Source organism: Vibrio sp. 16 (genome assembly GCF_963681195.1).
In the GTDB taxonomy this organism is placed as follows: domain Bacteria; phylum Pseudomonadota; class Gammaproteobacteria; order Enterobacterales; family Vibrionaceae; genus Vibrio; species Vibrio sinaloensis_D.
In genome coordinates, this window is the sequence record NZ_OY808998.1 from 57,672 (window position 1) to 115,342 (window position 57,671).

Sequence of the window (57,671 nt, forward strand, 5' to 3'; positions counted from 1 at the left end):
CGACTACACCAAAGACATTCTCGAAGAGCTTGGACAAATCGGCTTTTGGAAACTGGCCATTAAACCTGGTAAACCTTTCGCCTTTGGCAAACTGTCTACCGCTTGGTTCTGCGGCTTGCCGGGCAACCCTGTCTCGGCGGTGTTAACCATGTACGTTCTTGTTCAACCGATGCTTGCAAAACTTGCTGGACACACTGAATGGAAAGCACCGGAATCGATCCCTGCAATTACCAAAAGTGCGTTCAAGAAAGTACCTGGCCGCACAGATTATCAGCGCGGTATCTATCGCATTGAAAATGGTCAGTTTGTGGTTGAAACCACAGGCAACCAAAGTTCAGGCGCCTTCCGCTCCATGAGCTTAGCCAATTGTTTTGTCGTATTGGAGCGCGAGCGTGGTCGTGTAGAAGCGGGAGAAACCGTGAACATTCAACTGTTTAACTCAACCTTATACTAGGAGCATCCATTGGAGATTTTATCTGACCAAGAGATGCTGCGATACAACCGTCAGATCATACTCAAGCAGTTTGATTTTGAAGGGCAAGAGGCGCTCAAACAAAGCTCTGTGTTGGTGTTAGGCACTGGTGGATTAGGCTGCGCGTCAAGCCAATATCTTGCAACCGCTGGCGTTGGCAAATTGACCCTAGTGGATGATGACGTGGTAGAGCTGTCTAATTTACAGCGCCAAGTACTTCACCATGACTCAGACATTGGTAAAAAAAAGGTTGAATCCGCGGCCGATGCACTAAAGGAGCTCAACCCGTACCTCAACGTTGCGACGGTTGATAAGCGACTGAGCGACACTGAACTGAAAACGCTGATCGAGCAACACACCTTGGTGCTCGATGCCTCAGACAATGTCGACACACGCAACCAACTCAATCGCCTTTGCTACGCGGCTAAAGTGCCTCTTGTTTCCGGCGCAGCCATTCGAATGGAAGGTCAAATCAGCGTCTTTACTTATCAAGATGCGGAGCAGCCTTGTTATGAATGTCTCAGTGCGTTGTTTGGTGATGGCGCGTTAAGCTGTGTTGAAGCCGGAGTCATGGCGCCGGTTGTTGGCATTGTTGGCGCAGTGCAAGCAATGGAAGCCATCAAGGTCATCGCAAACTACGGTACCCCTAAACAAGGGAAGATACTAATGCTTGATGCGATGACCATGTCTTGGCGTGAGATGAAGTTGATGAAAATGCCAACTTGTTCAGTATGTAACTAAACGCATTTTTGCTAACGATAAGGCGGTAATGTATTGATGAATAACCCTAAAATCTATCTTGTCGCCTTATTGTTTTGTTCGCTGGTACTTGTTGTCACGCTCTGGCTAAAACCCCAATTTAATAGCGAAACCATTCAAGCAACTGTCATTTCACAGACTGTCACTCAATCGTTAGATGGGCATCGGCGTTACCTCAACGTGGAAACGGAAGATGCTCAAAACCTACTTGTCCAATCTGACGCAAAAATCGACTGCCCCGAAGGTTCGACTGTTACGCTGAAGCAACAAGCGGGCGTCTTTTCCAACGTCGTTTCCTACGCCGTTATAAAGTGCAAGCAATAGTAGAAAAGGAATCTCTATGTCACCACTCGTTACACCGCAATGGGTTGTTCAGCAACTCGACAATCCTAACTTGGTGCTTCTTGATGCCAGCATCAATTTTCAAATCCCCGGAGAAGTCGAAAAAGACACCGAGAACCTCATTCCAAACACGCTGAGGTTTGATTATGACAAAGAGTTTTGCGACATCGACTGCGATCTTCCCCATATGATGCCATCTCAAGAACGATTCATTGGCTTAGCTCAAGAACTCGGTTTAAACAACGAATCAGTGATTGTGGTTTATGACAATAGCGGAACGTTCGCATCGCCTCGAGCATGGTGGATGCTCAAAGCTATGGGGCATGAGCATGTTTATGTACTTGATGGCGGCCTTACAGAGTGGAAGAAACAAGGATTCGACACCGTACAGCAGTACGACCAGCCGCATAAACTCGGTAACTTCACAGGAACACTTAACCCGAGTTACTTTGTCGATTCGACTTACGTTCTTAACCAAATCGATAACCCTGCATCCCTTACCGTCGACGCACGCTCAAGGCAGCGCTTCAACAAAGAAGTGCCCGAACCTCGTGCTGGCGTTCGTGGTGGACACATTCCAAATTCAGTGTGCCAACCTTTTGCCGAACTGATGGACGGACACAAGCTAAAACCAGTTAACGAGTTGCGAAAAATACTCTCTTTATCATTGAGCGACGATAAAGAAGCCACCATATTCAGTTGTGGTTCAGGCGTGACGGCTGCAATTGTGTTACTGGCGGCGCACTTGTGCGGTTATGAAAATTTATCCGTTTATGACGGTTCTTGGACTGAATGGGGACAAAGAGAAGAGTTGCCAATCGAATAAAAGAATAAGCCCCAGCATTTCGCTGGGGCTTGTGTTTCTACTGAATTTCTTTGTTCATCACTTCGACCAAGGTACCACTTGGGTCTCCAGACAGCTCCCAAGTAAATATACCGCCTAGCTTAGACTCTTTAGCCCACTTCGCTTTGGCCTTGATAGAGCGCTGATCTTCAAATGAAATAAACACTTTCTTTTCTGGATTCCACAGATACGGCGCTTGCGCTTGCTCATCGTATTTGTATTGGTAGCCCTGCTTCGCACCATAGTTGTTCACCAGATCCCAAAACATAAAGTAGCCGTTTTCTCCAGTGCCGAACTGCGCACCGCTATCTGAAACGAGTTCTCCGTTTGGCAACTCACCGTTGTACGCTTGAGTGCCTTGCCAGCCTCTACCGTAGAAAGCCGCGCCGATAACCAGTTTCTCACTCGGTATGCCCTGCTCAATCATTTGATTAATGAAGACATCGGCGCCCATTCCCCACCAACTGCGTTCAGTAGCGTGAAGATTGGTCGTGTGGCCAGTTTGCTGCCCCCAACCACCTAGGAAGTCGTAAGTCATGGCAAACATATTGGTCAAATACGGGCTCGCGGTTTTCCAATCAATTTGTTGCGCTTTAGCGCCAACGCCTACAGCGGTTGACAGTTCATATTCGCGCTTGGTTTGGCTCGCGAGTTTGTCTAACTCACCACGCAAAGATTTGACAAGATGGTTGAACGCCTCCCTTTCAGTTGCTTTTTGCTCGTCAGATAACTTGGTTGCTGGATTCCACGGTGAGGTTGTAAGACCACCGCCGCCAGGGTATTCCCAATCCAAGTCTATTCCGTCAAAAAAGTCATACTTTGCAATAAGCTCAACCGCAGTTTTTGAAAAGTGTTCGATCGCTTTCGGATCTTTTGCCATGGCATGGAACGGTTCTGACATTGTCCAACCACCGAATGATGGCAAAATTACCAGATCTGGATGAGTTTGTTTTAACTGCGCGAGCTGGGCGAAGTGGCCCTTGTAGTCAACCTCTACTGACACCGCACCAAAGTCTTCTTTTAACGCGGCCTGTTGATCGACAACAATCGCGGTAAATGGTGCTTTGCCTTTACAGTGTTCTTCGACTTGTTTTTGAATCGCTTCACTCGCGCCAGTGTGAGGACCACACATACTCAGAAATGCGTAAATGACATGGGTAAGGTTATCTGCGGGGATATCTTTGACTTGGTAAGGATTATCGGGGTTACTGTATTGCCAATCAGCAAAGTAGCCCGCGACAACTTTATCTTGTGCGTGAGCTGATAAGCTCATCACACTTGCCAAGGCGGCAGCAGCGATTGTCTTTTTCATTGTATTCTCCTTGTTAATCTGATTACCAATTAATCAAGGAAGATTTATTTTTGCGTCTGAACAAAATAGGGATGCGAGTGATTTAATGTCTTTAGCATCCCTATTTCACAAGTTGCAGAGCAATGTATTGAATTACACTCTACTTCATCTGTTCGTCAAGGTTGAGCACTGTCAATGCGTTGCTTACACTCGTGGCAATAACATCAATCACGCCCGTTCTAAGTGCGCCAAGCAGCGCGAGCGGTTTACTGTTTTCCGCCGCGATGGCGATCACTTCAGAGATCGGTCGAAATTCATCAATACTTAAGCCGATTACTCGGTCACTCATCACTGTTCTTGCAGACTGGCCGTGAATATCGAAAAAGTCATAACCGGCAAAATCACCAACAACCCCTTGTTGCATCCGTGACTGAACGACCTCATCAGCGGTAAACCAGCCTAAGTCAACCATATAGCTGTTTTCACTCATATCGCCAATGCCGACAAGCGCCACGTCAGCCTTTCGCGCAAGGTCGAGAGTCTGCTTTACTGTCGCATTTTGCATGAATGCCATTTTTTGCTCGCGATTTTCAGCGTAAGCCGGAGCATAAAGCGTTTCTGATGACCCTCCATAGCTTTTGGCAAACTGACGACAAATGTGGTCTGCGTTGAACATACCGCCTCTTGGGTGAATCCCGCCAATCCCGCAGACAAACTTAACATCGCGTTGCGGAATAACCCCAACATGGTGCGCCACCGCTGACACGTTTCTTCCTTGTCCAACGGTGACTACCGCCCCATTTTGTATTGAGCTCGCCATGTATTTCGAAACCAAGCCAGCCACTTGCTGACGCTGTTGATCTTCGATAGGTTGGTCTAAAGCAATCAGCGCCCGCCTCACGCCAAAGCGTTCAATAAGTCGTTGTTCAATTTTGGCGCTAAATACTGGGTGGTATTTTACGGTGATTTCCACAATGCCTTCATCGCGTGCTTGCTTAAGCATCCGGCCCACTTTGGCTCGGGAAACTGAGAATTTTTTCGATATTTCCTCTTGCGTTGCCCCATCTTGATAGTAGGCAACGGAGATTTCCGTTAGTAGGTCTGTGTTGTCGTCAGTCAACTCGTTGGCAGATTTACTCATAGATTCGATTCCAAAGCGCAATTTTTACATGACATATGCTCAGTGCTGTAGCATATGTCATAAGCAATCAAAATACCAACATTTGCTCATCTACGTGACATATTCTCAGCTCACAAAATGGGCATGTCATTTCTCGCACAAGCCCTGGAAATAAAGGGCAAACGTTTATCACGATTTTGCGCAACAACGAATACAAAAAATAGTTGATGGATGTCACTTTAACCCTGTTTAGATGATTGACTTTCTGCGTGGTTAAGATAATTATGAACCCATCATTTACTCAAGCACAGAGCAAATGTTCACAACAATTGTTCTGACGCGAAAAAGTTTAAAGTTAACTGGTAGTTTTTGTTCAATACTATTGGTTAACTCGCTTGCAAATGCACTCTCCATATATAGCCATCTATATATGAGACCCATGAAATAGGATGATCGGAATGAGCAACAAATTAGAGCAACTTCGTAAACTAACGACTGTAGTAGCAGACACTGGTGAAATTGACGCAATCAAAAAGTACCAACCAGAAGATGCAACAACTAACCCTTCTCTGATTCTAAAAGCAGCTCAAATCGCAGAGTATGCTCCTCTAATCGATGCTTCAATCGAATACGCTAAAGCTCAAAGCTCTGATAAAGCGCAACAAGTACAAGACACTTGTGACATGCTAGCGGTAAACATCGGTAAAGAAATCCTAAAAACTATCCCAGGCCGTATCTCTACTGAAGTAGACGCTCGTCTATCTTACGATATGGAAGGCAGCGTAGCGAAAGCACGTCAACTAGTGAAAATGTACAACGATGCGGGCATCACTAACGATCGCATCCTGATCAAACTGGCTTCTACTTGGGAAGGTATCCGCGCAGCAGAAATCCTAGAGAAAGAAGGCATCAACTGTAACCTTACTCTACTCTTCTCTTTCGCTCAGGCTCGTGCTTGTGCTGAAGCTGGCGTATTCCTAATCTCGCCATTCGTTGGTCGTATCATGGACTGGTACAAGGCGAAAGAAGGCCGTGACTTCGAAGCTCAAGAAGATCCAGGTGTTCTATCTGTAACTAAGATCTACAACTACTACAAAGAGTACGGCTACAACACTGTCGTTATGGGTGCAAGCTTCCGTAACATCGGCGAAATCCTAGAGCTAGCTGGTTGTGACCGTCTAACTATCGCGCCTGCACTTCTTGCTGAGCTAGAAGCTGCTGAAGGTGAAGTCGTAGAGAAACTAGTAGACTCTAAAGGTACGGCAGAGCGTCCAGCACCAATGACTCACGCTGAGTTCCTATGGGATCACAACCAAGACCCAATGGCGGTTGAGAAGCTTGCAGAAGGTATCCGCAACTTCGCAGTTGACCAAGGCAAACTTGAAGCAATGATTGAAGCAAAACTTTAATCAACAGAATTTAAAAAGGGGAACGTTTGCGTTCCCCTCTTAACATCCTTTCTAAGAAACAATCTAATAATCGGTATTTATTATGGATCGCAAACATCTAGCAAATGCAATTCGTGCTCTAAGCATGGACGGTGTTCAACAAGCTAACTCTGGTCACCCTGGTGCACCTATGGGTATGGCTGACATCGCTGAAGTTCTTTGGCGCTCTCACCTAAACCACAACCCTTCAAACCCAGAGTGGGCTGACCGCGACCGTTTCGTGCTTTCAAACGGCCACGGCTCTATGCTGATTTACTCTTTGCTACACCTTGCTGGTTACGAGCTATCAATCGACGATCTGAAAAACTTCCGTCAACTACACTCTAAGACTCCTGGTCACCCAGAGTACGGTTACGCACCAGGTATCGAGACAACAACTGGCCCACTAGGTCAAGGTATCACTAACGCTGTCGGTATGGCGCTGGCTGAGAAAACTCTAGCGGCACAATTCAACAAGCCTGGTCACGACATCGTTGACCACTTCACTTATGCATTTATGGGTGATGGCTGTCTGATGGAAGGTATCTCTCACGAAGCATGTTCTCTAGCGGGTACGCTAGGTCTTGGCAAGCTAATCGCATTCTGGGATGACAACGGCATCTCTATCGATGGTCACGTTGAAGGCTGGTTCTCTGACGATACACCTAAGCGTTTTGAAGCATACGGTTGGCATGTAATCCCAGCGGTAGACGGTCACGATCCTGAAGCGATCAACGCAGCGATCATCGCAGCTAAAGCTGACCCTCGCCCTACTCTAATCTGTACTAAAACTATCATCGGTTTTGGTTCACCAAACAAGTCTGGTTCACACGACTGTCACGGTGCACCACTAGGCGCTGAAGAAATCGCAGCAACACGTAAAGAGCTAGGTTGGGAGCACGGTCCTTTTGAAATTCCGCAAGATGTCTACACGCAGTGGGACGCGAAAGAAGCAGGCGCAGCTAAGGAAGCAGCGTGGAACGAGAAACTTGCAGCTTATGAAGCAGCATATCCAGAGCTTGCAGCAGAGTTCAAACGCCGCGTAAACGGTGAACTACCAGCGCAGTGGGAAGAGAAAGCAAACGCAATCATCGCTGACCTTCAAGCAAATCCTGCAAACATCGCATCACGTAAAGCGTCTCAAAACGCGCTAGAAGCATTCGGTGCTATGCTACCAGAATTCCTAGGCGGCTCGGCTGACCTTGCGCCATCTAACCTAACCATGTGGTCTGGCTCTAAGTCTGTTTCTGCTGAAGATGCATCGGGTAACTACATCCATTACGGTGTGCGTGAATTCGGTATGACAGCAATCATGAACGGTATCGCTCTGCACGGTGGTTTCGTACCATACGGCGCGACTTTCCTAATGTTCATGGAATACGCTCGTAACGCAATGCGCATGGCGGCTCTGATGAAAGTTCAGAATATCCAAGTGTACACTCACGACTCTATCGGTCTAGGCGAAGATGGTCCAACTCACCAACCAGTAGAGCAAATGGCATCGCTACGTCTAACACCAAACATGAGCACATGGCGTCCATGTGACCAAGTGGAATCTGCAGTCGCTTGGAAACTGGCTATCGAGCGTAAAGACGGTCCAACATCGCTAATCTTCTCTCGTCAAAACCTTGCACAGCAAGAGCGTGATGCAGAGCAACTAGCAAACATCGCTAAAGGTGCTTACATCCTAAAAGATTGTGCAGGCAAGCCAGAGCTTATCCTTATCGCGACAGGCTCAGAAGTTGAGCTAGCGGTAGAAGCAGCAGCACAGCTAACAGCTGAAGGTAAACAAGTACGCGTTGTGTCAATGCCATCTACAGATTCATTCGACAAACAAGACGCAGCTTACCGTGAAGCAGTACTGCCATCAGACGTAACTGCACGTATCGCTATCGAAGCAGGTATCGCTGACTTCTGGTACAAGTACGTTGGCTTCGGCGGCAAGATCATCGGTATGACAACGTTCGGTGAATCTGCTCCAGCAGGCGAACTGTTCAAGATGTTCGGTTTCACTACTGAAAACGTAGTAAACACAGCGAAAGAGCTTCTCGCTTAATCGCTTCAAAGCTCATATAGCTTGTAAAGCCCCACTCCACGCGAGTGGGGCTTTTTGTTTCTTGGCACAAACCATAATTCGCGCTCTGGAATTTCGATTATTCCAAAATTACACCGCTCATCCGTTATTCTCATGGCATAGCAATAAATAAGGCGAAACTATGTCATCCACACCTTCTAAGACCCTACGCTCTAATGGAATAGATAGTAAACTGACAAGGATAGCCAAAACCGTTTTCTCTTATTCAATCAAGCTCATCGGCGCCATTGCCATTCTTTTGAGTGCCTCTGTACTGTTATCAAAACTGGGCACGATTCATGGTAAAGAGTTACCAGAGGAGTACTTTTCAAACGGCTACCCCGCGATTCTGACGTTGCTCGATTCAGAAGTGTTTATGGGGTTCATATTTTTTGTCACCGTCGCCATTCTCGTCTACGTGGTTTATTTGATGTGGCAATTGCATGAAGTCGCGGTCCATCGCGCTGCAAAAATGTCGAGTGCGCACACTCAAATCGTATTCGCACTTTCTCTATGTGGCTTATTTATTGATAAAACATGGTGGGTACTCGCCATCATCATTGCATTCGCTCGTTGGGATGTACTCGCCGCCGAACTGTCGAACATTATCCGCAACGGTCGCCAATCAAACAAAGCAACAGAGGAATAAGTCATGAAAGAGATCATGTTACCGTATGTGTTTATCTGCTGGTTGCTCGTAAAAACTGGCGTCGTTCGCTGGACACTAAAGAACGCTGTCATCATCGTTGGTATAGGCGGCCTAATCGCATTTTCACTGTTTACCGCTCATCGCTTTTGGTCACCTGCTGATTTAACTGATAGCACCACCGTTAAAGCGCCCCATGCGGTACTCAGCCCGCTGGTTGGCCAAGAAGTCGAACAAGTATTTGTTGAGCACAATCAAATGGTTAAAGAAGGCGATCTGATATACACGCTTAGAACTGAAGACACCGCAGCGCAGCTCGATGGATTAAAGGCACAAAAAGACGCAGCGCAAGCTGAGATTCTCGCGCTGACGCACCAAGTCAACAATGACAAAAAGCAACTCGACCGTCTGACTAAGCTCAACGATTTCGCACAAGAGTCACAACGAGACGACCTGAGAACACGCATCGAATCGACTGAGGCAAAGATCGCTGCGGTGAATGCTCAAATCCTAAGTGTCGAAGCGCAAATGGCAACGGCGAATTGGCAGAACGAACGTCGTGAAATTCGAGCGCCTTTTGATGGGCAAGTCTCTATCGCTAACATCGTCGAAGGCACGCGCTTAGGTAACATGCACCTCTACAACACCAATAAGAAGTTCGTTGAGATGCGCATTGCCGACCAAACTTACCGTAATATCGAGGTTGGTCAGTTTGCTGAGTTCTACGTCGATGCCTATCCGGGGGAAATCTTCCGCGGCCGTGTGCACAGCTTGACTGCAGGCACGGGCGAAGCAAGAGTGTCAGTGGTTAATGGCTCACAGCATGTACGTCAACATGTCGGCAACAATGCAGGAAGTCACGGCCGTACGATTGTGATTGAATTTGAAGAGCCTGCTGGCTACAACGTACCTATTGGTGCGACCGGCTCTGGGTGGGTATCGGCGAAAAAACCGCATGAAGCGCTCGGCTTTATGGATATCATTGGTGCCGCAACCGTGCGCTTAAAAGCATACAAATCCTACCTATCGGCATTGTAGGAAGCGTAAATCTCAATAAGCACCTTTCGGGGTGCTTATTGGTTTCTTGTCTTTTTCCGTGCGGCGACGTGAGTATCAACAATGGGGATGATCAAATCCATCAGCCACTGCTGTTTTGGCGCAGATCTTAACGACGCTTTACATATCAAAGCCATATCTAAATTGAGTGGCGATAAGTTCTTGTCATCGTAGTAAGGCTCGTAACGTAGCGTGAAGCAATCGTCCATCAATTGGTTGATTAGATGGACACTGTCCACCACGATACTCGCTTCCAGATTAGGGTCGAGCGCCTTAAAGTGGTCATGATGCTCATTAATGCCAGAAATGATGAATTTGACGTACTCGCCCTCTTGATTACCCTCAAAGATGCCACTTCCTGAGTGGATTTTCTTTTGATAGAAACTTTGCGGCTTATCATTAAGTACGTGTAAACCCAGATCGACCTGATCTTCAAGAATTTGTGATTCGCTATGCTCGCTCCACTGACGCAGCTCAATAACAGCGTTGGTTTCAGCGCGTATCGCCTGAATTAAATCCTTGCCTATTTCGACCAAGTAAGGCTCAACAATGTGCAGTGTTACTCTGCTCAACTTACTCGGGTCGAACTCTTCGGGAGTCAATGCAAGATCAAGCTGCTCAAGGGCGTTTTTGATTCTTGGTTCAATCGATAATGCGTAGTCGGTAGGCATAAGCCCTGAAGAGTCCCGAACAAACAGAGGATCATCGAGCTCTTCCCTTAGTTGGGCTAACACCTTAGAAACGTAGGATTGCGAACGGCCAAGCTTTTTAGCCGCACGCTGGGTGGAGCGTGTGTTAAGTAAAGTCACCAACACATGCAAAGCGTTAAGATCGTGCATTCGTATTTGCGCTCTTAAAGGTAAAACTCCCTCTAAATTAACCAATTAGAGGGAGCCTGCCAACCGTTTACTTCTCTTCGAAACGCTTCGCGAGCAAATGGAACTCTTGCACTTGAAGATTGAGCGCTTTTGAATGCTCATTCACTGAGTACGTTGCTGCCAAGTTTTGCTCAGCCGTCGCAGCAATGGATTGGATATGTGCACTCACTTCTGAAGAGAGTTTGCGTTGCGATTGGGCGGCTTGTTCAACGCTGTTCATTAGCTGCCCCATTGACTGCATCATGCTCTCTACCTCTAACAGCTGTTTGGAACTGGTTTGCGCAGCATGCCCACATTCCATTGTCTGCTCTTGGTTGGCAATGATTTCCTGTTGCCAAGCGCCAATGGTACTCAGCATGACGTCAATACTCTCTTTGATTTGTACCGTCGCATTCGAGGTTCTTCCAGAAAGCGCTCGAACTTCATCAGCAACCACCGCAAATCCTCGACCTTGCTCACCCGCGCGAGCCGCTTCAATCGCCGCATTAAGTGCGAGCAAATTAGTTTGTGCCGCGATGCCACCAATTTCTTCCATCATGTCGCTGACTTTTTGCGCTTGTTCACTAAGTTCGTAGGTCGTTGCGGTCGCTTTTTCAGCTTGAACACCTAGGTTTTCCAAATTGTGATGCGTCTGTTCGATGCTGGCTTTTGCTTTTGTGCAGTTCTCTAGCGTAATTCCAATAAGTTGGTGCGCTTCGGAGGTACTATTGGATACATCATTGGCCGCCACTTCGACTTCTTCGGTCGCAATCCGAACTTGGCGAATGTTGGTGGTTTGCTGGTCTAATGCTTGTGATACTTCAACCGCTGTTGAGTTGAGGTTTTCAGAGAGTGATTGCAACGGTTTTACAGAATCAGTCATGCGCCCTAGCACGGTGCGGATGCGCGCAGACATCATTTTTAAGTGGAAATCTGCAACCGAAAAAGGTGTATTCCCCGAATAAACTAAACGACTGACGCTATCAAACTTATTTTGGAGCTTTTTAAGCTCTCTTGGCGTGTCAATGAGCTCTTGTCTAAACAGTAACGCAAGTACTGAAGCTGGCAATAACCCAGCTAACCACTGCAATGCTCCTTCTAGTTCCAACGCATTAGAGGCTAACGGTGCAAGCAATGAGCCTAGTAGCACCACGTATCTCACCGAATCTGAAATTTTTAGTGACCAAGTCCGGCCATTTTTCTCTGCGTTGAGTAAGCCTTGATACGCAGCAGAGGCAATACGAACCCATTCAGGCTTGGGTTTAACGCGCACGGATTGGTATCCGCTGATTGTTCCGTTGTCATAAATTGGCGTTACATAGGCATCAACCCAATAATACCCGCCCGACTTGGTACGATTTTTTACAATGCCTCGCCACGCTTTACCTTGCTTTAGATTTGTCCACATATCAGCAAAGGCCGCTTTAGGCATATCGGCATGTCGAACAATGTTATGGTTTTGGCCAATGAGTTCGTCGTGATGATATTCAGCAATACGGCAAAAGGCGTCATTACTGTAGGTAATCACGCCTTTTGTGTCGGTAGTAGAAACGAGTTGTTCATCGTCTCTCAATGATGTTTCACGTTCTTGGGCAGCGCTCATTTTTCTCAACTTTAGTTGTAATTATTTGTAGCACGAGAATATAAACATTTTTCAATATATGACAAAATATGAATATCACACTTTAAGCACTTAAGCGTGTTAAGTGACTAAAATTTGATTCCTCTTGCTAGCCAGGCACGGTCCCTTGCACACATTACAATCAAAAGTTGAGCGACGCTATTGAGCGCCAGAATAGCGAAATGCTTCACGGGTGAGCATGTTCAACTCTCGCTCAGCCATTTCGTTATGCACCACCGTAATCCGACCCAAATAAATCAGGGGCACTTGGTTTGCCCGATCTTCTAGATGAGCCTTAATCGCTTCTGCTGTCGCGACGCCAAGATCATCACTCATTCGCATTGGGGTAGCATCTAACTCTCCGGTACGAATCTTTTCGATTTCTTTCGCAGTCCCTCCCCATCCAGTCACATAGATATCATCTAAGCGATTGGCTTCGCGTAGCGCGTCGATCGCGCCCATTGTCATTGCGGTATTTGCATTATGAATCACCGATACTTCAGGGAAGTTATCAAGGACAAGCCTTACTCCATCGGCTCCTCCGAGCTTCTGGTACTGACCAAAATGTTCGTAGGCGGTGAGCCACTCACCTTTTTCAGTGACACAGTCGATAAAGCCCTGAGAGCGTTGAGTATCAGTAATCCCCGGAATACCTCGGTTCGCTGCAAATTCAACGTCCGTCCCAAGGTGGTTAATTACATGGTCACACAGCACTTCCGCACCCATTTCGCTAGAGAAATCGAACCAAGCATCCGGCTGATACTTCCACTTAGCAACGGGCGTATGAAATGCCCATATAAAGGTTTTAAACCTGTCAGACTTCGATAAGGCTTGGATGTTGTCTGCTTGCAACGCAAGTTCAGAGGGACCAAAAATAACAAAGTCATAAGGTTTCTCGGCGTTGAGTACTTGTTTGGTGTACTCGGTTTGAAGAGAATGCTCGATTTGCTTTGATGAAAACTCATCAATATGAAAAGGAACATTTAGAGCAAAGAGCCGTTTAGTTAATGCGGTATAGTTTTTTACCCAAAAATCGGAAATGTCAGCACTAGGGTAAATGACCGCAATTCTCACCGCTTCTTTTACTGGCGTGCTTAGCTCAACGGGATCGGCACTTACCGTCGTTTGGAAACTGTGTCTTACCTCATCATCCGCGGATTGCACGTTCGGTACGAACAGTAAAGTCGCTGCGCTTAGAAGGGAAAAAACACCACTCACTCGCCACTTTTGTCGGTTTATTATCATGAATGTTACCAATTGTTTGATTGTGTAATAACATTATTATAAATATACACGACAAATATAATACAGATTGCCATTTATAATTTTGATGATTAACTATTTATTGCGCTTGCTAATGTGTCTACCCGTGGTTGTCTTCGCTCAAGAGTTTGACTCGTTCGAAGAAGACTCGTTTCTTACGTACGCACGAACCCAAGTAGAGAAAGCCATTTCGGACAGCGCTATTTGGGACGGTCCAATAGAGGGACCAAGAGCGGTTTACGATAAAAATGTCATATTCGTCGCCTCAGATTTGCGTAATGGTGGCGTTTATGGTGTCGCTAGAGGCATGTCTGAAGCTAACTCTCACCTCGATTGGCATTTAAGATTTATTGATGGATTAGGGTCGGAGGTTCGCCAAGGTGCAGCGATTCGCAAAGCGATTGGATTCGAGCCAGATGCGATTGTCCTTGGTGGGATAGATGCAAGCAGGCACAAAGATGTTCTTTTACTCGCTCAGAGCAAAGGCATCGTCATCATTGGATGGCACGCAACTGAAGCCGCGGGTATCAGTGCTGAAAATGGCTTGTACACAAACATAACGACTGACCCTTACGATGTTGCTGAGATTGCAGCACTATTAGCGATTGTCGATTCCGATGGCAAAGCGAACGCGCTTATTTTCACTGATCCCAACTACAAAATCGCGACTCTCAAATCAGACGCGATGGCAGAGACCATCAAACGTTGCAAACGCTGTGAACTACTTGAAGTCAAACCTCTTCATCTCGATAAAATCGCCGAACAAATGCCCAGTACTATGGACTCGCTGTGGAGCCAATATGGGCAACGCATCACCCACATATTAGCGATTAACGATCTTTATATAGATTATGCGATTCCTTCATTGGAGTCGTACCAGCAAAAATACCCAAACGTTCCTAGCAATATTTCTGCGGGAGATGGCAGCAAAGCCGCTTACAAGCGCATAGACAACGATAAATTTCAGTTGGCAACCGTACCCGAACCGCTTTATCTCCAAGGGTGGCAGATCATCGACGAGATCAATCGAGCGTTCAGTAATTTGCCGCCAAGTGGTTATTCCGCCCCCGTCCACCTTGTTACTCCAGACAACGTCTCCGCCCTGATTAGCGCACGTGGAAGAGGCGTATATGACCCTGACAATGGTTACCGAGAGGCCTACTTGAAGATTTGGAAGCCTGAATGATGTTTAAACATATCAGCATCACCCAACGACTGATCATCTCTAGCATGCTCTCTTTGTTAGTAGTGAGCATTGCGGTTTTTGTGGTGATTCGCTCCCTCTACTTTGTTGAGTCAACACTCAAAAAGGAAACCTCTACTCACGTATCACAGTTGATTGTTAACTCCGAGATCAGTCGTCACGTATTCGAGCTCACCTCTCGGGTAAAACTGTTAGAACAAACCTTTCTCTTCAGTGAAACTACTCTGTCTGAAGAGGCGTTTAACATTGATTTTCAGCTGCAACGACTTCGAGACCTATCGACCAATCAGGAGTTTTCATTAAGCATTGATGCCTTTATCGACAACTTCCATCGGTTTTTAGGCAGTTCCCTTGCCCTTAACCGTATCTTAAAGCAAACAGATAAGATCGACACTAAGCTCGCCCAGCAATTGGATTCGCTTGAATTGGCAATTGCGAGCAGCAAGCTCCAAAGCATGGGTTCGGCCGATTTTAAGCGCTATAACAACGGACTTGATCTGGTCAATATGCTCAGAGAATCCTTCCTGACCGTTGGCAAAATGATCAGTGATATTCATAGTCGAATAACACCGGAGACCGAAAAAGTCCTCATTATTGAAGTCGAGAAAGAGCTCGATATTTTCTTACTCCACCTTGAAAATGTTGACTCTGACAGCCCCACTGTCATCGAGGAAAAAGCAGCAATCTCCAAAACAGTTAAACGCTATAATTCGGCGTTGCGACGAATCAAAGCCAACCTTGAGCAACGTTGGGTGGTAATGGAAGCCTTGATTAAAGCACAAACTGAGTTGCTGCAAGCCGTCGAGCGCACCGAGTCAAGAGTGCAAAATCAAGCCCTAGCGTTAACCAATCAACTAGAACAGGAAATGGAAGAGTCTCGCTTCAATGCCATTGTCATCAGTATCTCGGCGTTTCTTTTCTCGGTTTTACTGGTTAACCTCGTTGTGAATCGCCACATCAGAAAACCGCTCGAAGATTTGAAAAAAGGCTTTGACCACTTGGTTACCGAAGGCGAAGATAACCCGATCGACCTTGGACGCAGTGATGAATGGAGCCACATAGAAAACGCCTATAACAACATGGCGTCGCGTCTCGCCGAAGCCTATAGCGATCTCAACGAAGAAAAAAAGAACTTCGACTTTCTCGCGCACCATGATCCACTTACCCATTTGGCCAATCGTCTACTCGCGACCAAAAAACTGGCTGAACAAATTGAAGATTCTGAGCAAAGCGGGCAGAAGTTCCTTTTGCTCTACCTCGATATCGATGAGTTTAAAACCGTAAATGATTCCTTGGGTCATGCTGCCGGCGACAATTTGTTGGTGAAGATCGCCGATATTCTCAGAGAGCAAGTTGAGGGTCACGGCTTTGTCGCACGTATGGGTGGCGATGAATTTATGATCGTTATCGACAACGCCGACCTGAATCAAGGCAAAACCATTGCTCACAAACTTAATCTCGCGTTGCGTATGCCTTATCACATCGAGGAGCGAACCATATTTGTCTCTGCAAGTATTGGTATCTGTGAGTATCCAACACATGGTCACAATGGTGAAACACTGGTTAGAAACGCGGATACCGCCATGTACTGCGCGAAACGAAACGGTCGAGACCAATTCCGCGTTTACACCGATGAGATGACCCTAGAAGTGAATGACCTCATCGATACCAATATCGGGTTACATCGCGCGATTAAAAATGATGAACTGGTCGTACACTTCCAACCGAAGGTCAATCTCGATACCGGTGCAACCGTTGGTGCCGAAGCCTTAGTCCGCTGGCAACATCCATCGCTTGGCCTTTTGCCCCCGGCAAGCTTTCTTGAAGTCGCCGAAAAGTCAGACCTTATCATTGAGATCGATAAATGGGTGTTTCGCAAAGTGGCAAGTTTGCTTGCCAACTGGAAAACTCATCATGTTCCTTTGCCTGAGATGCTCATTTCCATCAATTTCTCAGCCAGGATGTTTTACATGTCAGACCTTGCGGAGCAGCTTCAGGCAATTCTCGACGAAACAGGCGGCTCAGCGAGCGACTTTATGCTGGAAATTACCGAGCGCGACATGATGCGAGATGTGGATACCTGTGCCGACACGATAAATAGACTCCACCAAAAGGGATTCAAGATAGCCATCGATGACTTTGGTACTGGGTACTCATCACTGTCTGTTCTAAAAAACTTGTCCGCGGACTGCCTCAAACTGGATCGGAGTTTTATCAAGGACATTAGCCATTCGAATGTCGATCTCGAGATCACCTGCGCAGTCATGAAACTCGCACAAGTGTTAGATTTGGCTGTGGTGGCTGAAGGTGTCGAAACACATGAACATGCAAACACGCTAAGAGGTATTGGTTGCGACCTTGCACAAGGGTTCTATTTCTCTAAACCCCTTGCTGTGGACAAATGGTTGGCATTTCTTGAGTCTGAATCGACGCCTCCGAGGGAGACGCCCAAACGCATTGGGGGTTAAGTTGCGCTTTACTCTAGCACTATAACCCTTACAATTGAGCGAAATTAAGAATACCAAGGTTACACCCATGTCCATTCAATGGTTTCCGGGCCATATGCATAAGGCTCAAAAAGAGATTGCAGAAGCGATTCCTCAAATAGACGTCATTATTGAAGTACTCGACGCTCGCATTCCTTTTAGTAGTGAAAACCCGATGATCGCCGAGCTCAAAGGTGATAAACCTGTTGTCAAAGTGCTGAACAAGCGAGACCTTGCCGATCCAGAGCTAACACAGCTTTGGATTGATCATTTTGAGAAAGAACACAATGTAAAAGCGATCGCCATCACTACGTCACAGCAAGCAGAAGTGAATAAAATCATGGAGCTCGTTCGTAAGCTTGCTCCTCACCGCGAAGAGATTGGTAAAAACATTCGCACCATGATTATGGGGATCCCAAATGTGGGCAAGTCCACCATCATTAATGCCCTTGCAGGTAGAACCATCGCGGTCACTGGCAACCAACCTGCGGTGACTAGACGTCAACAACGTATTAACTTGCAAAACGGCATCGTTTTATCTGATACCCCGGGTATTTTATGGCCAAAAGTCGAAAACCCACACAGCGGTTTTCGTTTGGCCGCGACTGGCGCAGTGAAAGACACCGCCATGGAATATGACGAAGTTGCTTTTTACACAGTCGAATATCTAGCCCAAGCCTACCCTGAGCGATTACAGGAGCGTTATCAAATTGAAGACTTACCTGAGTCTGATATTGAGCTAATGGAAGAGATTGGTCGCAAACGGGGGGCACTGCGCGCCGGAGGTCGAGTGGATCTGCACAAGTGCTCTGAGATTCTCCTTCATGAATTAAGAGGCGGGACGCTTGGACAAATCACGCTAGAGCGACCAGAAATGATCACTCAAGAGCTGATTGAAGTTGAGATTGAAGCAGCACGCAAAGCAGAAGAAAAAGCGAAGAAGAAAGAGGAACGTCGCAAACGCTACCTCAGAAACAAGCGCTAGAAGACTTAAACAGGGCAGCACATCACTGCCCTTTTTTGATCACAAAGATTGAGTTTTTGTTATAGTGTAACAAAACAAACAATGAGAAGTTTTCTATGAGAATTCCAACCAACATCATCACCGGTTTTCTTGGCACGGGGAAAACAACGGCCATTTTGAATCTACTCAAGAACAAGCCCGAAAGTGAAAATTGGGCTGTGCTGGTTAATGAGTTTGGTGAAATTGGTATCGACGGCGCGCTAATGACCGATCAAGGCGCTTTGATTAAAGAAGTACCTGGTGGTTGCATGTGTTGCGCCGCTGGTGTGCCTATGTCTGTCGCTATCACCGCCCTGCTACGTACCAACCCAGATCGTCTAATCGTTGAACCTACAGGCCTTGGCCACGCACATAAAGTTCTTGCTACGTTGACGTCAAGTCAGTTTAAAGATTATATCGACCTAAGAGCCACAATCGGCTTGGTAGATCCACGTAACCTTTCAAATCCCAAATATCTTGAGAATCAAAACTTTAATGATCAATTATCCATCTCCGACATTGTAATCGGCAATAAGGTGGATGAATGTCATGTGGGCGATGTTGACGCGTTTAACGATTGGGTTACCGATCAATCCCCACCGAAAATCTTTAGCCAGTTGGTAAAGCAAGGCAATTTCCCAATCGAGTTACTCGATAGCCCGCGCCGAAACCCTACTGAGTCGAATGAGGTTGAGTCGCATCACCACGAGCATGCCGAACAAGAGCCGCAATTTCAGTTGCCACCAAACCAAACCTTTGTCCGTAAAGAAAACAGAGGACAGGGTTACTTTAGCTGTGGCTGGATATTTGGTGCTGAAGTCGAGTTCGACTTTGATGACCTTTTCTCAGTTTTATCTGACCTTACCGCTGAACGCGTAAAAGGTGTTCTCAATACGAACAACGGCTGCTTTGCATTCAATGTTAGTAATGGCGTGGTTTCGGTGAATCAAATGTCTCTTGAAGGGTTTGAAAGCCGACTAGAGGTCATTGATAGCCAATTATTGCCATGGGATGAGTTAGAAGGCGTGCTAAAACGTATATCAAATATCGACTCTCTCTAAACGACAAAAGGCGCACCATTCAGTGCGCCCTATCCCTCGTTACTCAATCGTGAGTCTGCGAATCGAGTGCGACTTACGCCACTCGATATAAAACGAGGATTTTCAATTTTTATCATTGAATCCATCCAAATTGTAGGTAAGACACTATTTCCTCCATGCGGGTTGGTTCGAGTTGTCTTACCCTTTAACTATGGTTCAAAACCGCCAGTTTGCAAGCTGGTCATCTCCCCTATTTAATCGGTTCTGTGATACCGATCCGATAATTAAATCCTCTCGATTCGCCACGAGTCTCAATAAATTGTCATATTTGAAAATCAATATTCCATTCTTGTCGCTATAGTTACGCATAGACCGGCGTATAATTTGCCGTAACATCATTTCCACCGCTTATCGTACGAGGCAAAACACTCCATGACAAAAAGAGAGAAATTCAAGCAGTCCCTACTCGCAGCAGTACCCAAGGACGCGATCAATCAATTTCTCTCCAAAGACAAAACGCCCGTTTCAGTCCTGTTACTTTCTATCATCGTTGGCGTTCTTGCTGGTTTTGTTGGCACTCTATTTGAGTTGGCGGTGCACTTTGTTTCTGAAACCCGTACCGATTGGCTGAAAGATTCTATTGGGAGTGCTCTACCACTCTGGTTAAGCGCATTTTTAATTAGCGCTTCGCTGGCATTCATAGGCTATTTTTTGGTGCATCGATTCGCACCAGAAGCCGCGGGCTCAGGAATACCTGAAATCGAAGGTGCGATGGATGGAATTCGCCCGGTACGCTGGTGGCGAGTAATCCCCGTTAAATTTTTTGGCGGTATGGGTACCCTCGGCTCCGGCATGGTGCTCGGTCGGGAGGGTCCGACGGTTCAGATGGGCGGCGCGATTGGTCGCATGGTAACCGATATCTTTCGAGTCAAAGATGACGACACGAAACACAGCCTATTGGCCTCTGGCGCTGCGGGTGGCTTAGCGGCGGCATTCAATGCACCTTTAGCGGGGATTATGTTTGTCGTTGAAGAGATGCGCCCTCAGTTTCGCTATTCATTAATCTCGATAAAAGCGGTCATTGTTTCTGCGGTTTCAGCTAATATTGTCTTTCGCGCTATTAATGGGCAATCAGCCGTCATTACCTTACCTCAGTATCAGCCACCGGAATTACCTGCGCTTTGGCTTTTTCTCTTACTTGGGATTATGTTTGGTATCTTTGGCGTTGTTTTCAATAAATTAGTGACACTGTCACAAGACTTCTTTGCCAGAATCCACAAAAACGAACGTAAGCGCTATTTGATTACCGGTAGCTTGATTGGGGGATTCTTCGGCATCACTCTACTTTACATGCCAGAGATTACAGGCGGCGGAATCACCTTGATTCCTAATATTGCCAGCGGCGGTTATACCGCAGGATTTCTTCTATTGCTTTTTGTCGCTCGTATCGCCACTACCATGATCTGTTTTGGTTCGGGCGCTCCGGGGGGTATCTTTGCGCCAATGTTAGCTTTGGGCACCTTGTTTGGCTATGCGTTTGGTCTGATTGCGCATCAACTGTTACCTGACTTGATGATCGAGCCCGGTATGTTTGCAATTGCAGGAATGGGCGCACTGTTTGCCGCCACCGTGAGAGCGCCAATTACAGGAATACTGTTGGTCATCGAAATGACCAACAATTACTACTTGATACTTCCTTTGATCATCACCAGCTTAGGTGCAGTGGTCTTTGCTCAAATGCTCGGTGGGCAGCCGATCTACAGTCAATTACTCCACAGAACTCTTAAAAATGAGAAGTTAAGACAGGAAGACCTCCCTAGCGAAGTGAAATGATAATTGCATCGCAACCGTTTGGCTTGTTATCATCTGCGCAGAAAAATCGGTAACTCGCAAAACCTTCGATCGATTTTTAGAGCATTTACTCGCACACAGTAGGAATAGGTCGTTGAACTGGAGACGCTTAACACAATTTCAGAGTGTACCCCCATCGCAAGCCGCACTTGCACTGGGTGTTATTGGATTGGGACACGCGTGGTTCTTGTATATTCCTGAAGTTGGTGAGTTTGTGCGTCCCTATCTCGCCTCTCTTGGCGCGATATTGCTGTTTCCTGTCTTAGTTAAATACCTCACCAATGCGAATACATTCATTAACGATATTCGTAACCCGCTTAGTGGCAGCTTGATGGCTCCGATGAGCATGGCACTGCTGATTCTATGCGATTATTTAGCGGTGATTTCACCCGTTGTCGCCTACCCACTTTGGTTTGCGGCATTATTACTGCACCTCACCATGATGGTGATGTTCTTTGGTTTCCAATTAACCAACTTCAAAATATCGAACATCGTCCCTAGTTGGTTCTTGTATCCCGTTGGGCTTATCAGTAGCTCACTGGCTGGCACTCAGTTTGGTCATACCGTATTCTCCGAAACCTTGGTGTCAGTTTGTATCGCGATCTATTTTTTCATGCTGCCGCTGGTACTTTATCGCTTGATGTTTGAAGGGATGCTGCCCAGACGCGCCAGACCCACACTTGCTATTATGGCCGCGCCAATTAACCTGACGCTGGCGACCTACTTAGTGAACTTTCCGCAGCCAGACCCGATCCTTACCGGTGCTCTCGCTGGCATAGCGGTCACCATGACGCTGTTTATTTACTTGTGTTACTTCAGATTACTTAGGCTTAAGTTTCAGCCCTCTATTGCAGCGGTTACGTTTCCGTCTGTCATCAGCGCCATTGCAATGCATCGACTCACCAGCTTCTTTGAGCAATATCACCCACAATGGCATTGGCTCCACCATTTTGGACTGTTCGAGTTAAGTGTCGCGACAGGATTGGTGATTTGGGTTTCGGTGGGTTACGTAAAAATGTACTGGCCTGAGCTGTTTTCTTCCGACTGCACTAATCATGCGGCAAACTAGCCATCTATTTGCTATTTCTATCCTTTAAAAATTTCCGCCCTAGCCTGCTTTTGTACGCGTTTTTCTGAACCCGAAACGTTGCAAAAGGCTAACTTTTATCGCCGAATTTTCAGTAAGTTATAGTGCCGTAGCCTAGGGAAGACTTCCCTTATGCATTATAGTTGATATTTTTGTTTGTAACCTACCACGAAAATATAATTATCTTAGCTAGAAACATTATTAAATTTCATTCATATATTCTTTCGTCAGCTGGCACATGGTTTCAAATAAAGGATATACGATTATGAATACGCTAAACCTATGCCCTCCATCTCCAGAATTCATAAACAAAAAGATAGAACATCACTTAGCGAAGCTCGTTGACTGCCATCAAAACGGTAAACATTTGGTGATGGGTGCCCAGCCCAACGATGACGATATTGTGCTGCAAAGCAATGATTATCTTGATCTCGCGAACCACCCCGAGATCATTCACCGTCACGCCGAAGCCATTCTCGAAAAACGGCACACATCCGTCATGTCTGGCGTGTTCCTGCAAAGTGAAGATAGAAAACCTGCGCTCGAGCGCAAACTGGCAGACTACACAGGATTTAGCTCCTGTTTATTATCTCAATCCGGTTGGTCAGCAAACCTAGCCTTACTGCAAACCATCTGTGATAGCGAAACCCAGGTGTATATTGACTTCTTTGCCCACATGTCACTTTGGGAAGGGGCAAGAATTGCAGGGGCAAACATCCACCCGTTTATGCACAACAATGTCCGTCACTTACAAAAGCTGATTCGCCGCCACGGACCCGGTTTAGTCTTGATTGATTCGGTGTATAGCACAATAGGTACGGTTGCCCCTCTCATCGATATTGTCTTAATGTCGAAGGAGAATGGCTGCGCACTGGTTATAGACGAATCCCATTCCCTTGGCACTCATGGCAAGCATGGTGAAGGTTTGCTCAAGAGCCTCAAACTCAGCCACCAAGTTGATTTTATGACCGCAAGTTTAGCGAAGACGTTTGCCTATCGTGCGGGAGCGATTTGGTGCAACAATCGAGCAAATGAGTGCATTCCATTTGTTGGCTACCCAGCGGTATTTAGCTCAGCCATGTTGCCCTATGAAATTGAGAGACTCGACAAAACCTTAGAGATCATTCGCCAAAGTGACCACCAGCGTGAGCACTTGCGCAAAATCAGTCGTTACTTGAAACAACAACTGACGCAAATTGGCGTAACGATTCGTAGCGAGTCACAAATCGTCACGCTTGAAACGGGTGATGAGAGAAACACAGAAAACGTACGAGATTTCCTAGAGAGTAAACACGTATTTGGCGCCGTTTTTTGTCAGCCAGCAACCACTCCTAACAAAAACATCATTCGTTTCTCATTAAACAGCAGCACCACACAACGACAACTGGACCAGATCATCGCTGCGGTTCAATCGGCCCGTCAGCAACCCAACCTATACATTCTCTAGTCACGCCAACGTGCCTTCCAAGTGAAGGCACCTAAATCCAGTTGGCAATCTTGTCGAGCAGAACATCGGTGCCCGCGGGTTTGATGACATAGTCATTCATGCCCGCTTGTTGAATTTTATCGATGGCAAGCGCCGTTGAGTCTCCCGTGTGACCAAGAATTGGGACATTGGCATACTCACTGGCTGAATTTCGTATTGCATTGGCCGCCTCTAATCCATTAAGAGACGGCATTTCGATGTCCATAATCACCAAGTCTACAGGGCTTTGTTGAAGCTTTTCGATCACCTCATGACCATTTTGAGCTTGGATAACTTCAAACCCTTGCTGCTCCAACAAAATCGACGTGTAAGCACGTAGAGATTGATTGTCGTCCGCAATAACGATGGTTTTCCCGTGGCAAACACGTTTCTTTGGAATAACACTGCGGCTCGGTTCGAGCTGTTCAAACAGAAGCTGATCAAGCACGCTATCGGGATCTTCCCTAAAGCGCTCTTTCTCAACTGGATAGATGGCCAGGTGACGTTCAATATTGTCGTGATACGAGTGATCACTTTGGAATAAAGGTGCGATGCGACCTTCGGTAAAGTGCAGTTTTGCTTCAAGTTCATTCATTAAGCTTGGCGTTTTGAGCGCAATGTCGAAATCGATAAAAATGACATCAAATTCGAATTCATATTCTTGTTTTTTACTCGCCGCCTCAAGGCCCAAAGTGACAAATCGAAACCCTTGGTAAAACGCGTGTTCATTTAAAATGTTACTAAAGGTTCCTTGTTCGCCAATCAGCAGGATGGATTTTGACTTCATCAGATCGAGTTTGATCGACCCTACCGCATTAGATTTATATTCTGGGAACGTGAGTGTGAATTGCGTCCATTCATCCAGTATCGAATCACACTCAATCATTCCACCAACCGCCACCATAACTTTGTGACAGAAAGGCAGGCCAAGCCCATAGCTGCCTGTCTTACCAAAGGTATAAAAATCCTTGAAAACGTGCTCGATAACATCGGGAGCAATACCGACACCGTTATCATGGAAAATCATCCGATTTTTATCATCACGGCGGGTGAGCGTAATTACAATTTTAAAATCATTGTCGGCTTGGTAGTAAAACGCATTTTTGAGCAGGTTGTAGAGTGCGTATTTGATTAAGGTATCACTACCGAAGAAGTCGAAATCTTGCTCGACAACCAGCTCCACCGCAGATTTGTCATGGCCGCTTTTGTAAGGGAAGCTCTCAAGCGCGTGTCGCGTGACCGTAGCAATGGAGTGTTTCCTAAAGGTAGACGTCGACACTCGATTCTCATCAATCGATGTTAACAGCAGATCGATAGCTTCATTGCCGTTGCGAATCACTTCATCAGCGTCATCAAGAACCTCTCTGGCCATCGACAGTTCGTGCGTTGATATACTGATGCCACTTTGAGAGCCACTCTTATCCGCTGGTAAAATGGAACTCAGCACTTCAATCGATGCCTTAAGCGCACTTAACGGGTTGCGCATTTCATGGGCAATGCCAGCGCCAAATGATTTGGCAATCGACACCTTGCTTTCGTGCTCGGCTTGGTTTCGAAAATAGAACAAATTACCGAACACATAGGTAAACAGGAAAATAGGGATATATGGCCACACCACATCGTTCAGCGCCTGATTCATATCGGCACCATAAACAAGCACAATAGCGATGAAAATAGACACGCCCGCTTGAGCCAACACAATCCGCGTTTGATGCACGAGTAAAATATGCAGGAAAATGGACGACATAAATGACATCGCCCAGATTGTTGACCAGTCGTTTTTCAGCATCATGTAGAAGAAAAAAAACGGTAAACAGAGCGTGATGGCAACAAGGTAGTAATACGGCATATAGCGCCGATAGTGCTCAGGCAACTGATTACGAAACGCAATAACGGCGAACAGCAAAGAACAAAACGTTCTTAATGCCAAACTTTCGTATGGTTGCGGAAATAGATAGCTCCATACGTAGTAGTATGTAGGAAACCCTAGCAGCCCCATCCAACCGACTAAGGTAAGGTTAGGTTCTGCGTACTGGTATATTTTGTTGACCGTGTCTTGGATTGCTACGCGAAATGCGTCCATTAATCACCTATCCGACTCGCTGACTATCTATATTGCTTTTATATTTATGGATTTATTCAATTAACAATTAGCACATATCTTGGGAGCCCTCCATATTTGAGCTCCCAATCTTCCGCTAAGATGACACGAGTTTGATGGAGCTACCAAGTTTGGTTGGTTCTACGTCAATACGCTGTGTCATTTGCTCCTTTAGTTCAGAGACGTGTGAGATAAGACCGATGGTTCTTCCCGATTGCTGAAGATCAACCAAGGTTTGAATGGCCAAATCAAGTGATTCTGGATCGAGACTGCCAAACCCTTCGTCAATGAACAAGGTATCAAGACGGATGCCGCCGCTGTAAGATTGAACCACATCCGAAAGGCCGAGTGCGAGAGAAAGCGCCGCCATGAATGACTCACCGCCAGAGAGCGTTGCCACATCTCGTGTTTTGCCTGTGTAGCCGTCTTCAACAATCAGATCCAAACCTCGTCCGGCTGCGCCTTTAAAACCTTCGGTCTTGCGTAATAGGATGTAGCGCCCTTTACTCATTAGACTCAAACGCTGAGAAGCCTGAATCAGAACATCATCAAGCAATACGCCAAGCACAAAGCGGTGTAAGCTAACGCGACTGCCTGTTTTGCCACTCGCCACATCGTAAAGGGTTCCGAATACCTTGTACTCGTTTTCCAACTCGGCATTCTTTTGATGCAGCATTGAAATGTCTTCGCATACCTTGTTGACGCGCTCATAAGCAGAGCGAGTAATATCTAACTCAGCACGAGCTGTTTGATAACGCGATTCGACCTCAGCATGTTGCACATTCAGCGCCTCCATATCTGGTTCGGTTTGCTCTTTTAAGCTCTCGGTCAAGTTTTGTACTGTCTGCTCGAGTTTGATTTGCGTCTGTTGGTAGCCTTGTAGCTCCTCTTGCCATTGCTTCAACTGCTCATCGTGCACTTTTGCAGCAAGAAATGCCGCTTCATCAGAAAACTGACTCTTCTCCAGCGCCTGCTGCCAAGATTGAGCGTTACTGGTTAATGCCAACGTCACTTGTTGGCAGTGTTCGCTGAGCGTTTTCACCTGCCCTTCAAGTTCATAGTGCTGGTTGGACACGGCTTGGAACTGTTTCTGCGCAAGGTCGTGCGCATAGTTGATGCTGTCAATACGCTGTTTTAATTGAGCTAAAGCGTGGTCGACTACACTTGCCTCTTGGTACATTTTACCGATCTCTTTAGCTAGCACTGTCGATTGCTCTCGTAATCCAGTTAATTGTGCTTGCGTCGCAGACATCGTCTCTTTGAGCTCTGCAATCTTACGCTCACCATTGTCACTGCGCTGGATAAGCTCTGTAACAGTTCGCTCCAAGTTTGCTAAATCAAGCGATTCGATCTCTTTGAGCTTGCTCTGGTTAGATTTCAGTTCCTCTTCAAGCGCTATGTGGTCGGCTTGCGCTAGTGCTCCAAGTTCTGCCGCCGTCTCAGCGACTCGCTTTTCACTCGCAGCGATTAACGATTGCTGCTGCTCAAGGGAACTCATTGCCTGCTGTTGGGTATTCAGCGCTTGTCGCTCTTTGGCACGGGCTTGTTCGACTTGCTCTTTTGTAATCTCTTCGCCATCAAAGCGCGCTGGATTGGGGTGCTCCTCGCTGCCACACACAGGGCATGGCACCTTATCTTGAAGCTTTTGTGCCAATACCGCTGCTTGAGCACTATGCCAAGCCCAATCGAGCCTATCAGCCTGTTGTGTGGCTTCCAATAAGGCTTGATTCGCGTTCGCCAACTGAATTTCGAGCGGCGTAAGCTGTTTCTGCTGGCTAGAAAGCTCATTTTTGAGTTGAGCAAACTTTTGCAGATCCGACATCGAACGCTGTAAACGAACAATTGATGCTTCAACGGCAGGTCTCTCATGATGCTGTTGCCTTGCGAGCTCATATTTCGCCTTGCCCTCTTCTGCTTGTTGTTCGAGGCTTTGTTTGTGCGCGATGTACTGCGTTAACGTCTGCTGTTGCTCGGCGGCTAACGTTTCCAGTGATGTGCACTGAGCATCAACCCGCTGTTTTTCAGACAATTTGGATTTAATGGTTTGTAAAGTATAAAGCTCATCGTTGAGCGCTGGTACTGTCGCGACTTGCTCTGCTGCCAGTTTTTGCTGGGCAGCAGAATTCTCAACCTCTTTCTTAATTGAGGTCAGTTTCTCTTCCGCATTGGTGAGTTGATTTTCTGCCTGCTCAGACTGCAAAGCACTCTGCTTCCACTGGCTATGGGTAAAAGTTAAACCATTAGCGGCTATCGCCATATCGACAAGATGCTGCTTTTCTGTAAAGCGGTCTGCCGCAGCAACATGTTCAGCCAATGATTTAGAGGCCGCGCTTAGTTCACTAAAGCGCTGTTGAATAGTTTGAGCTTGCTGAAGCGTTTGTTTTTGCGCTTGAAGCTGCGCAGCCGCATCGTGCTCTTGAGTTGTCGCTTGTTCTAGCGCGGCTTTTAAATGGGTCAGTTGTTCTTCAAGCTCAGCTTCAGACTCGGCTTCCGCGACCTTTAGCGCGCCACGGATTTGATGGTCAAAGTCGTTCTTCGCTTTGCTTATCGCACTGGCTTTATCTTTCAGCGAATACTCTATCCGCTTGTAAATATCGGTTTGGAATAGCTGGCCGAAGATCTCTTCGCGATCTTTCGAGCTTGCGAGCAGTAATTCTCGAAATTTACCTTGCGGCAGTACCATTACCTGACGGAACTGGGTTTCGTTCAACCCCAGTAGGTCTGTAACTTCTGTTTTTACTTGCGCCGTTTTACTGGTGATTAGAACTTCTGGCTCACCCAGTTGATACAAAGACGCCGTGTGCTTTCGTGTGGTTGTCCCTTCACCGCGAGCTTTGGGCGCTTCTTGCTCGGGAGAACGTGTTACTCGGTAAGTCTTTCCTTGCAACGCAAAGTCTAATGTCACTTCAGTTGGCACTGAGAGCGGAGCAAGATCACTGCGCATTTGAATGCCTTGACGCTCATTTCCCGTCGTTTCGCCATACAACGCGAAGCAGATTGCATCAAGAATCGACGTTTTCCCCGATCCGGTTGGTCCGTTGATGAGAAACAGTGGATTTGATCCCAATTGAGTGAAGTCAATCTCTTGCTTTTGGGCAAACGGACCAAAAGCTTGTAGTACGAGTTTAATTGGTTTCATAGTGATCTTACTGCTTTGTCAGTTGTTTGATGATGCCAGACAGTGCGCTTTCTTGTTCATCACTGAGCGCTGAATCTTGTGCTTCTAAATAGAAATCGCGAAACATATCCATTTCACTTCTTGCCAATTTAGCTTTGGCCATCTGCTGTTCAACGCCTACTAACATGCCGGGTTTCTCAAGGTGCAATACATTTGGATACACCGCGCGTAGTTTGTCCATTGGATTTAGGATCGCGTGTTTATCAAGCAAGCGGACCAGTAGATAGTCATCAAACTTAGGATCAGTTTGGCCAGCAGAGAGAAGTTCTTCCATTTCGCCTTCCAAGATACGCATCTCATGAGGCGCCGTTAGGTCAATGTGGGTCGACTGCTTGAAACCCGACTCATCCAACTCAACCAACGTCATGCCTTTTCGTTGGTGCTGCTCCGAGAAGCTATATTTCATCAAGGAACCGGAATAGCGAATATACTCTTCACCCTTTTTCTGTGGCTGATGAAGATGCCCTAGTGCGACGTAATCAAATGAAGTGAAGTGCTCGTGACTGACGCGATCTGAACCACCAATGGACAAAGGACGTTCTGAGTCTGATTCAATGGCACCGTCTACAAAGCAGTGACTGATTAATACATTCTTGTGTGAAGGTTGAAATTGCTGGCAGATTTGCTGAGTGAGCAGTTGATGAGCCTCATCGTGTGTCGACACCGACTGCTTAAAGTGGTGGCGAACTTGCTCTGGGTCGCTATATGGCATGCCGTAGAATGCAACGGGACCAATCTCTGACTCAATAACAACCGGAGTTAGCATCTGCTCAAAGTCAGACAGAATGTGAAGCCCTGCACTTTTCATTCGGCCAGAGCCAAAACCGAGTCGCTGAGCACCGTCGTGGTTGCCCGGAATTAAGATGATTGGCAGGTTTAACTCACCACACACTTGGTTGACGAAGCGGTTCATGACTTCTATCGCGGCGGTTGGTGGTACTGAGCGATCGTAAATATCGCCCGCGACGACTAACGCATCAACGGGATTTTGCTTGATGTAATCGACGATTTGGTTAAGAACAACCACTTGATCGTCAAGTAATGAAACGTTGTGGAATTGTCGACCTAAATGCCAATCTGAGGTGTGCAGAAACTTCATGAACGCCCTTTATCATTCTTATGATTTGCGCTCTATGATACTGTCTTCTTTACGGTTATGCCTCCGCTTTTTCTTTGCTAGTCGCGTAAAAAAGCCGCGAATGATACGCGGCTTTCCGTTTTGAGGCGTTGCTTTACTCTGCGCGGCTATGGCAAAACTCAATCGCCGTTTTAAGCAATTCAAGTGCGGTTTTATCGCAATCAGGCAATACCGCATCACTTTGTGCAATCGGCGTCACTCGGTCACCCCACTTAATGTGGCCTGCGCCCCAAGTGAGGCCCGCACCAAATGCGGCAAGTAGTAAATTGTCGCCCGGTTTAACAACGCCTTGCTCCAAAGATTCACACAGTGCAATCGGAACCGTAGCAGCAGAGGTGTTGCCATACTTCTGGATATTGACGAAGGCTTTATCTTGGCTGATTCCAGACATATCACACAGTGTTTGAATAATGCGAATATTCGCTTGGTGTGGAATGACCACGTCAATGTCATCGGTGGCTAGCTGACTTCTCGACAGAACACTGTGAGCCGCTGCGCCCATGCCTTTAACGGCGCGTTTAAAAATCTCTTTGCCAACAAAGTTGAAGTCCCAATGTCCATTGTCTGCGGCAAAACGGTCCATTGATGTGCCAAATTTTGGTACCGCAAGAATATCGCGTCCTGCCGAGTCACAACCGAGCTGTGCATGTTGCAAGCCGACTTGTTGCTCAGTGCGCGAAAGCACGACTGCACCAGCACCGTCACCAAACAATACAGCGGTGTCACGCTTCGTCCAGTCAATGTAGAAAGAAAGACGCTCTGCACCGATCACGATTGCATGTTTGTAGTTGCCTGCTTGAATCATACGCGTCGCCGTTTCCAAGCCGTACACGAAACCTGTACAAGCAGCGTTCAAATCAAACGCTGTGGTCGCTTTCATCCCAAGGTTTTGCGACACTTTCGAGGCAATGTTCGGAATCAGTGAATCAGGCGAGCAAGTCGCGACGATGAGCAAATCAACGTCATCGGCACTAATGCCAGCACAAGCCAGTGCATGTTTCGCGGCAACGGTCGCCATATCAGAGGTTTCGACGTGGCTAATACGGCGATTTTCGATCCCCGTTCTAGTTCGGATCCATTCATCTGAGGTATCGATAAATGTGCTTAGATCATCATTGGAGAGCGTAGCTGGAGGTAGGCACTTGCCCCAGCCAGTAATTTCTGCAAAAAAAGTTGTCATTCTGAGCCTTTTCGTTTTCTTATTTGAGTCACTCGACCTTTTCAGAGTATAACTAGCGTTGGTGGGTGGTGTCATCCTATTGAAACAACTAGTGTCACAGCAATTACAAATAGAAAGAGAAAAGTCATGTCTACATTTAATACACGATGCCCGTCATGTTCAGGCGTCAATCGCGTTCCTACAGAGCGAGTGTCAGAGAGCCCAAACTGCGGTAAATGCCAAACTTCATTGTTAGATGGCGCGCCAATTGAAGGGACCGAGCAAAATCTAGACGCGTTGCTTGAGTCAAAACAGCCAGTGGTGATCGATTTTTGGGCACCATGGTGTAACCCATGTGTTGGGTTTGCTCCTGTATTTTCTGATGTTGCCTCTGAACGAGCACAAAGTGTACGATTTGTAAAAGTCGATACCGAATCTCAGCAAAATATCGCCGCTAAATATCAAATTAGAAGCATTCCAACCATTATGGTGTTTAAAGATGGGAAAAGAGTCGATATGATTAACGGCGCTCTTCCTAAAGGTCAATTTGATCAATGGTTAAACCAAGCTCTACTGAAGTAGCATACAGATTAAATTAGCAACCTAGAAAGCCGAAATGAGCAAAAATTTCGGCTTTAATTATTCATTTTCTACACATAGATAACGATAAGCATCTTTTATCTTCTCGAACAATATTTATCGTTTTACCTCTCCCCCATTTAACCCCATAGTCGCGCCAAATTCTGATTATTTTCGCTCCATCAACCAGAGGTCACGACGTTGGAAAACACCCTTGCTCCTGCTCCAAAAGCACGCATTTCTGTACCTGTTATTGCGCTTGCTCTTTATGCGGTAGCGTCAGGCTATTTAATGAGCTTGATTCCTTTAATGCTGCCACATTATGGCTTGGAATCTTCCCTTGCCAGTTGGTTAGCCAGTGTGTTTTACGCGGGTCTACTAGTTGGTGCTGTGATTATCGAACCTGTAGTCACCAAGGTTGGGCATAAAAACGCTTTTGTTTATTGTTTGGGGGCTTTTCTGTTTACGATTGCGCTGTTGCCGGCATTCAATCAATCCATGGTTTGGCTTTGTGCACGTTTTGTCGCTGGTATTGCGGTAGCGGGCGTGTTTGTGATTGTTGAGTCATGGTTGCTGCACGGTGACGAATCTGCAAGAGCAAAACGCCTTGGGTTATACATGGGCTCGTTGTACGGGGGCACATCACTTGGCCAACTTGGTATTGGCGTACTTGGAGTGACTGGTGGCGTGCCATTCATTGCCATTGTTACCATGCTATTGTTGGCGATTGTTGTTCTACTATTTGGTGAAACTGACCAACCTGAAAGCCAACACAGCTCACCGCTCTCGTTGAAACAAATCGCGAAGCTCAACCATGCGGCAATCATTGGTTGCATTGTGTCTGGCTTAACGCTTGGCGCTGTTTACGGGTTGATGCCTTTAGAGCTCTCTCAGCGCGGTATCAGTAACGACAATTTGGGCAGCTTAATGGCACTAGTAGTACTTGGCGGTATGGCGGTTCAGCCAATCGTTCCTTGGATGTCTAAGTATTTTGGCCGCACGTTTTTAATGGCAATATTTTGCTCGCTTGGCGTTGCTGCGATTGCGCTAACCGCGGCGTATTCGGGTATTCATGCGTTGGGTGCGGGGCTGTTTATTCTGGGTATGGCGACATTCGCGCTTTATCCCGTTGCAATCAATCTCGGCTGCGACAAACTTGATGCAAGCTACATTGTGTCAGCGACACAAGTGATGCTGTTTAGCTACAGCGTGGGCTCCGTTGCTGGTCCAGTTCTCGCTGACTGGTTTATGTCTGGAGAACAAGGTTTGATGGGCTACCTGTTTGCAACGCTGCTGGCGACTTGCGTTTACATGCTCATTGCAAGCATCAAAACCAAACGTCAAGCGGTCGCTGGCGAGTAATAAATCAATAAGGAGAACGCTATGTTCTCCTTATTTTTTATGCCCGTTTCACTTTCAAAACTCGAGTGTGATGGTCGTTTCTCCCTGCTGAGGTAATTGAGCGAGCTTCACATAAAGTTGGTTGCCTGATTGTTTCCATGTGATTGCTTGCTCTGCGTTGCTAGAGATTCGAGAAACTTGTACTTCCGCACCTAGGCTCCAGTTAACTTCAAGTGCGCGTGACGATGGCATACCTTGGTACTTCCCTAACGATTCAATACTCAAAGTTGCACTCGAATCAAATACACGCGTCGTGATTTGTGTTTCCCGTTTCGCGCCATGCAAATAGTCAGTCGTCTTGCCATCGTCTTCAACAAGCGTGAAGGCATTATTGGCGAAGCCAAAGATTTTTAGTGTAATGTCTTGCGGCACTTCGCTGGTCCATTGCCCTGCACTACTCTTTGAAACAGGGATGATCGCGCCTTGTTTTGCAAACAGCGGCAGTTGGTATTGGTTATTTTCGTTGTATAAGTCAATGGTCTTGGATTGTGCTTTCAGCGCATCCATCTTGGTTCCGGTTCGGAAATCAAACCAATCTCCCTGTGGGAATGTCACAGTAACGTCTTTGGCATCAAGTTCGGCGACCACTGCACTCATCAACTGATTGCCGATCATCTTTTGGTGCTGGATGTCATACAAGATTGAATCCTCGCTGAACTCATAACTGACAGGCGCAAAGATCGCCTCGCCATCCTGATGGGCGTGATGAGCCAGAGAGTATAGGTATGGGATTATCTCGTAGCGCAGAGCAAGGTTGTTGCGGTTACTTTCTCTGTCTCCAATACGATCTGGCGCGGTTTCTTTGCAGTTGCACAAATTCTCGGTATGTGGGCGAACCGGCACATCAAACAAACTGCTGTAGGCAAACCACTGAGTGTACGTCTCATCTAGGGCTGCTTGCTTTTTCTCGCCAATTACCCCAAGCCCTTTACGATGAAATCCGCCAATATCTGACCCATAGTAGTCAATGCCTGACAACATCATATTGGTTTGTTGCCCAATGTGAGTGGCGAGGCTTGTCAGATTAGAGCCAATATCCGCAGACCACATCGACGCACCGAATTTTTGAATCCCCGTTGTTCCGGAGCGAGACATCATAAATGGCCTCTGGTGCACATTGTTATTTTGGTATCCCTGATAGATGCCTTCTAGCCAGTAGTAGTTAAACAGGTTGTGAATTTCATCATGCGCTTGATCGCCAAAGTAACGAGCTTGATGATTGTACATTTCTGGTTCACCAAGATCAGTCCAATGTCCCATGACTCCCATATCAATCAGTGGCTGACGCTTCCAATTGTGCCAATAGCCGTTTACCTCTGGGTTCGACCAATCAATCATGCCGCCTTTCCCCCACCAGGTGCCTCCCCCATTAGGGTTCACATTGGCACCTAACCCTGTCTCTGGGTCTTTGGCGAGATAGCCTTTTTCTTCGAGCGCTTTAAATTCATCAAGTCCCTGACTGACATAGCTCTCTTCAATCAGCACCATCCCGATTCCTTGCTGTTTGAGCTGCGCTATTTTTTGCTTGGGCTGTGGGAAGTTTTCTCTATCCCAGGTAAGAGAGCCCATCTGGCTATCTGGATCGTTGCCACTCACATTACCGAACCACTGAAGATCCATAACTACCCCATCAATAGGGAACTGATTGTCACGCAGTGTCGCGAGCTTGCTCTCCATTTCAGCCCAATTATCAAATCCGTACTCTGACAGCCACATACCAAACATCTTTCGTGGCGGCACGAGAGGTTTGCCAGACAACTGCATAAACTGCTTACGCAGCTCTTTTTGTTTAGGAGCGACCATCACAATGATTTCGCTGGCTCCTTTTGAGGCTTTTACATTTATCTCTTGGCCATCGAACTTCCATTCCGAACTGTAAAGGTTGTTGAGATAGAGTGCGAAATCACTCTGCGTTGGGCTCGCACCATAAAGAATAGGAATAATAGTGTTGCCAGTCGCACCACCATTGAATCCTTCCATTTTGTTGCCCGCGTGGCGTGTTCGTTGGTTCCATCGACCATCTAAGTCGCCCGCTTTTTGAAACTCTTGGCCTAGCCCGTGGTAGTGATAGTCATGATCAGTGTGGAGGGTGAAGCCTGTCGATTGTGCTGGGCAAACCTGATTAACTTCGCTGCCTTGCTTATCTTGAATCTTAACGCACAAGGTCGTCGGTTCAACGGCAACAACCAATGAATTGGTCGCCCACTGGTACTTGCCCAATTTATCTAAACTTAAGAGTGTTAAAGCACTTACGTCGAGTAGATTTTGCTGCAGAGGGACTTGCTCGTGACCAAAGCGCACCCGCAACGTATTGTCAGCGACAAACTCCAGCGATAGCACTTGCGGAGCAACCACCGCTTTTTGCTTTAACTCTTCGTAGAGTTCGTTACTAAGTTCGCGATTTAAGCGAGTAGAAATGGCCGATTTGAATGCCTCCTCCGAGTAGTAAGACTCGCCATAGAGTGGCTTAAGCGACTTTACGAGATCCCTCTGTTTCAACTGCTTACTGAGGCGAAATACATCGGCAGCATTAAGCTGATAGCTCGCTGTTCCCTCAAAATACTCTGTCGTAGAAACCTGCTCGGTATTCGTACATCCCGCTAATATAGCGCTCATCAAAGCGCCGTATAACACCGTTTTGCTTCGCATTGTAAACTCCAATAATTCAGTAATTTAGAACCAGTTTACTCAGTCGATATCGGTTGGAAAAATAGACTATTGCTAGTGTCATATAGGAAAAACATATATCACGCCCACTCTTTACCCTTTGCTTTGGTAATACCTATAGAGGGATGCATTCAACAAGGTGATGTTTTGTGAGCTAGCCAGCGATGTGCGTGAAGCGGCGCGGCGTATAACATTGCGACTTTGAAGGGAAGAGAGAGTAAACGTTGTTGAGCCGACTATTTTTGACGCCGCTTGGCTCGGTTTGACATCTTGTTTAGCGGCCTTTCCGGAGCTGCCCGACGCTCCAACAAAAGATGACGAATTGAGAGAATTGGATGAGGTAGAAGCATTCTAGGCCCCGAGTATCGCATAACGGCTTTCATTGCCGCTTTGGGCTGTGGTTTATAACAGTGGATCGGGCACTTGTTGCACGTCGGTTTTTCTTGACCATAAGGGCAGCGGTCTAACTTTACCTCAGCGTAAGCCAAAAGTTCAGCGCATTCACTGCAAAGCTCTCCTTTTGAATGGTGCTTATCACGGCAGTAAATCGCCATCATCGCCGCCACGGTTTTGTGTTCCGTGAGTAAAGCACCTTGCAAGATATCACTATGGATGTGTTTCATGGTTGATCAGAGGTAATCGATACAAAAGTAGATCAATCGTATCACTCACTTTGCTTTCGACTTTGACATAGGTAAAGCCAAGTCGAGATAGTAGCTTTTGGCTGGCTATGTTGTCTGACGTTGTGATCGCAATCAGCTCATCGATTTGTGGGTTTTGCTTTGCGTATTCAATGATCGCAAGCGATGACTCCAGACCAAAGCCACATCCATAGCAGGTCGGTAAAAAACCATAGCCAATATCGTATGCATCAAATTGGTCGCGCTTTATTAGTCCGCAAACCCCAATGGGCGTAGAGTCACTATGGCGCTCGACCACCAACAGACATACGCCATGGTTGCGATACATGGTTAAAATGTTCTCTTCAATATAGCGTTCGGCGTCTTGTTTGGTGTGAAGCTGTTTGTCGCCGACATACCTTTTAAAGTCTTCACTTGAATAGAGGTCTTGGATGAATAGCGCATCTTCTTTTGTCGCCATTCTAAGTCTCAATCTTGAGGTGTGAATCACTTCCATGTTGCGATGTCCTCTTACGATCAGAAATGACTGAGCTTAACACCTACAATTAACGTATAGGAAATGAAAGCAACAAAGCTCGGATAGTGCGACTAGGAGGCTCACAATGCGCGTTCTACTGCTGACAATGCTGATGTTTGGTTTTGTGCAAACGACCCTAGCATACCCAGCTCATTCGGAAAAATGGGCTCATAGAAGTGTCATTTACTTTGCCCCGACTAATGACGAACACGTCAAACAGTTCCTGCTCGAAACTCTGATGATAGAGTGCGAACTGGCAGAGCGTGACGTTGTCACCCTGGTTATTACGGAAGATGGATTTACAGTACCTAGTTGGGTCAGAGAGGAATTCAACCTTAGTGGTATGTTCCACATCTATGATGTCGTTCCGGGTGAACATACCGCGGTATTAGTTGGTAAGGATGGCATGGAAAAGCTGCGCTGGGGTAAAAAAACCAATTGGGACTCTATTAAATCGACAATCGATAAAATGCCACTTCGACAATATGAAATGGCACAAAATGCGAGCCCCTGTTCCGCATAGTCGTGGGCATTGTTGCGCTTGCGATGAGTTAGAGCGACGCGATCTCTTTCTCTAACTGATACTTTTGATCGGTAACGATCTTTTCGAGCACTTCGACACGATCGGTCAGCTGCTCAACTTGCTGCTGAAGTTTGACATTTTGGGCACGATCTACGCCACTCTGTTGCTCTAGTTCTAGTTGTTTGATTTCTTTGCGGTGAGATAGAAACAACTTCACAAACCGAGTTCCAAACACAGCGCCAAATATAATGGCAAAGATCATAACCAATTCCATAGAACGTTTCCTTATTTGGGGATTTTTGTACCTTAATCACTAACTTCAATTGCGCTTTACGCTGTGTATAACATAGAGCTAATACATTGAGCAATAATATGAAATCAACTATGCTGTCTCGTTCCAAGAGATTGCAGCCAAAGGTATACAGATGAACGAGCGAAATTGGTCCCCTCAATTAGTGGCTGGCTTAATCTATTTTGTTCTGTTTTTCGTATCTCCCCTTTCCGCGCGCGCTTCTGAACTGAGTGAATACCTCTTTGAGACTTGGACTAGCCGAGATGGTCTTCCCCACAACAGCATTAATGCCATCACCCAAACTGATGACGGCTATCTTTGGTTCGCAACGTGGGAAGGTCTGGCGCGATTCAATGGACATCGATTCGAACATTTCACTCGCGGTGTTGATTCAGGCTTAATTGACTCGGGCGTGCGCGCTCTTTATGCAGACGCCAATGGCGGACTACTTGCCGGTGGCGTACGTGGTGGATTAACTTATCGTCACCAGCGAGGTTGGCAACCTGTCGAGCCCGCGGGAAAGCTCATCAATACAGTACTACGCGATCCAAACGGTGGAATTTGGATAGGCACGCAAAGCCTTGGCTTGGTCTATCGCGCCAGCTTAGAAGCAAAGAACGAAATCAAAATCTCCTCAGTCGGTGTTTACAAACTGACCCTCGCGCTCGATGGGGACGTACTTGTGTCAACCAATAAAGGCTTATTTAAAGTCGGTCAAGAAGGTGTGGTCAACATCAGCGCCCAAGCTGGGTTGGACCCAAATCCAATCTACGACGCTATCCAACTGAGTAATGGTGAGTTCCTATTTGGCGGCAAACATGGCGCTTGGCGATTCGATGCCAATAACAAGCTGTACTCAGTTCACCCAACATTAGACAGTGCATTCATCACTCGAATTCTCGCTGACGACTCCGGTGATTACTGGTTTGGCACCATTAATAACGGGGTTTATCGGCTATCAAACAACACATTAACTCACTTTAATGAGCGCTCAGGATTACTCAACAACCGCGTACTTTCCCTTTTCCAAGATAGAGAGCGCAGCATCTGGATCGGAACCAATGGTGGATTGACTCGGTTGCACAAGGCACCATTTACCGTTTGGGATCAGCATCGTGGGTTAGCCGGCGATTACGTAAGAACCGTACTTGCACTCGATTCTGGCGACATTATCGCAGGAACAAGTCGCGGCTTGAGTGTTATTCGTAATCGGGAAATCCGCAATGTTCAAACAGACTCAAATCAGAGTGAATTGCTATCAATACTGAGCCTAGCCCCCAGAGCAGAAGGCGGCGCTTGGGTTGGGACGTACAACAGAGGTGTTTACCTATTTGATGGTCAAACATTGGCCCCCTATCCACTTGATGAGCTTCCTACACACGAAGTTCGCGCCATTTTACAGGACAAGCAAAATCAGCATTGGTTTGGCACAACGGCTGGTCTACTGCGTCGCTCACCGGACGGCACAACACGATTGTTTACCGTCGACGATGGCTTAGTAGATAACTATGTGATGGCACTCGCTCAAGATAAACATGGACATATATGGGTTGGGTCAGCGGTTGGTGTCGCCGTCATTCGTGGTGATAAGGTTGAACAAATCGATCTCACTAGCATGGAAGATGCGCAATATGTGTTTGGTTTCTACTCGCAAGGCTCTTCGATGTGGTTAGCAACCGATCGTGGCTTAGTTCGTTATCGATTTAGCGATAAAAAGCTCAGCCTTATTGGACGACCACAAGGATTACCGATCGATAAGTTCTTCCAAGTGATACCCGATCACATGGGCTATTTCTGGCTAACATCCAACCGTGGGCTTTGGAGGATCAGTCTAGACCAAGCGAACGCGATAGCCGACGGCCGCGCAACAGGACCTATACGTTTCGAACTCTATAATGAACGCGATGGTATGCGAACCGCTCAAGTCAACGGAGGCTCTAATCCAGCCGCGACTATCGATAATGAAGGGACATTGTGGTTCCCAACCGCGCAAGGCGTTGCATCTACCAATCCACGCAATACCGAGGGGCTAGTTGTTCCTCATTTCCCGACCGTCATCGAACGTCTCACCGTCGATAAAACGCAATATGATTTAGCCCAACCACACGTTTTCTCATTTCCTGCAGGTAGCCAACGCGTCTCATTTGATTACGTGGGTCTTGGTTTTTTATCCGCTCAACACATTCGCTATCGAACGAAACTTGAAGGTCTGGATAACGGTTGGGTATCTCGCGGATCACAAACGAGTGCCGACTATACCAACCTTGCCCCCGGCAACTACCGTTTTGTTGTGAAAGCCTATTACGAACATCATGAAAGTGACGTCAACCTCGCAAGCGTTGAATTCGTGGTATTGCCCTATTGGTGGCAACGTGCCAGCGTTCAAATAGGGCTGTTTCTGTTACTCGCAGCGTCAATCGCACTGCTATTTTGGTGGCGCTTGAGGTTGTTAAAACGCTCAGAGCTTAGGCTTAAAAACGAGGTCATGCAGAAAACCCTCGCACTCCGCAAACAAGCTGCGGCGTTTGAAGTTCAAGCTCGAGAAGACCAATTAACGAGACTCAACAACCGACGTGCCTTTGATGAATGGATTGAGAAAGTTGTCTACGCACCGGGTCAATCGACGTCGTTTTCTCTCGCGCTGATCGATATTGACCATTTCAAACAAATTAATGATACCTACACCCACTTAGCAGGTGACCAAGTGCTAAAGATCGTCGCGCAAGAGATTAAAAATGCGACGCCACAAAATGGTTTTGTCGCTCGTTGGGGCGGCGAAGAGTTTGTTATAGGATTTAGAGACTGGGAGCCTAATAAGGTGTTTTCGGTGTGTGAATCATTACGAAGTACCATTAAACAACGAGATTTTGGCAGCGTGGCAGAGCACCTAACCGTGACCATCAGTACTGGCATTGTTAACTCAGATAATAGTCACGACTTTGATCTGTTACTTCGCCGGGCAGACCGCGCCTTGTTGCATGTAAAAGCCAACGGTCGCGATAGCATCTATGTACATAGTGAGTGATCGACGCTGGGGAGCATTAAACTGTTCCCTGCTTATCGGTGAAGGTGTGGTGCTGCGATATAAAAAGAGATTAAGCGACCATCAGACATAAAAAAACCAGCTTAATGCTGGTTTATGTTTGGCCTCAATGTTGACCAAAATGTCATGGAGGCGCCTCCCGGAATCGAACCGAGGTCCACGGATTTGCAATCCGCTGCATAGCCACTCTGCCAAGGCGCCAAATTGTTCACTTTGATGAGATGGTGCCCCGGGCCGGACTTGAACCGGCACAGCGCGAACGCCGAGGGATTTTAAATCCCTTGTGTCTACCAATTCCACCACCAGGGCAACGCATAAAGCGATGGTACACCATCATCCTCACGGGCTTTCCCGTTCGAACGAGGCGTACTTTAACCGATTGATTTTACACGTCAACAATTAACGTCTTCACATTCGTTTAAGTGCTTAAAAAACCGCTTAAACGCGTAAAACCACCGCAACACGCCCAAACTTTACACGACTGACTCATCAAAGCTGTGGGTTCAGCAATTGATAGAGCCATGATAAACGTCACTTTGAATGGTATGTTCAAAGTTGAACTCATAAGTCTTACCTTCGCTATCAGTCACCATTATCTTCAACTGTTCTGGTAACACTTTTAAAGGCGGATATTTAACATTGAACCAAGAGCGGTGAATCCCGACACTGTCAGTCGTATTAGAGACTTGGGTCGCGTGATCATCACGCATCAAGGCGCCGATCTCGGTTACCACCTCAACGTTAACCAACTCAGGACCTTTTCTCTTCGTTTCCAATAGAGCGGTAATGGATATACCGTTTTCACTGTCTTTTGAAGGGAATACGCTAACACCATAGTGGTCAGTAGCCTGCTCAATTCCATCCAGTCGAGTTTTAACGTAGCCACAAGCTGAGCTAGGTACTGCAGATTGGGATTGCATTACAACTGGCTTGTAGTAGTCACGGGTTGTTGGAAAAACGACACATCCGGACAATACAACGCTAAAAAGTACGGCTAACCAAATTCTTTTCATAATAACTGCTCCTGTGAGATGCATTCATTATGAACAGTGTTTTATTAATTTACTAGCCTTGATTACACTCGCTTACATACTGGTCTGATTCTCCCAAATTTGACCTTTTGAACGCTACCGAGAAAACCGCATCTGCAGAGAAGAAAAAGCCTCTTCCCTAGAGAGGAAGAGGCTTAGTTGCCTTTGACGCTGTTATATTATTCTTGTCTCGCCTTTGACATTAATTTTCAAAGGTCACAATACTGAGTAGAGCAAATCTGATGCCAAACAAACATCTCTCTAAATTTCAATAACATAGCATTTTGGCGCAAATTTTTTGCACCAAGCTCGTGCGTTTAAGTGTAATGGATGTGCAGGAATTTGCGTTAAAACTCGACAACTTATTTTGTTCTCACGAGTTGGCATCGCCTTTCCAATCTCAGACCCGCCTTTAAAACTCGCCTGATACAGACAAATAGAATTGATCCTTTCCTAGCTCTTTATCTAAACCGTTGGCATAACCCATGGTCACGGGTACCGTTAAGTTGTACCCCATCTTGAGCTCAACGGTTGTTGAAATACCCAACCCAGTAAGCCCTTTATACTGACCGCTTTCACTCCATGCGCTGCCAGAGTCGGCAAACAGGGTTGCAGAGATATCACCCAAACCAATCGGAAACAGTCCCCAGTTGCGCTCAATTCGAGCCAACCATGACGTGTACTCTACTCGCTGAGTAAAATAGTGATTCCCTGATTGAACAGTTTCATCATAACCTCTTAATGCCTGAGTTTCTCGACCAAACAGAGCGCTCTCATCGCTTTGGTCGCTGCCGCCTAAACGAAACGGTTTCGCCTTCTCATCGCTGTATCCTCCAGCTAAGCGGAGCGTCAGTGTAGAGCGGCCAGGAAGATCAAACGTGCTTCGCCACTGCGCTTGATACTTGTTCCCTTCATAGTCGCTTCCCAGCAAATCATTTGTTTCAGCAGTGAGATCAAGATAGTGCCCCCAACCCACGCCCATGACGTTAAGGTAGCTTTCTCTGTTGTCGAACGAAGCCGCTAAACCGACTAGCGTTTCTTCCCGCTCTTCATACGGGCTGGTCGTTACCTTAGGTTGTTGAACCTCGCTCTCTTTCTCCCAAAAAAGACCCGCAGATAGAGACAACTGATCTTCAAACGCGGTGTAAATATGGTTACGTTGTAACAAGGCATTGTCGTTCTGTTCGATGCGCTGGGACTCAACCCCTAATTCAGAGAATGTTGTAAAGTCATGGTTTCTGCCAATCGCGGCGAACCATCGATTGTCGTAAAGATAACTAAGGTGGTATTGACCTAATCCGTTTTCCGTATCCCAACCCAACTCAATGGTGTAGTTGTGTCTGCCAAGCGCATCAGAGCCATTGGTTACGATTCCGGCGATCGATTGATTCTCATCAAGGCTGAAGATCGGCACCCATGTCCTTGGTCTTAGACTTCTCCAGGGTGAATAATCAACAGCATCGGTTTTCTCCACAGACATTGGTGCTGGATCTGGGTATTGGTAGCTTGCAGCAACCTCACCTAAAACGACATTATCGAGAGCATCTGGCTGTTTAAGTGCGCGAAGCGTATAACCTTCGCTGTCATAGCTTTGATAAATCAAGCCAAAGGTGTCTGACCATAATGGTGAAAATGCTCCCCCCACTTCGCGGGTGAGTTGCTCAACCGATTGGCTACCGAGAGTATGGCGGTAAACATTAAACACTCCGTCGTAATCAGCGCTAAACATCACAGTGTCTGCATCCACAAATACTGGGCTATTTTCAACGGATCGTGTCTTAGTGATTGTGGACCATTGCAAGTTCGTTAGATTCAAACGCTCAAGATTCCAGCCATCTTGGGATCGCTTAACACTCGCCACCAAGTTCGTGTCATCAGGAGAAAGATCGTACCCACCTAACACTTCGTTTTCAGCACCTCGCCACAGCCGTTGCTTGTTTTCAGGAGCCATAACATCAATCAACCACAGCTCACTAAACCCATCGATTTTTCGGCTTGCGATAACCTGCTGACCATTGGCCAGCCAACGAACATCTCTAAAACGCTCCCGCTCGGTTAACCGCTTCCATGTCCCTCCTTGTAACCAGAACAAGTCTGTAATGCCTCGCCCATCGGCGTAATAAACCAGTCTTGACGCAACCAACCCAGAGGTTTGGTGAGCATCTAGAGCAACGACACCTTTTGAACTTGAGATATGATTTTTTTCGCTAGATAACTGTACTTGAACAACGTCGTTTCTATCTTCACTGTTGTTTCGATTGATGAAAACATCACCCGCCGCGTTTGTCGTCACTACCTGCATAACGGGAGTTGTCTCATTAAATCTTTCACCCGACACCTTATTCGCCGTGCGTAACGCGATCTCTTCACTAAAGCGCTCATTTAGGTAAGTTTGAAACTGTGGCCACAATGCTTCAAACGACTCACCAAATGTATTTTTGGCGGTTCTGTTCAAGAGGAAAAATGGCAATAAGCGACGACTGTAATCGTCTAAGAAGGTCTGAACTTTATCTTCTCCATATTGGCGAACAAGATAGTCAACAAAGTAAGCACCATAGAGATATTGATAACCAAGCGGAAAGTGTTTACTGGCGACCACCGCTTGATTGAGGTCCTTGACCTTTCCAGAGGCGACTTCCATGCGCATTTCCATTGGATAGCTTGAACCTTGCAAGCGCCCGTAACCAAGCTCTTTATTGGTTTCCAAATACACCGCCAAGCCCTCGACTAGCATTGATGGCGTAAGAGTATGGGGGTAAAGCAATACGTTACGACCAAATATGTTGCGTAAAAACTCAGGCGCACCGCCCCCCATTTCTAGATGCAGGATATGCACATACTCATGTCGTATCAGTAAATGTAGCCACTCGTCATTACTTTCGAGGCTGTTTACGTCATCTGGCGGGCTCATATAGAGCCTGATCTGCGGGTAAGGGATGACGGTCGCCCAACCGTTTGAAAAGTCAAACTCATCGACCAATACTATCTCGGTCTTATCTTTAGGCTCGTAACCAAAAAAAGGCGTCAGCTCTTTATGAACTTGCTCTGCCAAATCGAGAGAACGAGCTGCCTGCTTTTCGTGCCCAGAACGAAAGTGGATTGAGAAATGATCAGATTCTTGAGTTTGCCATACTTCATCCTGCTGATCCCAAGCAACGGAAACCGCGTGAGCATCGTAAGAAACAAAAGGATAGGATAGCAACGCTGCTACGGACAAAGTGAGCAAGTTCTTTTTCATGTTAAGAGTTTCTAATATAAGAATAATGGTTGATTCATCTGCTAAATGTACACTGTATTATTAATAATTCAATCCGTTCATTGTGTTCGGTTACAAAGCGAACTTCGAAAAGCCTTAATAAAAACGCTAACTAGGTTCGATGTCTTATAACTCTATGTCGTTATAGAGTCTCGAGTCAGATAGGCTTCATAGTTCGTACTTTTATTACCGGCTCGTTCTCAATATCACTTGATTTCCCCCCTAGTTAATTTTTTTGCTCTTGGAAATATTTCCATTTGTAAAACATGAGGTTAAGGTAGAGTTAGAATTCTATTTAGACATCAAAAACAATCATTTGAGAAACACTTCACAGCCAACTGAAATATTGATGAGAAATATGCCAAGTCAGTCGAAATTGCCCATCAATCCCAACCCATATAATTGAGCAAATTATAAACTTAAGCGATTTTGATTTTTCAGGAGAAATCGTTTGAACTGGCTTAATTGTTCGGCACGGAGCCGACGAGGTTCGACCTCAATAAAAACATTGTACCATGGGATTATATTAGCCTGTGCTTTGACGCTGTCAGCGTGTGGTGGCGGCGGCGGCGGTGGCAGCAGTAATGGTGGCAACAAACCTCAAACCATCGCACCTAACTCTCCCAATAGCTATCTACCAACCACCAGTGACACTAAGTGGTACTACGACAACAGTAGCAAAGGTACGTACGCAACGACCACCCAAATAGGCGGAAAAACCGCGCAAGTCATTAACTATCCAACTGGCGGTAAAGAGTACTTTATTGCCACAGAAGAAAGTGTCTCGTTTGCTGGTTTCTATTCGCCTTCAACTTATGTTTCTGGCGTCGGCACTTTTAGTATTGATTTCCGATTCGATGAATCTATGCAGTTAGTTGAGAGTTCAGCTCGATCGCTGCAAAGTGTTGCCACTTCTGGCACAGCCAACATCCAACCGACATACGGAAATAACCCCATCAATGTTTATGGTTCGACAACCATCAATGGGACTGAGACGATTACTGTTCCCTACGGTACTTTTGATGCCACTCACGTAACCGTAGACTTATACATTAGCTCTACCATCGACGGCTACTTCTTTGAAATTCCTTGGCAAGTAGACCTGTGGTTTGCCGACAATGTTGGTATTGTTCGCCGCGTTCAAGGTGGTCAAATCATTGAACTCACAAACTTCACCGCGCCTGTCACAGAGCCAACCGAACCCACTGAACCATCGGAGCCAACTGATCCTTCCGAGCCTACGGAACCAACAGAGCCAACGGACCCTACCGAACCAACAGATCCTACTGAGCCTACTGAGCCTACTGAGCCTACTGAGCCTACTGAGCCAGTTGTAGACACAGATGGCGATGGTATTAGCAACAACGATGATACCGATGATGACAACGATGGCGTATTGGATGTCAACGATCACTACCCACTCGATCCGACTCGCCACGATAAACTCAAGGCAAACCTCACAAGTACTACCTTGTCCCACACCATTGGTTCTTCAGCGAAAGAGGTTAAACAGCTTTCAATTACCGGCACTAACATAGAGTGGCTGTTACTAGACACCGCTAGCTGGCTCTCAATTAGTGAAAGAATGGGCACCGGTGACACCACTGTCGAGCTTTCCATTATCGACTACAAGCTCACGCCTGGATCCTACTCAACGACTATAACGTTGCGCGACAAAACGGAAGGCACAGACTCGCAAATCCAAGTATCCGCTGAGTTTGCTTTACCAGAGTTAACGCTGAGTAGTAATAGCGTCACACTCGACATCTCAGATGGGTTTGAACCCATTTCAACCAGCCTCGACGTAAGCTTATCGACAGGTGATCGCATTCATCCAGTAACAGTGTCACTGCCTGAAGGTCTGCATTCCTCCAACATTTACGCATCGAGCACCGCAAAAACACTTGATGTGAACTTGACCTCTATTGAAAGTGTAAAGGAAGGCCTTAACACCTTTACCGCAACGGCTTCTGCTCAAGTTGGTGAACACACAATCAACAAACAATTTGACGTGAACGTGCTTGCGTCTCGTCGTGCGCTTGTTGTGCCTGATCGCGGTGTTGCCTTGACTAAGTTTGCAACCAAACAACGTCTTACTGCTGACATCGATATCCTAGACACCTACGGCTTTACCAACACGCTTTGGAAAGCGTCAACAGAAGCTCCTTGGCTGACGGTGACAACCTCTGGTACCACGGCTGATAAGTTGCAGCTTACTGCGGATGCTCGCGGTTTAGCGACCAATCAGCTGCATGAAGCGGAAGTTGTCGTCGTACCAGATGACACGAGTATTGCCAACAGCAATAGCATTCGTGTCAGCCTTTGGGTTGGCGATACCGACCCAGTCGAGAAGCAAGTGATACCCCAAAAAGCAATCAATGTAGCGGCTGACCCAGTTAGACCTTACATCTACCTTAACGATGGAACCGCCGATTCTGCTGAAATCAGTGTTTATCATAGCCATACGCAAGAATACGTTGCGGGGCTATCACCTGGCGGAACGCACCAGTTTGGTGACATTAAAGTGAGTGAGGACGGAAGATGGTTATACAGTGGTTTGGATGGCAACAGTATCGCTGTCTTTGACCTGACGACATTTAACCTACATACGATCTGGTCAGGTAATGATGGGCTCGCAGAGACGTTTACAATTACCGAACCTTCAGGCGTACCACTGATTGTTGGCGCTCGTGGGAACATTTATCACGCCAATACCGGTACACGCCTAAATGTACGTGGTGACGCTCACTGGGTATCAGCCGTTGCTTGGTATCAAGGCTATGACATTGTTGCATCAAGCCAATTTGGTAACCGCTTCTGTGCTGCCGAATCTGGTCTATCGCCGTACCTATTGCACTGTTATGAACTGACGTACAACAGCTATCGTGACGATGTCAAAGTGGAGCATATCGCTACAGCGCCACACGGTACAGATTCGTTCGCTACCGGCTTAGCCATCAACAACGATGGTAGCGTGGTCTATCCGGTTGGGTCCTCACTGCTCAGTCTTGATGTCGATAGCATGCAGGTTACGCAGGTATTTACCACCGACGGATACGCCGCTGGCTCAGCAATGGGTGAGAACAACGAAGTTCATGCCACCACAAGTAACTACTATGGTGACAAAGATATATGGATCTTCAAGTCGGATGGCTCACAGCGTTACAGCGGTGACGCGTCAGGAAGTAACAATAGCATTTACAATGAACTGGATGTGTCAGGCGATGGCTACCAAACTTATGTCATTGATGATACGCAACTCATCATTATGAATAGCTATTAATCAGCAATGCCCAGTCTTTTGACTGGGCATTTTTTTGACCAAGCTACAGACATAAAAAAGCCCCAACATCTCTGTCAGGGCTTCAAAATAATGGAGGCGCCTCCCGGAGTCGAACCGAGGTCCACGGATTTGCAATCCGCTGCATAGCCACTCTGCCAAGGCGCCATTAATTTTGCACTCTCTCGAGTAATTTAAGATGGTGCCCCGGGCCGGACTTGAACCGGCACAGCGCGAACGCCGAGGGATTTTAAATCCCTTGTGTCTACCAATTCCACCACCAGGGCAACGCGAAAAGCGATTGCAGACCACCGTTCCAACGATGTTGTCGTGGGAACGGGGTGTACTTTTACAGCTAGAAATTTAGAGTCAACGAAACATTTAGCTCTAATGTTCAAGTGGTTAAAACAAATCTGCGTTGTTCAAGGCGAGATCTATTTGCTCACAACCGCATCAGGCTATCAGCCAATCAAGACATTGCCTTCTTCGATCTCTACCTTGTATACCGACAATTTTATTTCCGGCTTTTCGATGCATTCACCACTCTTTAAGCTGAAATGCTGCTTGTAGAGTGGTGAGGCGACGCACATCTCCCCTGCTACATCGCCCACGATTCCTCGGCAAAGCACATAAGCTTCACCGATTGGGTCCCAGTTTTGAATCGCAAACACACCATGCTCAGGAATATTGAACAGCGCCACTTGCTCGCCATCAATTAACGCAGCTCGACCTTGGTAGGGAGACAACTCATCTAGGCGACAAACTTTTACTTTATCTACGACTTCCATTAGATTTCCTCCTTCACAGGGATACGTTGACCGCGCACTCTTTGATATGGCAGCGCTTGGCTTGCATCATCGGCATTGATAAATGGTTTGAACTTAGCCAGTTTGTCACTGTTTTCAATCGTGCTCTTCCACTCACATTGGTAGGTATCAACGATATGCTGCATCTGAGCTTCAAGAGACTCATTAAGGTTAAGCGAATCTTCGATCACTACTTGTTTCAGGTAATCCAATCCACCTTCTAAGTTCTCCATCCAAACTGAGGTTCGTTGTAGACGATCCGCAGTTCGTACGTAGAACATGAGTACACGGTCGATAAGTGCAACTAGCTCTGCTTTAGATAGATCCGAAGCAATCAGGTCTGCGTGTCTTGGCCGCATACCACCATTACCACAAACATAGAGGTTCCAACCGTTTTCAGTTGCGATGACGCCAATATCTTTACTCTGCGCTTCCGCACACTCACGGGTACAACCAGAGACAGCGAACTTGATCTTGTGCGGCGCACGAAGGCCTTTATAGCGATTCTCTAGCTCAATGGCTAAGCCGACAGAATCATCAACACCGTAACGACACCAGGTTGAACCGACACATGATTTAACCGTTCGCAGTGATTTACCGTAGGCATGGCCGGTTTCAAAACCTGCGTCGATCAATGCTTGCCAGATCTCTGGTAGCTGCTCCACTTGAGCGCCAAATAGGTCGACACGCTGACCTCCAGTGATCTTAGTGTAGAGATCGTATTTCTTCGCCGCTTCACCCAAAGCAATCAATTTATCTGGGGTAATTTCACCGCCCGCTACGCGAGGGACGACTGAGTAAGAACCGTCTTTCTGTAGGTTAGCCATGAATGCATCATTCGAGTCTTGTAGCGAGCTGTGTTGTGGCTCCATGATGTGCTCATTCCATAGCGACGCAAATACCGATGCAGCGGTTGGCTTACAAAGGTCACACCCCATGCCTTTACCGTGTTTTTCTAGCAAGGTATCGAAATCTTTAATTTGCTCTACCTGACAGATGTGGAATAGCTCTTGGCGCGATAATTCAAAGTGCTCACAGATGTGGTTGTTAACTTCAACCCCCATAGTAGTTAGCTGAGCATCCAAGACACTCTTAACCATATTGGTACAACCACCACAACCTGTACCCGCTTTCGTTTCCGCCTTAAGCGTATCTAGGTCATGAGCACCTGCTTGAATCGCACTGACCAAGTCACCTTTGCTGACATTATGACAAGAACAGATGATGGCACTATCATCCATCTCGCCGTTTAGCATTCCCGTATCAAACAGCAAGTTAGCCGCATGGTCTGGAAGCTCAGTTTCGTTAAGGTAACATTGAAGTAGCGCGTCATAGTCTGAGTTGTCTCCCACTAAAATCGCACCAAGCAACTTAGTTCCTGATTCATCGACAACCAACTTCTTATAGATACCAGCAACTGCATCTTGCAGCACCATCTCTTGCGCACCTTCAGTTGCTTTATGAGCATCACCAATCGAAGCAACATCAACGCCAAGCAACTTGAGTTTGGTACTCATATCTGCACCAGTGAAGCCTTGGTTATCACGTCCAAGTAATTGATCCGCAACCACTCGCGCCATAGTGTAGCCCGGAGCAACTAAGCCGAAGATTTTCTCCTGCCATAACGCACACTCACCCACAGCATAGATGCTTTCATCACTTGTGCGGCACTGATCATTGATAACAATACCGCCACGCTCACCAATCTCGATACCTGCCTCACGCGCTAGGGCATCTTGAGGTCTAATACCTGCAGAGAATACGATGACATCGACTTCTAGAGGGTCGGCGTCTTTGAACACTAACCTGTGGTTAGCACTCTCACCATCACAGATTTTCTCTGTCGCGGTAGAGGTATGAACGGTTAAGCCCAAGTCCTCAATTTTTTCTTTAAGAACTTGCCCTGCTCCATCATCAAGCTGAACTGGCATTAAGCGCGGCGCAAACTCTACCACGTGTGTTTCAACGCCCAGCAGTTTCAATGCGTTGGCAGCTTCTAGACCAAGCAAACCACCACCGATGACGGCACCTGTTTTGGCGCCCTGACAGGCAGTTTTGATTTCAGAAAGATCATCTAGAGTTCGGTAAACAAAAATATTATCGCGATCTTTACCGTCGATTGGCGGCACGAATGGGTAAGAACCTGTCGCGAGAACAAGTTGGTCGTACCCCATCACGCTATCACCATCGAGAACTAGACGCTTTTTATCTCGTTCAACTTGCGTCACTTGGCTACCGAGCATTAGCTCAATGCCATGCATTTTGTACCATTCTTCACTGCTCAGCATTAGGTCTTGATGACTATTGCCCGAAAACAGCGAAGAGAGCTGTACTCGGTCATAAGCGATAAAACGCTCTTCTCCGATGACAGTTATGCGTTTTTCTAGGTGAGCACCACGCTCTACCAACTGAGACACAAGATGGTGGCCAACCATGCCATTACCTACAACAACGATATGTTCCATAATGTGACTCCTTTAAGCCGTTTTAGCGGTCGTTGCGAGCTCTTTTTGCTCTTTATCTTTTTTATCAGCCGGGCTAGCCGCTGTTTTTGCCTGCTTCTCATAGAGGAAGCGAAGAACTGACTGACGACATTTCTGATACTGTGGATCGTCAGCTAGCTCAACGCGGTTACGTGGCCTTGGCAAATCGACTTCTAACACTTCACCGATCGTCGCCGCTGGGCCATTGGTCATCATGACGATTTTGTCAGAGAGCAGTACCGCCTCATCGACATCGTGAGTAATCATGATGACTGTATTGTTTAGCTCAGCTTGAATCTGCATTAGTGAGTCTTGCAAACGTGCACGAGTTAGCGCATCTAGCGCGCCAAACGGTTCATCCATCAATAGGACTTTTGGTTGCAGAGCCAACGCGCGAGCAATACCAACACGCTGTTTCATACCACCTGAAATTTCATCCGGCTTTTTATCCGCCGCATGTGACATTTGAATCAGCTCTAAATAGTGTTCAACTTGCTGTTTAATCCAAGTTTTAGTGTCAACTGAACCAGAGTGTTGATCAGCAATCTGCTTCACCGCGAGCTCAACGTTTTGGTATACCGTTAACCAAGGCAGTAGAGAGTGGTTCTGGAACACAACCGCACGTTCTGGGCCAGGGCCACTCACCTCACGACCATCAACAATCACACCACCGTCAGTTGGCAAGTGCAGACCTGCAACTAGGTTAAGTACCGTTGATTTACCACAACCTGAGTGACCAATTAATGAGATAAATTCGCCTTTTTGGATCTGCAGGTTTACGTTTTTCAGTGCAATAAAGTCGCCGTTTGGTGTCGGAAAACTCATACCCAACTGGGTTAAATCTAATAGTGCTTTAGACATAGGAAACTCCTTTTATCGCAATGCCAGCTGTTTGTTCCAAGATAACCACTTCTGAAGTTGCAACATGCCGCGGTCGAGAAGTAAACCGATAAAACCGATAGCAATAACCGCTACCATGATTCGCCCTAAAGACGCCGAGCTACCATTTTGGAACTCGTCCCATACGAACTTACCTAGACCTGGGTTCTGCGCCAGCATTTCTGCCGCGATCAATACCATCCATGCAATACCTAATGACAAGCGAAGCCCGGTGAAGATCATCGGAATGGCTGAAGGAAGAACGATGACTCGAATGTGCTGCCACCATGACAGCTGCAAAACTTTACTTACGTTAATGAGGTCTTTATCTACGCTTGTTACGCCAACCGCAGTGTTAATAAGCGTTGGCCACAAGCTACACAGTGCAACGGTAAGCAGTGAGTTAACGAAAGATTTGGCAAACATAGGATCGTCACTGACATATATCGCACTCACCACCATGGTCACTATAGGTAGCCACGCTAGGGGTGAAACAGGTTTAAGTAGTTGTATTACTGGGTTGAATGCTTGGTAAACGCCTTGGTTCAAGCCGAGGATAATACCCAGAGGGATTGCAATAACTGTCGCAAGTAAGAAACCACTCGCTACCGTGATCAAACTGGTAATTATTTGGTCAAAAAAGGTTGGCTTGCCTGTGTAAGGGCGAATTTTCACCTTAGCATCAGGGTTCCTTGCTAGCTTTGCTGCGTTGCGTTTTTCTTGGCGCTCAATAAACGCGATCTCTTTGTCACGCTCCGCCCAGTGCTCGCTGACTAAGTTACTAAACTGCTGATAGGTTTGAGCTGGACCAGGTAAGGTACCAAGTGATGTTTCTACCTGACGTGCACTAAAATGCCACATCATTAAAAACAGCAAGATTCCGATAACAGGCAGTAGAATAGCTTTGCTTTTATTCGCAACCAGCTCTCTACTCGGAATTAATGATATTACATTGCTCGACATAACGACTCCTATACATCCTTGTTGGTAGTACTATTTTTATTGGAGGGGCGAACCCCTCCTTTATGTTGTTAAACTTTGTCTTTGCCTTTCAGACCAATCGCGAATTTCTCTAGGTAAGCGTTTGGTGAACGGCCGTCGTAGACGATATTGTCGATAAAGTGAGTTTGTGGAGCGCGGAAGCCATCTTCTTCAGCGAATTTAGGGAAATCTGTACTAGACAGAACACCATCTTCGATTAGAGCTTCAGCTGCTTGTTGGTAGATGTCTGGACGGTATACTTCTTTTGCCACTTCCATGTACCAGTCATCCGACTTTTCTTCAGGGATTTGGCCCCAACGACGCATCTGAGTTAAGTACCAGATCGCATCACTGTAATATGGGTAGGTTGCGTTGTGACGGAAGAACACATTGAAATCAGGCACTTCACGTACATCACCTTTCTCATATTCAAAGGTACCAGTCATTGAGTTCGCGATAACTTCAAAGTCAGCACCAACGTATTCGCTCTTAGCCAATAGTTTCACCGCTTCTACACGGTTAGCGTTGTCGTTCTCGTCTAACCAATGAGCAGCACGAATCAGAGCTTTCACAACACGAATATGAGTATTTGGATATTTTTCAGCCCAGGATTTTGATACGCCAAACACCTTCTCTGGGTTATTTTTCCAGATTTCGTAGTCAGTCACGACAGGAGCGCCAATACCTTTAAATACCGCTTGTTGGTTCCACGGTTCGCCCACACAGTAACCTTCAATTGTGCCCGCTTCCATGGTTGCTGGCATTTGCGGTGGAGGTGTGACGCTCAGTAGTACATCTGCGTTTACTTGGCCGCTGTTGTCGCCCGTTGTTGGCGCGTAATAGCCTGGGTGAATGCCACCAGCAGCTAGCCAATAACGAAGTTCGTAGTTGTGAGTTGAGACAGGAAACACCATGCCCATGTTGAACGGCTTACCTTCATCAAGATAGCTTTCAACTACAGGTTTAAGAGCATCGGCCTTGATTGGATGAACTAATTGACCATCCTCTTGAACTGGGATGTTTGGTTTCATTTGCTCCCAAGTTTTGTTCGATACGGTAATCGCGTTACCGTTAAGGTCCATACTAAATGCAGTAATTACCTCGGCTTTAGTACCGATACCGATAGTCGCACCTAACGGTTGACCAGATAGCATGTGTGCACCATCAAGTTCGCCGTCGATGACTCGGTCTAGTAGTACTTTCCAGTTGGCTTGAGCTTCCAACGTGACGTACAAACCTTCATCTTCAAAAAAGCCTTTCTCATACGCGACCGCTAGGGGTGCCATATCAGTAAGCTTGATGAAACCAAACTTTAGATCTTCTATTTCAGGCTCCCCTAACTCGGCGAAAGTGGTGGGCACGTAAAACGTGGTTGTAAGTGCAGCGCCGACTAAAGTGCGCTTGATTGCTGACGTCCATTTCATAAGTTTTCTCCAATAAAAAGGCGCTACAACTCCAGTGAGCTGTAGCGCCATTGCTTCCTTTCTATTACCGCCGTTGATAATTCAAGGTTACGATTGAACAGATTGTCATAGTTTCTGTTTATAGTGTTCCAAGTTATGTGCCAACTTATTTAATCCTTTAATATCAACCTCTTAAATGAAACACTCTATCGAGCAGTATTATATTTGCTTAGTATTAGTGCACTTCGCACCAATGCGGAATTTTTCTTATAACCCCAAAGTGGTAGAGTGTTACTTAAGGGCTTCCAGGGTTTGCAACAGGTTCTTTGCAACTTGTGCGAGCGATTGGCTCGACTGCATCGCCGAATTCCTCATCGCGTTGAACGCAGCTTCTTCGTCGACCTGATGCATCTTCATCAACAAGCCTTTGGCTTTTTCAACCAACTTTCGCTCTTCTAGTTTGAATTCTAATTGCTCTATCTCACTTTCTAGTGCAGTCACTGATTGGCGCATTTGGCAGGCATTTTCAATCCAAGGTAAAAGTGAGAATTGACTGTCTGCTGGAATGATTACGTAGTCCATTTTCTCTGGTAAGCGACTGATATCATTAGACTGTAATTGCTTTAACACAACCAGAAGCGGCAACTTTCTGAGTCGACACTCTTCGATAATCAGTCGAAGTTCTGCGCTCGGCTGCTGCCAACCCACAACCACATTGGCACCGGGTTCTCGGTCGAGCATCTTCTCAAGCTGGTTGAGCTGACAGCTGTTGATATTGTCGAACTCTTGCGCGAGTTGAGTGGTTAATCGCACCGATTCTTCGACTCGATCACTACACACAATAAGAGGATTTTTTGAGAGGTTTTTATTCATGAACATTCCCTGTTTTGCTCTCTATCTAATAGGAGACATAACAAGGAATGTGCCAAGTAGTAAAATCAGTGATTTTTACAGTAGCTAGACCATAAACTATAGGCTTTTTCGAAGGCCTGCTCTAAATCATTAAATTCGGCAAACAACGTTGCTGCCATTGTAGATACTATGGTATTTGCCATCATGTTGAGGTTCGACTCTTCAGTACCAAACAGACATTTGCTTGGTAGAGGGATGTCTGTCAGCATTCGTTCAGTCCAGTAGTGAGACTCAACACCGTTTGGCGTACTTACCCAAACCGTTTGACTCACCTTTGGATTGTACTCCGACTCGCCAGACTGACCTTTAAAAGAAACAACTGCGTGACTGGTTAAGCCAATTTCACTCTCCACTTCGGCATGAAGCTGCTGAAATCCAGGATGAAAGCTACCGCGTAGGCCAAGTTTCGCGCCACCTGGGTTTAACGCACGAACAACCGTGTTGATCGGAGTACGCAATCCATAGCGATTTTTCCAGCCAATCATGGTTTCCGCTTGTGGCGCAAAATGCTTAAGCGGCAAGTAAGCAATGCCGTGAGTTTCAAGTAGACTCTTCGCACGCTCCGGCGAGTCAGCGATTTGTACGTCGAACTGTTCTAAGTAATCTTCCGCATGCAATCGCCCTGCAGGTCTATCATGATAGCCGTGAAGCAGCACTTTATAGCCATGTTGCGATAGGATTTTCGCGGCTAACAGATGCCAAGGCTGGCCTGCGCTGCTGCGTTTGCCCGCATAGCATGGCCAGTCTATATCTGCGCCTAAACTCGGTACGCGAGACTGAAACGCTTTTACGAAACCTGCAATCTCTTGCTGAGTTTCGTTTTGCACTCGAATCAACATTAGTAGCATCGCCATTTGATCGTCACCACATTGACCATCAAGATACTCATCCATGATTTTGTACGCCTGTTCAAACGTTAGCGGTTTACGCCCACGCTCACCTCGACCTACAGTGCGAATACATTCTAAAATTGTGCTCATACTTCCTCTTGAGAAACAACATGCTCTAGGGTCTGTTGACCTTTTGCGGTTAAATTTTGTTCGAGATAAAAGCGTTTTAATCGCGGCGAGAGGTTTGCCGCCTAGTCATTCTAAGCAAAACGCCTCTCAACAAAGAGTAAAACGCTTTTAGCCGAACCCTTCGGGCAGCGTTTGTGGCTCCTTTCTGCTGCGTTATCGGCTCATCAGGTAGAGCAACTACAATTCAAAGCCTCTGCCTTGCATAAAGAACCCACAAACTGCTGCAAAAATCAGCTCAAAAGGTCAACAGACCCTACAGTCGACATTAGTTCGTCTCTCAGTTTGACCACTTCTCCCAATATAATCAATGCCGGACTCACTCCTTTCAGCTCATGCGCTTTGGAAGTTAGCTCTCTTAAACAGGAAACATGCACCTTTTGCTGTCGGCTACAACCATGGGTAACAATCGCGAGTGGGAAATCGCCATCTAAGCCATTGCTAATCAAGCCTCGCTGAATCTCGTCGGCTTTCTCT

General features: G+C 46.6%; 43 protein-coding genes and 4 tRNA genes (2 of these 47 cut by a window edge). 20 read left to right on the forward strand and 27 right to left on the reverse strand.

Annotation, left to right across the window (positions count from 1 at the left end):
• The 4 genes in view from moeA to U9J37_RS14515 are tightly spaced (at most 36 nt apart) and all read left to right on the forward strand, a layout consistent with a single transcriptional unit that may run on beyond the window.
• A protein-coding gene (gene moeA, locus U9J37_RS14500; RefSeq protein ID WP_005471326.1) for a molybdopterin molybdotransferase MoeA crosses the window boundary here: on the forward strand, window positions 1-454 show its 3' portion. Its footprint begins 782 nt before the window's first position; the window shows 454 of its 1,236 coding nt (coding positions 783-1,236); its start codon lies beyond the left edge, outside the window; its stop codon occupies window positions 452-454.
• 9 nt (window positions 455-463) lie between these two features.
• A complete protein-coding gene (moeB, locus tag U9J37_RS14505; protein WP_005471178.1) occupies window positions 464-1,213 on the forward strand; it encodes a molybdopterin-synthase adenylyltransferase MoeB in 750 nt (249 codons plus the stop codon).
• Between the two features lie 36 nt (window positions 1,214-1,249).
• Window positions 1,250-1,555, forward strand: coding sequence for a hypothetical protein (locus U9J37_RS14510; protein ID WP_005471218.1), 306 nt, complete (start codon window positions 1,250-1,252; stop codon window positions 1,553-1,555).
• Between the two features lie 16 nt (window positions 1,556-1,571).
• A complete protein-coding gene (locus tag U9J37_RS14515) occupies window positions 1,572-2,399 on the forward strand; it encodes a sulfurtransferase (protein ID WP_005471296.1) in 828 nt (275 codons plus the stop codon).
• A 37-nt stretch (window positions 2,400-2,436) separates the two neighbouring features.
• Here U9J37_RS14515 and U9J37_RS14520 read toward each other — a convergent pair whose 3' ends face one another.
• Window positions 2,437-3,729, reverse strand: coding sequence for a glycoside hydrolase family 18 protein (locus U9J37_RS14520; protein WP_005471298.1), 1,293 nt, complete (start codon window positions 3,727-3,729; stop codon window positions 2,437-2,439).
• A gap of 139 nt (window positions 3,730-3,868) precedes the next feature.
• Window positions 3,869-4,849, reverse strand: coding sequence for a sugar-binding transcriptional regulator (locus U9J37_RS14525; protein WP_005471332.1), 981 nt, complete (start codon window positions 4,847-4,849; stop codon window positions 3,869-3,871).
• Between the two features lie 437 nt (window positions 4,850-5,286).
• On the opposite strand from U9J37_RS14525, the gene tal reads away from it, so the two are divergent.
• The 4 genes from tal (at window position 5,287) to U9J37_RS14545 (ending at window position 10,013) form a co-directional block, all read left to right on the forward strand.
• Complete coding sequence (gene tal, locus U9J37_RS14530; RefSeq protein WP_043886803.1) at window positions 5,287-6,237, forward strand: transaldolase; 951 nt, start codon at window positions 5,287-5,289, stop codon at window positions 6,235-6,237.
• An 82-nt stretch (window positions 6,238-6,319) separates the two neighbouring features.
• Window positions 6,320-8,311, forward strand: coding sequence for a transketolase (tkt, locus tag U9J37_RS14535; protein WP_005471202.1), 1,992 nt, complete (start codon window positions 6,320-6,322; stop codon window positions 8,309-8,311).
• Window positions 8,312-8,471: 160 nt separating this feature from the next.
• Window positions 8,472-8,978, forward strand: coding sequence for a hypothetical protein (locus tag U9J37_RS14540; protein WP_005471228.1), 507 nt, complete (start codon window positions 8,472-8,474; stop codon window positions 8,976-8,978).
• Window positions 8,979-8,981: 3 nt separating this feature from the next.
• Window positions 8,982-10,013 (forward strand): HlyD family secretion protein, encoded by a 1,032-nt coding sequence (locus U9J37_RS14545; RefSeq protein ID WP_005471236.1) that lies wholly within the window; start codon window positions 8,982-8,984, stop codon window positions 10,011-10,013.
• A gap of 35 nt (window positions 10,014-10,048) precedes the next feature.
• On the opposite strand, the gene U9J37_RS14550 is transcribed toward U9J37_RS14545, so the two are convergent.
• The 3 genes from U9J37_RS14550 to U9J37_RS14560 form a co-directional block, all read right to left on the reverse strand.
• On the reverse strand, window positions 10,049-10,870 hold the full coding sequence (locus U9J37_RS14550) for a LysR family transcriptional regulator (protein WP_005471392.1): 822 nt from the start codon (window positions 10,868-10,870) through the stop codon (window positions 10,049-10,051).
• A gap of 67 nt (window positions 10,871-10,937) precedes the next feature.
• On the reverse strand, window positions 10,938-12,491 hold the full coding sequence (locus tag U9J37_RS14555) for a methyl-accepting chemotaxis protein (RefSeq protein ID WP_005471267.1): 1,554 nt from the start codon (window positions 12,489-12,491) through the stop codon (window positions 10,938-10,940).
• Between the two features lie 177 nt (window positions 12,492-12,668).
• Complete coding sequence (locus tag U9J37_RS14560; protein ID WP_005471337.1) at window positions 12,669-13,754, reverse strand: substrate-binding domain-containing protein; 1,086 nt, start codon at window positions 13,752-13,754, stop codon at window positions 12,669-12,671.
• Between the two features lie 85 nt (window positions 13,755-13,839).
• On the opposite strand from U9J37_RS14560, the gene U9J37_RS14565 reads away from it, so the two are divergent.
• The 7 genes from U9J37_RS14565 to cqsA all read left to right on the forward strand — a co-directional run bounded on the left by U9J37_RS14565 (window position 13,840) and on the right by cqsA (window position 23,890).
• The gene (locus tag U9J37_RS14565) at window positions 13,840-14,958 is read left to right on the forward strand and encodes a substrate-binding domain-containing protein (protein WP_005471292.1); all 1,119 of its coding nucleotides are present in this window, start codon (window positions 13,840-13,842) and stop codon (window positions 14,956-14,958) included.
• Complete coding sequence (locus U9J37_RS14570) at window positions 14,955-17,444, forward strand: EAL domain-containing protein (RefSeq protein ID WP_005471193.1); 2,490 nt, start codon at window positions 14,955-14,957, stop codon at window positions 17,442-17,444. The genes U9J37_RS14565 and U9J37_RS14570 overlap by 4 nt, the downstream gene beginning before the upstream one ends.
• Window positions 17,445-17,511: 67 nt before the next feature.
• Complete coding sequence (gene ylqF / locus U9J37_RS14575) at window positions 17,512-18,447, forward strand: ribosome biogenesis GTPase YlqF (protein ID WP_005471371.1); 936 nt, start codon at window positions 17,512-17,514, stop codon at window positions 18,445-18,447.
• A 95-nt stretch (window positions 18,448-18,542) separates the two neighbouring features.
• The gene (locus U9J37_RS14580) at window positions 18,543-19,526 is read left to right on the forward strand and encodes a CobW family GTP-binding protein (protein WP_005471374.1); all 984 of its coding nucleotides are present in this window, start codon (window positions 18,543-18,545) and stop codon (window positions 19,524-19,526) included.
• A gap of 411 nt (window positions 19,527-19,937) precedes the next feature.
• The gene (gene clcA, locus U9J37_RS14585; RefSeq protein WP_005471274.1) at window positions 19,938-21,338 is read left to right on the forward strand and encodes a H(+)/Cl(-) exchange transporter ClcA; all 1,401 of its coding nucleotides are present in this window, start codon (window positions 19,938-19,940) and stop codon (window positions 21,336-21,338) included.
• A gap of 112 nt (window positions 21,339-21,450) precedes the next feature.
• Window positions 21,451-22,425 carry a TDT family transporter gene (locus U9J37_RS14590; protein ID WP_043886801.1) on the forward strand — a complete coding sequence of 325 codons (975 nt, stop codon included), beginning with the start codon at window positions 21,451-21,453 and terminating at the stop codon, window positions 22,423-22,425.
• A gap of 283 nt (window positions 22,426-22,708) precedes the next feature.
• Window positions 22,709-23,890 (forward strand): alpha-hydroxyketone-type quorum-sensing autoinducer synthase, encoded by a 1,182-nt coding sequence (cqsA, locus tag U9J37_RS14595; RefSeq protein WP_005471312.1) that lies wholly within the window; start codon window positions 22,709-22,711, stop codon window positions 23,888-23,890.
• Between the two features lie 31 nt (window positions 23,891-23,921).
• On the opposite strand, the gene U9J37_RS14600 is transcribed toward cqsA, so the two are convergent.
• From U9J37_RS14600 to U9J37_RS14615, 4 genes are all read right to left on the reverse strand, one after another.
• Window positions 23,922-25,991 (reverse strand): ATP-binding response regulator, encoded by a 2,070-nt coding sequence (locus tag U9J37_RS14600; protein ID WP_005471184.1) that lies wholly within the window; start codon window positions 25,989-25,991, stop codon window positions 23,922-23,924.
• Window positions 25,992-26,106: 115 nt separating this feature from the next.
• A complete protein-coding gene (locus U9J37_RS14605) occupies window positions 26,107-29,148 on the reverse strand; it encodes an AAA family ATPase (protein WP_005471288.1) in 3,042 nt (1,013 codons plus the stop codon).
• A 7-nt stretch (window positions 29,149-29,155) separates the two neighbouring features.
• Window positions 29,156-30,286 carry an exonuclease SbcCD subunit D gene (locus U9J37_RS14610; RefSeq protein ID WP_005471359.1) on the reverse strand — a complete coding sequence of 377 codons (1,131 nt, stop codon included), beginning with the start codon at window positions 30,284-30,286 and terminating at the stop codon, window positions 29,156-29,158.
• 133 nt (window positions 30,287-30,419) lie between these two features.
• The gene (locus U9J37_RS14615; RefSeq protein WP_005471361.1) at window positions 30,420-31,505 is read right to left on the reverse strand and encodes a ketoacyl-ACP synthase III; all 1,086 of its coding nucleotides are present in this window, start codon (window positions 31,503-31,505) and stop codon (window positions 30,420-30,422) included.
• A 126-nt stretch (window positions 31,506-31,631) separates the two neighbouring features.
• Here U9J37_RS14615 and trxC point away from each other — a divergent pair, with 126 nt between their 5' ends.
• Both trxC and U9J37_RS14625 read left to right on the forward strand, forming a co-directional pair.
• Window positions 31,632-32,066 (forward strand): thioredoxin TrxC, encoded by a 435-nt coding sequence (gene trxC / locus U9J37_RS14620; protein WP_038187109.1) that lies wholly within the window; start codon window positions 31,632-31,634, stop codon window positions 32,064-32,066.
• Between the two features lie 198 nt (window positions 32,067-32,264).
• A complete protein-coding gene (locus tag U9J37_RS14625; protein ID WP_005471206.1) occupies window positions 32,265-33,425 on the forward strand; it encodes an MFS transporter in 1,161 nt (386 codons plus the stop codon).
• A 54-nt stretch (window positions 33,426-33,479) separates the two neighbouring features.
• Here U9J37_RS14625 and U9J37_RS14630 read toward each other — a convergent pair whose 3' ends face one another.
• The 3 genes from U9J37_RS14630 to U9J37_RS14640 form a co-directional block, all read right to left on the reverse strand.
• On the reverse strand, window positions 33,480-36,113 hold the full coding sequence (locus U9J37_RS14630) for a glycoside hydrolase family 31 protein (protein WP_005471212.1): 2,634 nt from the start codon (window positions 36,111-36,113) through the stop codon (window positions 33,480-33,482).
• Window positions 36,114-36,367: 254 nt separating this feature from the next.
• Window positions 36,368-36,754, reverse strand: coding sequence for a nitrous oxide-stimulated promoter family protein (locus tag U9J37_RS14635; RefSeq protein WP_039480385.1), 387 nt, complete (start codon window positions 36,752-36,754; stop codon window positions 36,368-36,370).
• Window positions 36,738-37,268 (reverse strand): GNAT family N-acetyltransferase, encoded by a 531-nt coding sequence (locus tag U9J37_RS14640; RefSeq protein WP_043886800.1) that lies wholly within the window; start codon window positions 37,266-37,268, stop codon window positions 36,738-36,740. The genes U9J37_RS14635 and U9J37_RS14640 overlap by 17 nt, the downstream gene beginning before the upstream one ends.
• 106 nt (window positions 37,269-37,374) lie before the next feature.
• Here U9J37_RS14640 and U9J37_RS14645 point away from each other — a divergent pair, with 106 nt between their 5' ends.
• Window positions 37,375-37,812, forward strand: coding sequence for a DUF4174 domain-containing protein (locus U9J37_RS14645; RefSeq protein WP_005471294.1), 438 nt, complete (start codon window positions 37,375-37,377; stop codon window positions 37,810-37,812).
• Window positions 37,813-37,840: 28 nt separating this feature from the next.
• On the opposite strand, the gene U9J37_RS14650 is transcribed toward U9J37_RS14645, so the two are convergent.
• Window positions 37,841-38,086, reverse strand: a complete 246-nt coding sequence (locus U9J37_RS14650) for a hypothetical protein (protein ID WP_005471234.1) — start codon at window positions 38,084-38,086, stop codon at window positions 37,841-37,843.
• A 151-nt stretch (window positions 38,087-38,237) separates the two neighbouring features.
• On the opposite strand from U9J37_RS14650, the gene U9J37_RS14655 reads away from it, so the two are divergent.
• Window positions 38,238-41,129: a ligand-binding sensor domain-containing diguanylate cyclase gene (locus tag U9J37_RS14655; RefSeq protein ID WP_005471408.1), complete on the forward strand. Its 2,892-nt coding sequence runs from the start codon at window positions 38,238-38,240 to the stop codon at window positions 41,127-41,129.
• 145 nt (window positions 41,130-41,274) lie between these two features.
• On the opposite strand, the gene U9J37_RS14660 is transcribed toward U9J37_RS14655, so the two are convergent.
• The 4 genes from U9J37_RS14660 to U9J37_RS14675 all read right to left on the reverse strand — a co-directional run bounded on the left by U9J37_RS14660 (window position 41,275) and on the right by U9J37_RS14675 (window position 45,416).
• Window positions 41,275-41,348: transfer RNA gene (locus U9J37_RS14660), tRNA-Cys, on the reverse strand.
• 21 nt (window positions 41,349-41,369) lie between these two features.
• Window positions 41,370-41,456 (reverse strand) — tRNA-Leu (locus U9J37_RS14665).
• A gap of 194 nt (window positions 41,457-41,650) precedes the next feature.
• Window positions 41,651-42,160 (reverse strand): hypothetical protein, encoded by a 510-nt coding sequence (locus U9J37_RS14670; protein ID WP_005471188.1) that lies wholly within the window; start codon window positions 42,158-42,160, stop codon window positions 41,651-41,653.
• Between the two features lie 430 nt (window positions 42,161-42,590).
• Window positions 42,591-45,416, reverse strand: a complete 2,826-nt coding sequence (locus U9J37_RS14675; protein ID WP_005471293.1) for a hypothetical protein — start codon at window positions 45,414-45,416, stop codon at window positions 42,591-42,593.
• Between the two features lie 556 nt (window positions 45,417-45,972).
• Between U9J37_RS14675 and U9J37_RS14680 the strand changes: the two genes are divergently transcribed.
• Complete coding sequence (locus U9J37_RS14680) at window positions 45,973-48,717, forward strand: WD40 repeat domain-containing protein (protein WP_005471230.1); 2,745 nt, start codon at window positions 45,973-45,975, stop codon at window positions 48,715-48,717.
• Between the two features lie 91 nt (window positions 48,718-48,808).
• Here the strand turns inward: U9J37_RS14680 and U9J37_RS14685 are convergent.
• The 10 genes from U9J37_RS14685 to cobA all read right to left on the reverse strand — a co-directional run.
• Window positions 48,809-48,882 (reverse strand) — tRNA-Cys (locus U9J37_RS14685).
• Between the two features lie 32 nt (window positions 48,883-48,914).
• Window positions 48,915-49,001, reverse strand: a tRNA-Leu gene (locus U9J37_RS14690).
• 174 nt (window positions 49,002-49,175) lie between these two features.
• Window positions 49,176-49,502, reverse strand: coding sequence for a nitrite reductase small subunit NirD (gene nirD / locus U9J37_RS14695; protein ID WP_005471343.1), 327 nt, complete (start codon window positions 49,500-49,502; stop codon window positions 49,176-49,178).
• A complete protein-coding gene (gene nirB / locus U9J37_RS14700; RefSeq protein WP_005471263.1) occupies window positions 49,502-51,985 on the reverse strand; it encodes a nitrite reductase large subunit NirB in 2,484 nt (827 codons plus the stop codon). The genes nirD and nirB overlap by 1 nt, the downstream gene beginning before the upstream one ends.
• A 12-nt stretch (window positions 51,986-51,997) precedes the next feature.
• Window positions 51,998-52,864 (reverse strand): ABC transporter ATP-binding protein, encoded by an 867-nt coding sequence (locus U9J37_RS14705; RefSeq protein WP_322414180.1) that lies wholly within the window; start codon window positions 52,862-52,864, stop codon window positions 51,998-52,000.
• 12 nt (window positions 52,865-52,876) lie between these two features.
• Window positions 52,877-53,845, reverse strand: coding sequence for an ABC transporter permease (locus tag U9J37_RS14710; RefSeq protein WP_043886798.1), 969 nt, complete (start codon window positions 53,843-53,845; stop codon window positions 52,877-52,879).
• A 68-nt stretch (window positions 53,846-53,913) separates the two neighbouring features.
• Window positions 53,914-55,287 carry a CmpA/NrtA family ABC transporter substrate-binding protein gene (locus tag U9J37_RS14715; RefSeq protein WP_005471254.1) on the reverse strand — a complete coding sequence of 458 codons (1,374 nt, stop codon included), beginning with the start codon at window positions 55,285-55,287 and terminating at the stop codon, window positions 53,914-53,916.
• Between the two features lie 270 nt (window positions 55,288-55,557).
• Window positions 55,558-56,139 carry an ANTAR domain-containing response regulator gene (locus U9J37_RS14720; RefSeq protein WP_043886797.1) on the reverse strand — a complete coding sequence of 194 codons (582 nt, stop codon included), beginning with the start codon at window positions 56,137-56,139 and terminating at the stop codon, window positions 55,558-55,560.
• Window positions 56,140-56,204: 65 nt separating this feature from the next.
• Window positions 56,205-57,158 carry a glycosyl transferase family protein gene (locus U9J37_RS14725; RefSeq protein WP_005471199.1) on the reverse strand — a complete coding sequence of 318 codons (954 nt, stop codon included), beginning with the start codon at window positions 57,156-57,158 and terminating at the stop codon, window positions 56,205-56,207.
• Window positions 57,159-57,427: 269 nt separating this feature from the next.
• Window positions 57,428-57,671: the 3' portion of a uroporphyrinogen-III C-methyltransferase gene (cobA, locus tag U9J37_RS14730; RefSeq protein WP_005471186.1), read on the reverse strand. The gene runs 635 nt beyond the window's last position; 244 of the gene's 879 nt are visible here — the last part of the coding sequence; its start codon lies beyond the right edge, outside the window — the gene reads right to left on this strand; it ends in the stop codon at window positions 57,428-57,430.

What these genes read in the sequence shown, in the direction of transcription:
- U9J37_RS14510 (WP_005471218.1), top strand. Translation starts at nt 1,250, where the DNA reads ATGAATAACCCTAAAATCTATCTTGTCGCCTTATTGTTTTGTTCGCTG.
- U9J37_RS14515 (WP_005471296.1), top strand. Translation starts at nt 1,572, where the DNA reads ATGTCACCACTCGTTACACCGCAATGGGTTGTTCAGCAACTCGACAAT.
- U9J37_RS14520 (WP_005471298.1), bottom strand. Translation starts at nt 3,729, where the DNA reads ATGAAAAAGACAATCGCTGCTGCCGCCTTGGCAAGTGTGATGAGCTTA.
- U9J37_RS14525 (WP_005471332.1), bottom strand. Translation starts at nt 4,849, where the DNA reads ATGAGTAAATCTGCCAACGAGTTGACTGACGACAACACAGACCTACTA.
- tal (WP_043886803.1), top strand. Translation starts at nt 5,287, where the DNA reads ATGAGCAACAAATTAGAGCAACTTCGTAAACTAACGACTGTAGTAGCA.
- tkt (WP_005471202.1), top strand. Translation starts at nt 6,320, where the DNA reads ATGGATCGCAAACATCTAGCAAATGCAATTCGTGCTCTAAGCATGGAC.
- U9J37_RS14540 (WP_005471228.1), top strand. Translation starts at nt 8,472, where the DNA reads ATGTCATCCACACCTTCTAAGACCCTACGCTCTAATGGAATAGATAGT.
- U9J37_RS14545 (WP_005471236.1), top strand. Translation starts at nt 8,982, where the DNA reads ATGAAAGAGATCATGTTACCGTATGTGTTTATCTGCTGGTTGCTCGTA.
- U9J37_RS14550 (WP_005471392.1), bottom strand. Translation starts at nt 10,870, where the DNA reads ATGCACGATCTTAACGCTTTGCATGTGTTGGTGACTTTACTTAACACA.
- U9J37_RS14555 (WP_005471267.1), bottom strand. Translation starts at nt 12,491, where the DNA reads ATGAGCGCTGCCCAAGAACGTGAAACATCATTGAGAGACGATGAACAA.
- U9J37_RS14560 (WP_005471337.1), bottom strand. Translation starts at nt 13,754, where the DNA reads ATGATAATAAACCGACAAAAGTGGCGAGTGAGTGGTGTTTTTTCCCTT.
- U9J37_RS14565 (WP_005471292.1), top strand. Translation starts at nt 13,840, where the DNA reads ATGATTAACTATTTATTGCGCTTGCTAATGTGTCTACCCGTGGTTGTC.
- U9J37_RS14570 (WP_005471193.1), top strand. Translation starts at nt 14,955, where the DNA reads ATGATGTTTAAACATATCAGCATCACCCAACGACTGATCATCTCTAGC.
- ylqF (WP_005471371.1), top strand. Translation starts at nt 17,512, where the DNA reads ATGTCCATTCAATGGTTTCCGGGCCATATGCATAAGGCTCAAAAAGAG.
- U9J37_RS14580 (WP_005471374.1), top strand. Translation starts at nt 18,543, where the DNA reads ATGAGAATTCCAACCAACATCATCACCGGTTTTCTTGGCACGGGGAAA.
- clcA (WP_005471274.1), top strand. Translation starts at nt 19,938, where the DNA reads ATGACAAAAAGAGAGAAATTCAAGCAGTCCCTACTCGCAGCAGTACCC.
- cqsA (WP_005471312.1), top strand. Translation starts at nt 22,709, where the DNA reads ATGAATACGCTAAACCTATGCCCTCCATCTCCAGAATTCATAAACAAA.
- U9J37_RS14600 (WP_005471184.1), bottom strand. Translation starts at nt 25,991, where the DNA reads ATGGACGCATTTCGCGTAGCAATCCAAGACACGGTCAACAAAATATAC.
- U9J37_RS14605 (WP_005471288.1), bottom strand. Translation starts at nt 29,148, where the DNA reads ATGAAACCAATTAAACTCGTACTACAAGCTTTTGGTCCGTTTGCCCAA.
- U9J37_RS14610 (WP_005471359.1), bottom strand. Translation starts at nt 30,286, where the DNA reads ATGAAGTTTCTGCACACCTCAGATTGGCATTTAGGTCGACAATTCCAC.
- U9J37_RS14615 (WP_005471361.1), bottom strand. Translation starts at nt 31,505, where the DNA reads ATGACAACTTTTTTTGCAGAAATTACTGGCTGGGGCAAGTGCCTACCT.
- trxC (WP_038187109.1), top strand. Translation starts at nt 31,632, where the DNA reads ATGTCTACATTTAATACACGATGCCCGTCATGTTCAGGCGTCAATCGC.
- U9J37_RS14630 (WP_005471212.1), bottom strand. Translation starts at nt 36,113, where the DNA reads ATGCGAAGCAAAACGGTGTTATACGGCGCTTTGATGAGCGCTATATTA.
- U9J37_RS14635 (WP_039480385.1), bottom strand. Translation starts at nt 36,754, where the DNA reads ATGAAACACATCCATAGTGATATCTTGCAAGGTGCTTTACTCACGGAA.
- U9J37_RS14640 (WP_043886800.1), bottom strand. Translation starts at nt 37,268, where the DNA reads ATGGAAGTGATTCACACCTCAAGATTGAGACTTAGAATGGCGACAAAA.
- U9J37_RS14645 (WP_005471294.1), top strand. Translation starts at nt 37,375, where the DNA reads ATGCGCGTTCTACTGCTGACAATGCTGATGTTTGGTTTTGTGCAAACG.
- U9J37_RS14650 (WP_005471234.1), bottom strand. Translation starts at nt 38,086, where the DNA reads ATGGAATTGGTTATGATCTTTGCCATTATATTTGGCGCTGTGTTTGGA.
- U9J37_RS14655 (WP_005471408.1), top strand. Translation starts at nt 38,238, where the DNA reads ATGAACGAGCGAAATTGGTCCCCTCAATTAGTGGCTGGCTTAATCTAT.
- U9J37_RS14670 (WP_005471188.1), bottom strand. Translation starts at nt 42,160, where the DNA reads ATGAAAAGAATTTGGTTAGCCGTACTTTTTAGCGTTGTATTGTCCGGA.
- U9J37_RS14675 (WP_005471293.1), bottom strand. Translation starts at nt 45,416, where the DNA reads ATGAAAAAGAACTTGCTCACTTTGTCCGTAGCAGCGTTGCTATCCTAT.
- nirD (WP_005471343.1), bottom strand. Translation starts at nt 49,502, where the DNA reads ATGGAAGTCGTAGATAAAGTAAAAGTTTGTCGCCTAGATGAGTTGTCT.
- nirB (WP_005471263.1), bottom strand. Translation starts at nt 51,985, where the DNA reads ATGGAACATATCGTTGTTGTAGGTAATGGCATGGTTGGCCACCATCTT.
- U9J37_RS14705 (WP_322414180.1), bottom strand. Translation starts at nt 52,864, where the DNA reads ATGTCTAAAGCACTATTAGATTTAACCCAGTTGGGTATGAGTTTTCCG.
- U9J37_RS14710 (WP_043886798.1), bottom strand. Translation starts at nt 53,845, where the DNA reads ATGTCGAGCAATGTAATATCATTAATTCCGAGTAGAGAGCTGGTTGCG.
- U9J37_RS14715 (WP_005471254.1), bottom strand. Translation starts at nt 55,287, where the DNA reads ATGAAATGGACGTCAGCAATCAAGCGCACTTTAGTCGGCGCTGCACTT.
- U9J37_RS14720 (WP_043886797.1), bottom strand. Translation starts at nt 56,139, where the DNA reads ATGAATAAAAACCTCTCAAAAAATCCTCTTATTGTGTGTAGTGATCGA.
- U9J37_RS14725 (WP_005471199.1), bottom strand. Translation starts at nt 57,158, where the DNA reads ATGAGCACAATTTTAGAATGTATTCGCACTGTAGGTCGAGGTGAGCGT.